The organism is Acinetobacter legionensis, from assembly GCF_048552295.1.
GTDB lineage: Bacteria > Pseudomonadota > Gammaproteobacteria > Pseudomonadales > Moraxellaceae > Acinetobacter.
In genome coordinates this window covers 57672-115342 of record NZ_JBIMCW010000006.1, presented here as the reverse complement: position 1 = coordinate 115342, position 57671 = coordinate 57672, and the positions used below count along the sequence as shown (strand labels likewise).

Here is a 57671-nt window from a genome sequence, read left to right as displayed (position 1 = left end):
ATAGCCCGATTAAACGTGTTTCTTACACAGTTGAAAATGCTCGTGTAGAACAACGTACTGACCTTGATAAGCTCGTCATTGATCTTGAAACGAATGGAACTGTAGATCCTGAAGAAGCTATCCGTAAAGCGGCAACAATCTTGCAACAACAAATTGCAATTTTTGTTGATCTTCAGAAAGATCAAGCTCCAGTTGCTCAAGAGCCACGTGAAGAAGTTGATCCAATCTTGCTTCGTCCAGTTGATGATCTAGAGCTTACTGTTCGTTCTGCTAACTGTTTGAAAGCAGAAAATATTTACTACATTGGTGATCTAGTACAGCGTACTGAGGTTGAGTTACTTAAAACTCCTAACCTTGGTAAAAAATCGCTTACTGAGATCAAAGATGTTCTGGCTTCTAAGGGCTTACAGCTCGGCATGCGTTTAGAGAACTGGCCACCAGCTAGTCTCCGTATGGACGATCGTTTCGCCTATCGTAGCCGTTAATTAAGTAGGACTATCACCATGCGTCATCGTAATAGTGGTGTGAAATTAGGCCGTACCAGCAGCCATCGTAAAGCGATGTTCCAAAACATGGCTAATTCTTTGTTTGAGCATGAGTTAATTAAAACAACTGTGCCTAAAGCAAAAGAGTTACGTCGTGTAGCTGAGCCTTTAATCACTTTAGCTAAAAACGATACTGTAGCAAACCGTCGTTTGGCGTTTGCTCGTACTCGTTCAGCAGCAACAGTTGGTAAATTATTTACCGTTCTTGGCCCTCGTTACAAAGAACGTAACGGCGGTTATCTACGTGTTCTTAAAGCTGGTTTCCGTGCAGGTGATGCTGCACCGATGGCTTATGTAGAACTTGTGGATCGTGAAGTAAACTAATTACTCACGTCACAGAACAATCGGTTGTTCGAAAAAGGTCGGTGTTTCACCGGCCTTTTTTTGTGCCTTTTTGTTGGACAATTTATGGTTTTGTCCCAAATTGACTTAAATTTCGTCAGAAAAATGCAAACTTGACATTGCGTATTGTCAGATTTGTGCTTTAATAAAAAAGTACTCTTAAAAAGGTTATAAAAACAACATGGAAAAGCAAGTTGATATTCTTATCGTTGGCGCAGGTATCTCTGGTATTGGTGTAGCTGCACATCTTTCAAAACACTCACCACAACGTTCATTTGAAATTATTGAGCGTCGCGAGAGCTTTGGTGGTACTTGGGATCTATTTAAATATCCGGGTATTCGTTCCGATTCAGATATGTCTACTTTTGGGTTTAATTTTAAACCATGGCAAAAAGCCAATGTATTAGCAGATGGTGCTTCAATCAAAGGCTACGTTGCTGAAGTTGTCGACGAATTTAAATTAAAAAATAAAATTCATTTTAATCAGCGTGTACGTACTGCAAATTATGATTCTTCAATTAAAAAATGGGTTGTACAAATTGAAGATGAAAATAAAAAACTCAATACGTGGGTTGCAAATTTTGTCATTGGATGTACTGGTTATTATAATTATGATCAAGGTTATCAGCCTGACTACCCTGGTAAAAATGATTTTAAAGGCGAATTTATTAATCCACAATTTTGGCCTGAAAACTTAGATTATTCGGGTAAAAAAGTGGTGATTATTGGTAGTGGTGCAACAGCTATTACCTTGGTTCCTGCTATGTCAAAAGGTGGGGCAGGGCATGTGACCATGTTGCAACGTTCACCAACATATATTGCTTCAATTCCATCTATTGATTTTGTTTATGACAAAATGCGTAAGGTTTTACCTGAAGATGTGGCATATAAGTTAACCCGCGCACGTAATATTGGCATGCAACGCGGGATTTATGCGCTTGCACAAAAACAACCGAAGTTACTACGTAAGTTCTTACTCAAATCGATTGAAATGCAATTAAAAGGTAAAGTGGATATGAAACACTTTACCCCAACATATAATCCGTGGGATCAGCGTTTATGTGTTGTGCCAGATGGTGACTTATTTAAAATTTTACGTTCTGGTAAAGCCAGTGTTGAAACAGATCAAATTGAGAAAATTACTGCCACGGGTATTCAATTAAAATCTGGTAAACATTTAGATGCGGATATCATCGTTTCAGCAACAGGGTTAGAAATCCAAATCTTGGGTGGTATCAAAGCTACAATTGATAATAAGCCAATGAATACTTCACAGCATATGTTGTATCAAGGTGTGATGGTTAGCGATGTGCCAAATATGGCAATGATCATTGGTTATATCAACGCATCATGGACATTAAAAGTTGATATCACAGGTGAGTATATTTGCCGTCTTGTAAACTATATGGACAAGAAAGGCTATGATGAAGTTATTCCTCAAGGTGATGCAACTGAATTGATGGAAGATACGGTGATGGGCAGTTTAAGCTCAGGTTATATTGCCCGTGCGGCAGATGTGATGCCTAAACAAGGTAAGCATGCACCTTGGAAAGTGTCGAATAACTATTTAGCAGATCGCAAAGAACTCAAAAATGCTAAGTTTGAAGATGGAGTTTTAAAATTTCATAAGCGTGAAGCACAACTTGAAAAAAAGCCTAAACTGGTTTCTTAATCAAGCCTAGAAATCACTAAACTAAGCAATAGCAAAATAAAGAAACTATGAAATAAATAAGGAGCGAAAGCTCCTTATTTTATTGCGACATGAAAATTGATTTAAAAGAATGGTTAGTGATAGAAAAAGGAGCCAAAGCTCCTTTAACCGTGTTCAAATAAATTATAAAGAACGGGAAATCAGTTCTTTCATAATCTCGTTTGTACCTGCATAAATACGATTTGCCCGATTATCAATATAAGCGCGCGCAATTGGATATTCCAGCATATAACCATACCCGCCATGTAATTGGAGGCATTCATCAACGACATTGGAGAATACTTCTGAAATTTTGTATTTTGCGGCAGCTGCGGCATCAACACCTAAAGTGCCTTCAAGTTGTAATTCCATACAACGATCGAGATAAGCACGACAGAAATCAATTTCTGTGCGCATTTCAGCAAGCTTAAAGCGTGTATTTTGAAAAGCACTGATTGGTTTACCAAACGCTTTACGGTCTTTGGTATATTGAACCGTATGTGCTAGCGCTGCTTCTGCGCCTGCTTGGCAGATAATCGCAACCAGCATACGTTCCCACGCCAACTCTTTCATCAGCATGATAAACCCCATGCCTTCCATTCCTAATAAATTTTCTTTTGGTACACGAACATCTTCAAAGAACAATTCGCAAGTATCTTGTCCTTTCATACCAATTTTATTGAGTGGTTTTCCTTTGCTAAAGCCAGCACGGTCAGCTTCAACGATAATCAAAGATAGGTTGGCAGAACCTTTCTCTGAACTGCCTGTTTTACATACGACAATTGCCATATCGCACAGATAACCATTGGTAATAAAAATTTTAGAACCATTGATTACATATTCATCCCCGTCTAAAACAGCAGTAGTGCGAACGCCTTGTAGGTCTGAGCCTGTTCCTGGTTCTGTCATCGCGATGGCTGTGACTGTTTCTCCAGAAGCCATTTTAGGAATCCAATGTTTTTTCTGTTCTTCATTACCAAAGTTGTTGATGTAGTTGGCAACAATATCCGAGTGCAAAGAAAAACCTGTAGAAGAATCCATTGCATAAGCTTGCTCTTCAATCAGAATCATACTGTAGAGGCGATCTACCCCATAACCACCATATTCTTCAGGCATGGTTGCACAGAGCAGACCCATTTCACCTGCTTTGTTCCATAAATCTCGATCTACATGTTGTTGTTCTTCATATTTAGCAATATTTGGGACAACTTCTTTTTCATAAAATTTACGTACTGTTTCACGAAAAGCTTCGTGATCGGAATCAAACAATTTACGAGGCAACATATTGGTTAAAGGTCGGATAGCACCTGATTGCATTTTTATAATATCCATATGAGTTTTAGTGAGTTGAAATTATGTGAATTGCTTATTTGTCGCAATGAGATGAATGCTCAAAACTCACTTTTAAATGATGAATTTGGTCATTTAAAAGAATTTAGCGAGAAATTGATCGGGAATCAGGTAAACTAAGTCAGAATTAACCATTGGGGGAAAATGATGTCAGAAGAACTTACTTTAGAAGAACGTAAAGTGATTTATCGTGCTCGTCGCGGTTTAAAAGAAATTGATGTATATTTTGACCCATATGTAAAACAATATTACTTAGAAGCAAGTGCGCAAGAAAAAGCCTTGTTTAAAGAGTTAGTTGATCAGGAAGACCCAGATTTATTGGATTGGTTTATGGAAGTTTCAGAACCGCCTCGACCTGAACTTAGAGGTTTGATTAATAAACTTAAAGATTATGTCCACGGATGAGGTAAAAACTCACCAACGATATCAATTCAAACCCAGTCGTATTGCACTGGGTTTTCAGCTTTTGTGTTTAACAGTTATTTTTATTGTGCTGTGCTCCATTATAACTGTATGGACAAGTGTATTATTGCTGTTGCTGGCATGCTTTAGTCTAAAAATATTTAGAATGCGTCCAGAAGTCCGAAGTTTGGAACATTTTGATTTAGAGCATTGGAGCTTACAATATGAGGATTCCAATCAAATTCATCATATACAAATTCAGAAAATGATTGATCATCAATTTTATATTGCGGTGTATTTTTGTGAGGAAAGCAATAAAAGTCTAATTATTTGGCAAGATCAACTAAGCACAATACAGTGGAAATCTTTGAAATCTCGGGTCACGCTAAGTTAATTGTCTGACAAATATAAAAAATATAATTTTAATTTAATTTAAATAAAACAGTAGTTTATTTGTATTTTTTCTTATTGAATATTCATTGTTAGACCAAATATATAGAAAATAGCGCAATTATGAGATTGTCCGACAATTCTATCTGTGAAAATCTGATTTTGCATGTAAATTAAAATCACCAACAGCGAGGAGGAATTTCCAAATGGGTGAAATTCATACGTTTTGGTTCTTAGTGGTTGCAATTGTTTTTGCAATTATATTTGGAAGACTAGGAACTATGCTGAGGGAACAGATCGAGAAAGCTAACGCTAACAGTGTTAACGGTAGCAAATTTAAAAGACTTAAAACGAATAAACTCTCTTAAAGAGTTTACCTTTTAACAAGTAGCATGTGCTGAACCGTCGCAATGCTACTTTTTTTTGCTTAAAATTTGTATAAAAACTAGATCAGGTCAATTGAATACTTTCTATATTGTGGCAAATTCTTCAGATGAAATTAGAGCTATTACTCTGTTATTCAGAGATTGCATCTGATATTGTTATTTTAAAAGGGATATAAACACAATTATATAGAGGACAGGAAGTATGTCTAAGGTCCACAAGCTTGGTCAATTGATGCTGACCGCTGTCGTTGCCTCATCTGTGTTATCAGGTTGTTCATATGTTGTAAAATCAGGTGCCAATGTTGCGCTTGGATTTAGTGAGAAACATATCGTCCCACCCATTTTGGCAGGTAATGATACAGATATGGCGTGCAACTCAGGCAACGCCTTAACACCAGCAATTATGGCAACAAAAGATATGGGGGCTGACCCAACCCGTATGGCAGTATTATTATATTCAGCTGCGGGAATGTGTGCAGAAAATCGTGCTTTGGATGCAGAACTCAGATATTTACGGGCTTCAAAAGACGGTAAAGTGACTGAAGCTCAAGATGCTCGTATAGAACAAAAACGTTGGGCAGCTCTTGCCGCAGAACGTCAATACACGGGCTATCAACTATTTGCAGAACGTTGGCAGGCAAAATATAAATATACTTTAGGTGATTCTTGTCCAACCATGCGTAAGGACTTGGATCAAACCATCTATTTAATCGGTATGCTCAGTGGTTTGCAATCGATGACCAATGACATTAACTCTGGTGGTGCAGTCAATGTACCGAAAGATATTGCTGCGATTGTTGAACGTGGTATGACATGTTTAGACAATAACAAATTCTGGGGTGCCCCAATGGCGACCCGTGCAGTGATTTGGATATTGTTACCAGGTGCAGGAGATGGTAAGCCTGATCCAACACAGACCTTACAACAATCAATGCAAATCGCAGAACAGAAAGGTGTTCGTTTAGCATTTGCAATGAATGCTGTTGCAGCACAAGCTAGTGGTGATGATGCTAAATTAAGAGCGGCGTTAAAAGCTTATGCCGCATCGCGAGCAGATGATAAGCCAGTAAACCCTGAATTTAGATTGTTAGATGGTATGGCGGGTCAAATGGTTCAAGGCATTGCAGATCGTTATTGGACTGAACATACCGGTGTTCGTGCAGCAGATGATGGAATGACCACATTCTGGGATGAACAAGCATCTACGGGTGATGATGAATTATTTAATGATTTACCTGCACCGACTGAAGAGCCAAGTGCTTCAGCTGACGAACCTGCAGCAAATCCATAGTATTCAATTGCATGAATTGGTTAGAATTGAGGAAGAGCGACAGCTCTTCTTTTTTTATGGTGTAGCATGGAACAACACAAGTTAGATAAAAATATATTGTTTATTGCAACCAGTATCATTTTCTTTGCAATTCTTCAGCTTTTTCAAACTCATTTCATTTATCAGCACGATGTTTTTTTAAGCCAGCCTTGGCGCTGGTGGACAGGGCATTGGGTTCATGTGGGATGGATTCATTATGTTTTAAATGTTTTGGCTTTGGCTTGTTTACCCTTTTTATTTCCAAACATTAAAAAGAAAGTTTTTATTGCTTTATTGCTTATTTTACCGCCTTTACTCAGTCTCTGTTTTTATCTGATTTATCCTCATATTTTTGCTTATGCAGGTTTGTCTGGCATTCTTCATGGTCTGTTTGTATTTTGTGCAATCGTCAGTTTAAAAGAAAAGCCAGAACGAAATTTTGCCTTCATCGTATTGTTATGCATCTTAGGCAAAATCGCATGGGAACATTTTTTTGGTGCACTACAAACTGAACAATTGATTGGTCATCCTGTTTTAATACAAGCGCATTTGCTTGGGGTGATTTTTGGAAGTATTTGTGCCATCTTGAGCTTAATTTTTCGACTTAATGTTATGAAATAGAAAATGAATCAAGAATATTATTTGCATGAAGTATTATTTTATAAAATTTTATTATTTTGATGAGGTTAAGCACATAGAAGCGTAAATATATTTAAAAAAAATTTGAATGAATGCTTTGTAATGAATGAATGCTGATTCTCATTTGTGGTTAATTATGTGAATGTTACATCAATTTTAGTTGTAAAAAATATAAGTACTTAGTTGTTTTTTCACATTTAATGATAAGACTATAGATGAGTTGACAAAAAGCTCGCCAAAAAAATTAATCTTTGTCATGTCTTTCTTAGGAAAATTAGGGCAAATTTGAGTGGTGATGATAGGAATGGGTATTGGTAAAGGATTTTACCTCTCACCTAATAATAAAAGATAAGCTGTGCAAGCGATTGTACACTGGTTATAAAAACTGGAATAACAATGCAAGAACCTGTAAATAATAGATCGGGATTAGGTCTACTCAGTTATCTCTGGAATGAGTGGTTCTCAACCTTTTCCATCCTTATTCTGCTTCTCCTGACCTTGATCATTGGGACAGGGGATATGATTCATGGGCAAATGCTTCGTTTAGGTGAACGCCTATATGGAGACGAAAAAATAGGAATGCAATATTCCTTTTTACGTGCTGAGCCCAACAAACCTTCATGTGACCGCAATGTAGATATCGATAAGCTTGTCAAAGAAAAAATGCAACAGGAAGCCAGTGATCCTGATGCGGCATTTTTTGGTTTAACGCCAGAAGCAGATGTTCGCGCTTCATTCGTTTCAGCTCAAACGGATTGTGAACAGAAATATGCGTTCTATGATAAATCGATCAAACATATGGAAGATCATCCATCCCTTCGTTCATATCGTTCGATGGAAACGGGTTTCTTCTGGATATTAAAATGGGGCTCTGAACATCGTGTACTCATTCTGATTTTGATGGTGGTGATTGCTGCAATTACAGCATCATTGAAGATGCATCATATTGGGCTACGTCCAGCGCGTACTAAGCTTGATTTTAAAGTTTATAATATTGCGATGGTACTGGGGAATGCCTTACTGAGCTTCTCGGTCATTAGCCAATATCGTTCAGTACTCAATTCTGGTGTTGAATCTACCCTTGAAACGATTGGGGTCTATTGGTTATGGATGATCCTGTTCGTTGTCTTGACAGTCATCAGCCTGTTTAAATTATTCCGTACCCCAGAAAATGCTGAAGAAGGCGGTAAATTTGGCCTTGCGCTGCTGAGCATACCTTTATATGCCTTTATGGCAATTGTGACAGGTATTGCATTTACTTTCTTTATGGACTACCCAATGGGGCAAGGTATTTACCTTGGTTTGTTGACTGAATTTTCAAATATCTTCCTTAATTTAGCACTGTTTATTTGGGCGGGTATGTTATTGACCCAAACACGTGTGATGGATCTTTTCTTGGCGATTCTTCGTCCTTGGAACTTAGCGCCTGAAACATTGACGTGGATCATTTTGATCGGTGCTGCAATTCCAACAGCATATACAGGCGCTTCGGGAATCTTCGTTGTTGCTGCTGGTGCAATTATCTACAAAGAAGTGTGGAATTCAGGTGCTCGTCGTCAATATGCACTTGCTGTTTCGGCAATGTCAGGTTCACTGGGTGTTGTATTACGTCCGTGTCTATTGGTGATCTTAATTTCCATGTTGGATAGCCGTCATGTAACTTCAGACGAGCTATTTGATCATGGTATTTATGTATTCTGGTTAACCGCATTTATTTTCTTAGGGGTGTCGTTATTCCTTGCTGAGAATAAGTTCCGTATTAACTCACCGAAAACTGCTGTCCCTGGTATGTTGCGTGCTTTCGTTCCTGTGCTTCCATATATCTTGATTGTTGCTGTCGTAATTGGCTTCTATCAGTTTGGTCTGGACACGAAAATGGATGAATTTACCGCCCCTGTAATTCTTCCAATCATGTTATTGGCATTTATTTTATTTGATAAGTTATTTGGTAATAAATTACCGATACCAGAAAACCCAAATAAAGCACTTGCTCTAGAGCATGAAAAAAATTCTGAATACTTACGTGAGCATGGTGATACCGCTGAAACGAAACGTGGCTTCCGTAGCGCAATTCGTTTTGCAACATCTGAAAGTGTTGGTCATATTGGTGCGTTAATTATTCTAATGGCATTGTCTGCAAGTGTTGGTGGTCTGATTGAACGCAGTGAGATCGTGACCATGGTGCCAACGCATTTGGGTAGTATCTTGGTGACACTTGGCTTTATGGCATTGTTACTTGCATTAATTGGTATGACAACAGATCCATTTGGTGCGGTGATTCTTGTTGCTGCGACGATTGCGCCAGTTGCATTTGAAAATGGTATCCATCCGATTCACTTCTGGATGATTGTACTGGTTGCATTTGAGTTTGGTTATGTTACGCCACCAGTTGCGCTCAACCATTTACTGACCAGGCTCTCGGTCGGTGATGCAGAAGTTGCCGCCGCCGATGCTGAGGCAAAAGCCAAATATACAAGCTTCTACTATCGTTATGAGCGTTGGATCTTGCCAATCGTGGTGCTGTTCTCCGCATTGGTGATTGTGACCTATGCGCCGTACATGTTTAACTTGTTTGACTGGTATGCCAGTAAATAATTGAATGTCTAAAAAGCGCCTTCGGGCGCTTTTTTTCTGTCTGTGGCTTTGAATAGATTTAGTGATCTTTAAATTGAAACTGCTGAATGTACTCACTCGGCGTTAAACTGGTTTCACGTTTAAACATGGCACTAAATGCACTGGCACTGTCATAGCCCAAATCAAGTGCAACATTGAAAATAGATTTATTCATTGCCAAATCAGTCATGGCCTGCATTAGCCTTGCCTGCCGTACCCAATGACTAAAATGCATATTGGTTTCTTTCTGAAAATGCCGAGTGAGGGTTTTCGAACTAACATGTAAAAATTGGGCGGCATGTTCGAGTGTCCATGTATGGCTGAGATCAAGTTTGATTTCAGCACAAAGCTTTTGCAATTTAATATTTTGTGGCTCAGGTAAGCTAAATGGTAGAACAGGAAGAAGTTCCATCTCATCTAAAATCAATTCAAGCAATCGTGCTTCACGGCTTTGTGGGTGAATCGTCGATTGTATCTGCATTGCTGAGCGGATAAGTTCTTTTAAAAGGGGAGAGATCGTGACGACACGGCACTCATTGACTAATTTTGAACGTGCGTCTGGCTCAATAAATACACCATAAGCTTGTACATCACCACTGATCAGAAGAGCATGGGCCTTATATGCTGGAATCCATACACCGCGTCCCGGTGGCGTGACCCATGTTCCTTCTGCCGTTTGAATACGGAGAACACCAGAAAGCGTATGAATCAGTTGGATACGTTCATGGCTATGCCAATCTTCGATATGTCCATGGGAATAATTTTCAGTAAAAGCATAAATTGGATAATCTAAAAATCCATGATCATAATTATTTCCCATGATTTAGTCCTCAATCAATATGGCACTGCCAATCACACCTTCGTGGAATTGCTTAGTTCTCAATCATAATGTCCTTTATGCGATAGTTATTGTCATTTTATCGTACAAGTTCAAAATGATTATTTTTTAACATGGTTGAATCTTTCTGTATAGGCAGAGCAGCATGTTTCAAAAAGCTTATTTCTACCCATTGTTCGCCATTTTATTTTGGGCTGGAAATGTAATTGTATCTAAAATGGCAAGCCATGCAATTTCACCTATAGCGATTACATTTTATCGTTTGGTTTTTGCGCTTGCGGTGATGACTACTTTTGTATTGATTCCCAGTTGGAAAAATCGCCATATTATTCGCCAGTATTGGAAACATTTGGCTTTAGGTGGATTTCTTTCTGTATCCTTATTCCAATTTTTGTCTTATCAAGCAGCGACAACCACGACAGCAACCAATATGGCGATTGTGACGGCATTGATTCCATTATTGACGATTATTTTAAGTACATGGATTTTAAAAGATCAGATTAGCTACGGCTTAGTAATCGGAGGCTTCTTATCATTCTATGGCATTTTGTATTTATTGAGTCATGGGCATATTGCCCAAGTTTTTAGCCAAGGTATGCATCTTGGAGATGGCTTGATGTTGCTTGCCGCAATCGGCTACGCTTTATATGGTGTGCTGTTAAAACGTTGGAAAATGCCGATCCCAGCATGGCAATCGAATTTTGTCATGTCGACCTTTGCCATCTTATATGTTTTGCCGTTTTTTATCTTTTTACCCGCATCACAAATGCAACTGAATCAACAGACCGTTCCTTTGATTTTGTATGCCAGTATTTTCTCATCGATTTTATTGTCTTATTTATGGATTGAAGGTGTAAGACATTTGGGACCCAATAAAAATAGTATTTTTATGAATTTATTGCCAGTGTTTACAGCTTTAATTGCCGTAGTGCTATTGGGTGAACATTTACAAGTTTTTCATTTGGTTGGTGGTGGTTTAACACTCTGTGGAATTTTATTGGCGCAAATTATCCAAAAGCCAATCCAATGGAAAAAATCAATACAGCAATCATTGGACTCACTTTAAAATATTGGAGGATCTATAGTTGAAATTGAAAAACCCTTAACTTATAAATAGGTTAAGGCTTTTCTGGTATCAGATCGTCATTTTTGCGTATGGGCAAAAATTATTGATTTTGTGCAGCTATTTGTTGTTGAAGTAGCTTGATTTGCTCTTCCTTAAGTTTAATCAATTGATCTGCATCGGCATGTTGAGACTTGAGGTTTTGTTGCTGATCATCGAGTTGTTTTTGGATATCTTCTAGTTTAGCCACTTCTTCTTTAGCTAAACTGGTATTTTCAGGGATTTTATCTTTTAAAATGGATTCTTTGACCAATTCTACATTGGCAGTCTCTGAAGCAGCACTTTGTTCAACAGGCGTTGCCACAGGCGGAGCCGTTGCTTCCACTTTCTTCGTAGTAGGTGTTGGTTGATTCAATTGCTCATTGATTTGGGTGCTTTCAGAGGTGTTATTTAACCAGAAAAAAATAGCAATTAAAACGATAACTGCCCCCAAACCACCAGCAATAATCCACATTAATTTTGAATTGTTTCTTTGTTCTATATGCATTTTATTCGGTCCGATCTATTTTGAAGAGCGAGGCTTGAATTGAATGACCCCAATTTCATCAGGTATAGCAGGTTCTTCAGGCGCATCTACATGAGTAGGGCGATTTTCAGAATATCCACACTCGATGCATTCAATCCATTCCGCATCGTCTTGGGTGAGCATAACAATACGATCCATCGCTTCACATTTTGGACATTTTGCACCAGCAATGAAACGACGTCTAATATTCATACACCCACCACACTTTAAACAATTTTGGCCGTTAGTTTAAGCGTTTTTTTAGCTATTCGTCCAACCTTGATGACGTAATAATGCATCTATTTTAGGTTCACGACCACGGAAATTGATAAATGCATCAAGTGCTGTATCTTTTCCGCCAACTGCAAGGATTGCCTTACGGAACTCTTGTCCAGTTTGGGTATTAAACACACCCTCATGTTCAAAGCGGTCAAAAGCATCGCTTGCTAAAACTTCTGCCCATTTATAAGAATAATAACCGGCAGCATAACCGCCCGCAAAAATATGGCTAAAGCCATTCTGGAAGCGGTTATAAGGTGCTGTTGCTAAAACCGCATACTTCTGGCGAATATCATCTAAAGTTGCTTGGATTTGTTCAGCATTTAGGGCAGGTGTAAGTTTATGAATGGTTAAATCGAACAGTGCAAATTCAATTTGTCGTAAAGTTTGCATACCTGACTGGAAGAAACGAGCATCGAGTAATGCTTTTAAAAGATGCTCAGGAAGTGTGTTTTTAGATTCAATATGTTCACTGATTAAAGCCAAGCTTTCAGTATCCCATGTCCAAAATTCCATAAACTGGCTAGGTAACTCTACTGCATCCCATGCAACACCATGTGTTCCAGCAACTGCAATATTGTCCACTTCTGTCAACATATGGTGTAAGCCATGACCAAACTCATGGAATAAGGTATTCACTTCATCATGTGTTAATAGGGCAGGTTGGTCACCGACAGGTGGGGTAAAGTTCCCAACCATATAACAGATTGGTTTTTGTAACCCCGTTTCGGTTTGCATACGCGAGCGGAAACCACTCATCCATGCACCACCACGTTTACCGTTACGCGCATAGAGATCAAAGTAAAAGCCACCAATCACAGTGCCTTGGTCTTCTAGTTCATAATAATGGGCATCTGCATGCCAAAGTGGTGCTTGGCGTTCAATGACTTGAATTCCATATAAACGATTGACCACATTAAATAAGCCTTGAATCACTTTAGGCGCAGGGAAGTATGGTTTTAAATCTTCCTGAGAAAGGTTGAACTGTTGAACTTTTAGTTTTTCAGAATAATAACTGCTGTCCCAAGGTTTTAGCTCATCTATGCCATCTTGTTTGGCAATGGCTTTGAGTTCTTCAATTTCTTTTAATGCAGGTATACGTGCATGTTCTGCTAAATCAACCAGAAATTGATCAACAGTGGCCACATCGGGTGCCATTTTTGAAGCAAGCGAATATTCTGCAAAATTGTCAAAACCTAAAAGCTTGGCCATTTCCTGACGTAAGCTGAGGATTTCAACCATTACGGGTGCATTGTCAAATTGCGTATCGCTAGCTTGATCTGAGGCGCGTGTAACATAAGCGTGATAGATTTCTTCACGGAGCGCACGATCTTCTGCATAGGTCATGATGGCCAAATAAGATGGAATATCTAAGGTCGCAACAGGCTGATCTAGTTCGCGTTGTTGACCATATTGTTTGAGTAGTTCAATACTGCCTTGTGGTAGACCTTTAAGCTGATCCGTGGTTAAAGTTTTGCTATAGGCTTGGGTTGAATCCAAAACATGATTAGAAAAATCAGAAGACAGTTGTGATAATCGTGCTGAAATTTCTGCATAGCGTTTTTTAGCTTCACCTTCAAGGGCAACACCTGAAAGTTTAAAATCACGTAAAGCCAGTTTAATTGCACTTTGTTGCGCCGTTGGCAAGTCGCTAAACATCGCATGATCATAAACATTTTGATAAGTTTGGAACAAAGCAACGTGTTGACCGATCTGAGTGTAGTATTCACTTAAACTTGGTAATAAGTCTTGATAGACTTCACGCGTTTCAGTGTTATTCATCACTGCGTTGAGGTGTGACAAAATTCCCCAAGATTCACTCATGTTATTTTCAAGTGAATCTACATTTTCGATCACTGCAAGTTGTTTTTGAATGCTTTCAGGGACTTGTACCAAGTCATTTAAAAAGTTTTGACCGTCTTGGATGGCTTTTTCAATATTTTGTTTGAGTTGATCTAAACTAATTTGATCAAATTGCGGTACTGGCAACGTTGCCTGTTCTAGTGTCATGAGCTTTATGCCAAATCATTTCTTAAGTTATAGATAGATGTAGGGCTTCTGGCAGGGGAAATCAAGGTGTGACAATAAAATTAACACAGATGTTAATGGACTTGTTTGGTTTTCAGGTTGTATTCAAAAGGGATAGAATATGCACCCGCATCAAAACTGATGCCTAAAATATCTTTTTTAAGATAAAAGCCATTTGCATTTTTTAGCGCAATAAAATCTCGATCTTCTGAATAGTATCGGTATCGGTATAGGTATTGCAGATCTGCGCTATCACAGTCATTAGACGTTTTAGAAAGCGTTGCTGTTTTATTTTCAATACATGGATCAAGTTGCTGAGCAATTTCATTTGAGATTTGTGCTGCGGACAATTGATATTTTTGTAGTATTTGTGACAATGTTGCGAACTGTTTATTTTTTAAATCGATCACATAATACTTTTCACGATAATAGCTGCGTCCGCCTTCAATTTCTAAATGAGTATAAACACTTAAAAAGTTTTGATCCTGATAGATCTTTCCTGAACTAAAGTCGATACGTGTAGCATCATCTGCCAAAAGTTCGTGTGTGATCTGTTGGTTGATTTTTTCAAAACCTTTGCCTTGGATAAAGGGAATATTTCCTGAAAAATTCGTATATTGGGGGGGAATAGTTTGGGTTTTAAAGGTGATGGTTTCAGCAGAAGCTACACAGCTGAGTAGCAGTATTGAGAGTGATAGTATATTTTTAATTTTCATGCTGTTATTTCTAGAGTTATTTGAGTCGCTATGCATGCATTATAAAACAAGGAAGACTCTATGAGGGTACAAGAAAAGTATTTATTAAAAGTAGTAAGTTTTGATCCTGAACAAGAACCAGAAGAGCAACATATTTATTTGATAGAGGTTTATGACTTTACTTATGATGGGGATGAAGAATACGAGGAGCCATCATTAAGTGAAAAACTACATTTTTCTTAAAACAAAATCAATTTTTAAAAAAATACTCTGAAAATAAAGTTTTGTTAAAACAATAGTCAACCTGTCAAAAAAATCATACGCAAAAATATAATTTCTATTGATTAATATTTTTAATTAAATCAATTGCATGAGGAAATGAGTTGTTTGATTATAAAAAGCTTTCATTGCCACGCTTTACATTCAAAGTTTAAATACCATCGCGTAGGCGATGCCAAACCTTGCACTGCAAACAAAGCAGTGCTTTGTTTTTGCTCATGGGCGAGGGATACGTCCTGTACCCCCACCCAACGGCGACATCCTTGTCGCTACACGATAGAACGGCCATCTATGATTCAAAAGTATAAAAAATAATTGACAATTAATAGTTTATAAAAGTTCATACAAAAAGATAAGCTTGATTTGTGATCAATGGTTTGAAGCAAATCACTTGTATGAGTAATTAGGTGGTGTGACTATAATTATAAAAAAAGAGAGCCGAAGCTCTCTGATTTTGTACTAAGTAAAATTACTCAGTCTTTGCTTTTGCGTTCGACTTTTTCTTTTTTGCTTTAGCCTTTTTCTTCACTTTATCTTTAGCCTTTGTTTCAGGCTGAGTTGCAGCACTTTTTCCAGGTTTTTTATTGTAAGAGCTGGGTTTTCCTTTGGGCTTTTTCTTTCGAATGGGACGTTCCCCATCTTCGCTGGCGTTCCCACTGTCAGATTCAGATTTAACTTTGACAGGACGTTCAGAAAAAACTTCTTCTTTGGCAACGGGTTTTGCAACACGTGGTGCACGACTACGGATGACACGGCCCGCATGCGACAGTTGTTGTAACAATTCAAAATCAATCTTACGTTCTTCTAGGTTAACCCCAGCAACTTTGATCTTGACTTCGTCACCCAAGCCAAAGGCTTGACCACGATTTTGACCAACTAAATTTTGACTAACTTGGTCATAAACAAAGTAGTCATCGCCCAATTGACTCACGTGAATCATACCATCCACATATAAATCTTTTAGGGTTACGAATAAGCCAAATTCAGCGGTTGCACTGATCACACCAACAAATTCTTCGCCTAAATGTTGCTGCATATAGTGACATTTCAACCATGAAGTAACCGAACGCGAAGCTTCATCTGCACGGCGTTCAGTTGCAGAGAAATGTTCACCCGCATCTTCTAATGCTGCACCTGAAAGAGGATACTTTTTGTTGGTTAAACTGGCTTTAATCGCACGATGTAATAGCAGATCAGGGTATCGACGAATTGGTGAAGTGAAATGGGTATATGCTTCATAAGCCAAGCCATAGTGCCCCACATTTTTTGGACCATAGTAGGCTTGCATCATTGAACGTAACAACACCGCATGAATACTCGGTGCATCAATACGATCTTTGGTTGCTTCAATCACCATTTGATAATCGGCTTGTGTCGGTTGGTCAGGGAATTTAAAGCCCAATAATTTTACAAAGTCTTTTACTTTTTGAATGCGTGAAAACTCTGGTGCTTCATGCACACGATACAACATTGGAACTTCATTTTTTAAGCAATATTCTGCTGCTGCAACGTTAGCAAGCAACATACATTCCTCAATAAGCTTATGCGCAACATTACGTGAACGCGGTAAAATTTCTTTAATTCCACCCAATTCATCAAAAGTCATGTAGGTTTCAACGGTTTCAAATTCCATTGCATGACGTTGTGCACGTAAACCTTTTAAAGTTTCATACAATTGGTAGAGCGTATTAACTGACTTACGGACATCACGGTCTTCAGGAATCGCATTGCTGTCGCCATCTAAATATTGTGCAACTTGGGTATAGGTTAAACGTGCTTTTGAATGCATCACTGATGGATAAAATTCAAATTTAGTCACTTTACCAGCACGACTTAAATTTAAATCACACACCATACATAAACGGTCAACATGTGGATTTAAAGAACATAAGCCATTTGAAAGTGCTTCAGGCAACATGGGTAATACATAGTGTGGGAAATACACGGATGTACCACGTTCTTGCGCTTCATCATCTAAAGGTTTACCAACACGGACGTAATGACTGACATCTGCAATTGCGACAACGACACGATAGCCACCACCAGGGCGTTTTTCAGCATAGACTGCATCATCGAAGTCACGTGCGTCTTCACCATCAATGGTAACTAAAGGCAAATCTCGTAAATCTATACGACCTTGACGATCCTTTGCAGAGGGTTCTTTAAACGCTTCGGCTTCTTTGATGACTTCTTCTGGGAATTCATAAGGTAAACCATATTCTAAAATGGTTTGCGGGATAATGATTTCAGTATCGGCTTTATCCGCCATTGATTGAATCACATGACCTGTCGCAAATTCATCTCGTGTTGGATAGTCATCAATTTCAACACGTAATGCATCGCCGACTTTGGCTTTGGCATGTTCAATCAGTTCTTTTTCTAAAGTTATGGGTTGATGCGCATTGGGCGGTGCAGGTTGAATAAAGTATTCACCTTCAAATTCTGCAACTTTACCGATCAGTTGTTTAACTCGACGTTGAGTCACTTCAGTAATATAGCCCCAAGCTTTACCTTTACGGTCTACAGAAGTTTGTTGGACTTTAACGCGGTCACCATGGAAGACTTGACGTAATTCGCGCTCAGGCAGAAGGAACTCATCTTTCTTCCCATCTAAGCTTGCAACGCCTAAACCTTTAGCGTTGACATAAACAGTAGCGTCTAGGGTAGGTTGATCGGCCATCAGCTGATATTTAAAACCATCTTTCATCAATTGACCATCACGGACCATTGCACTTAAACGATGGCTGAGCGCATCTATACTTTTTTGATCGACAATTTCAAGCAGTTCAACAAGATCTGCATGTGACAATGCTTCTTGTTTTCGTTCAATGATTTCTAGGATAAGGGTACGACTTGGAATGGGATTGTCGTAACGCTCAGCTTCAGCTTTGGCTTCAGGATCGACCCAATTTTTCATGATGTATTTGGTTTCTAGTCAGAAGATAGGATTAGCATAAGACATACAGTGGAATACTGCACGTAATTGATTGCAATATTGTGTTTTTAATTTAATTTTTAGAGAAATTTTCTTTGTATTTGTAGATTGTGATTGTTTTGCAGCATAAAAAAACAACAAAATGATGAAAATCGCTTAAAAAGTATTTAATTGAGTAAATTTCTCTATTTTTTTTAATGTCATCACTTGCCGAATCGGGTTTTAGTTTGTATTATGGCGGCTCGTTACGGTGAGATGGGTGAGTGGCTGAAACCACATCCCTGCTAAGGATGCATACGGGTAACTGTATCGAGGGTTCGAATCCCTCTCTCACCGCCAACGATTACTTATGACGCGCTCATAGCTCAGCTGGATAGAGCACTTGGCTACGAACTAAGGGGTCGGGAGTTCGAATCTCTCTGAGCGCACCAATAAGTTAATCATGATGTAACGAATGCCTTTTGGCAACACAAGTATTGCGCTCATAGCTCAGCTGGATAGAGCACTTGGCTACGAACTAAGGGGTCGGGAGTTCGAATCTCTCTGAGCGCACCAACTTGAAGAATTAACCGCATACGTTGCGGTTTTTTTGTACCTGAAATTTAGATTGATGATTTTAGTTGGTTGAATATATTGATTCTCTTGGCTATTTTACGAAAAATAAAATAGCTAAATGCAATAAGCCCAATAATAATGCCAGTTATCTCTAAATAGGAAAAAGTGCTAATTTTAAAAAGAAAAAAGATGCTAATTAAACTTAGACTAAGCCATAATAAACAGAAAAATAGGATTTCATTAAAGAAAAATATTTGAAAGAGCCTTTTGCGTAATTCCTTATTTTTAATTCGCATCAGAATTAAAAACCGATGTTTAAAACCGAATGAACTGTTTGGTGAGATTTCAGCTTTGGATAGCAGCATTCGATAAAAATGGACCTCATCAAAAGACGCATTGAATTTGTTTTTAACAGGCTGTTGTGTCTTTTCATTGTTACTTAACCATTTATCGACCTCAAAACAGGGGAGTAAAGACTCTCCAAAACCATCGATATCTAAATATCGATTTTGGGGTGTATTAAGTTCGAAAGATTTTGGCAGCCAATATTTTGAAGGTGATGGACTTTTGGGATCTCGATGTTTTTGTTCGATGAAATGGATCATATCCACCATTTCATTTCTAGTTTCTATGCTAAATGGATAAATCATCATTCCCATAATATCAGTAATGTTTAACTCGACTGAAAATGTTGGAGTACGTTGTAAATATTGTAAAAATGATTGAGCTAAAATTGCTACTTTTTCATCATTATAGAGTGCTGACCATATGTTGAGTCTGGATTTAAACGTTTCACAGCTTTTTAAGATCGTTGCACGAAAGACGTAATAGGTTAAGTCATCTTCATCTTGAATAGCGGTAATGTCTTCAACTTTAAATAAGGCCAACCAAAATAACGGAATAGAGTATTTAACTTCTTGATAGGTTTCATTTTCATCCATTTGCCCAATAGTTCTATCGAGATCGGATGAAATCAAAAGTGTTGAGTAATGTCCCATTTTTTTCCTTTTATTATCTGAATTTTTATAGAAATATTGATGAAATAATAGTACACGATTGATTGAGTTGGAATTTAAATAAAATGAGTTTTATCCTTTTTTACACGTCTATTCTTGTCGCAGCGCAAGGATTAGAACATCTATTCTAGGGCTAAAAACATTAAAATAATTAAAATAACCGAAGCTTTAGAAAGAAGAACATGAAGAAATATACAGATGGATATTATATTTACCAGCATGTTGATTTTATTTGTCATTTCAACCTGCAACAGTGTGATGGCTGTAATCGCACGTTGACAGGGTTTGTTTATGAACTGCAAATCCAAAGTTTAGAGAATGAATCTGTCATCTTCTGTGCTGAATGTATGGAATTGTTAGACGTAGTGAATGTCGAATAATTGCTTGGGGTTGATGAATATTCAATTTTAACTTCGCTGATTTTTTCTCACAAAAAAGTAAGCATTATCCAGCATTATTTTTATAGAAAAGCTTATCTGATAATCATATTTATTTAGAAAAAATTCTCACTGTAAGATGGTTCCAAATCATTTTTTCTGCTTTAGAGCGTAACAATAAAATAATTATTTTGGACGATTTCTTTGAATTGGCAATATATCTACAGTGTGATGCCACAGTTTGCTTCAGCAATGGTGACCACACTCAAAATCTCAATCATCAGTATTATTCTCGCAATATTGGTTGGTTTAATTTGCAGTATTCTCATTACCTATCGGGTACGGGTCTTTGACAAAATTGTCAAAATTTACATTGAATTATCACGCAATACGCCCTTATTGATTCAGTTATTTTTTCTCTATTACGGTTTACCAAAACTGGGGATTAAAATTGATGGATTTAGCTGTGGGGTCATTGGTCTAACTTTTCTAGGTGGAAGCTATATGGCTGAAGCCTTTCGTGCAGGTTTACAAGCTGTGGCCAAAGGGCAAATTGATTCAGGTGAAAGTATAGGACTGAATCCACTGCAAGTTTTTCAATATGTGATCTTCCCTCAAGCTCTAGCAATTTCAATTCCTGCAATTGGTGCAAATTGTTTATTTCTGATTAAAGAAAGTTCTGTGGTGAGTGCCATTGCAGTGGTGGAACTATTGTTTGTCACCAAAGACTTAATTGGTATGGATTATAAAACCACAGAAGCATTATTTCTCTTGATCATGTCTTATCTGATTATTTTATTGCCTGTGTCTATTCTCACCAGTTATCTGGAATACCGCAGTCGGAAGGTGAGCCATGGAATTTGATTATCTGTTTCAACCCAGTCATCTTGCACGATTACTGGAAGGGCTGTGGGTTACTGCAAAAATTGCCTTTATATCAGTATTTTTTTCAGCAATTTTTGGCACGATTTTCGGTGTCATTATGACGTCAAAAAATTTACTGATTAAAAGTTTGTGTCGATTGTATTTAGAAGCGATTCGGATTATTCCAATTCTGGTTTTATTGTTTGTTTTCTATTTTGGCTTTGCAACATGGTTTAACTGGCAGCTCTCAGCGGTACTGGTATGTATTGTGGTCTTTGTATTATGGGGCACAGCTGAAATGGGCGATCTAGTTCGTGCTGCCATCACATCGATAGATCAACATCAACACGATTCTGCACATGCACTTGGCCTGAGTCCTATGCAAACTTTGAGCTATGTGATTTTCCCACAGAGTTTAAAAAGAGTCACACCAGGCGCAATCAATTTATTCACGCGTATGATTAAAACCAGCTCTTTGGCAGTGCTGATTGGAGTGGTCGAAGTAATTAAAGTTGGACAGCAAATTATTGAAAATTCGCTGTTAATTGTTCCGAATGCATCTCTTTGGATTTATGGTTTGATCTTTATTTTATATTTTATCATTTGCTATCCCTTATCCCGTTTAGCGACGCATTTAGAAAAAGTTTGGGAGTAATCATGACTTTGTTATCTATACAACGTTTACAGAAATCATTTGCAGAAAGTCATATTTTACAAGGCATAGATTTGGACGTAAAACAGGGTGAAGTCGTGGTGATCCTTGGTCCATCGGGATGTGGAAAAAGCACATTGTTGCGTTGTATCAATGGCTTGGAAAAAATACAGGGGGGCACAATCAATTTAGCTGGCTCAGGTGTATTGGGCAAAGATTTAGCGTGGGTGGATGTACGTCAAAAAATTGGCATGGTGTTTCAAAACTATGAACTTTTTGGGCATATGAATGTGATTGATAACATTTTATTAGGCCCTTTAAAAGTTCAAAAACGAACAAGAGCTGAAGCTGAGAAAGTTGCAGACGAATTATTGAAACGTGTCGGTTTATACGATCGTAAGCGAGATTATCCGCGACAGTTATCGGGTGGGCAAAAGCAACGTATCGCAATTGTGCGTTCATTGGTGATGCAGCCTCAAGTGATTCTGCTAGATGAAATCACCGCTGCTTTAGACCCTGAAATGGTCCGTGAAGTATTAGATGTGGTTTTAAAACTTGCACATGAAGGAATGACCATGTTGATCGTGACTCATGAAATGTCTTTTGCCAGAAAAGTCGCCGACAGAATTATTTTTATGGATAAAGGCAAAATTATTGAGCAAGCCACACCTGAACAATTTTTTGAGCATCCACAGACTGAACGGGCAAAAGCCTTTTTAAATATGTTGAATTATTAACAGTAATTTAGACATCAATATTCACCCTAATAGCAACACATAATGATCTATAAAAATGAGGATGTATGGCTTTATCTTATTTAACTCAACCATCGAATTTTTTTAATATTTCCAACGTTGTTCGAACATTGAGTGTGGCCTTATGTATGGGAATGTTGAGCGCATGTAGTCAGCCAACTGAACCAATTGCATCAGCGGAGCAAAATACCCAGAATGATCAATCATTAGATCAGATTAAAAAGCAGGGCGTGTTTCGTGTGGCTGTTTTTGCAGATAATCCACCATTTGGTTATGTGGACAGTGCAGGTAAACCACAAGGTTTTGATATCGCTTTAGCAAAAAGAGTGACCAAAGATTTGCTTGGGGATGAAAATAAAGTTGAATTTGTGGTGACTGAGGCTGCTAACCGTGTGGAGTTTTTAAAATCGGGTAAAGCAGATGCGGTATTTGCCAGTTTTTCAGTCACTCCTGAACGTAAACAAGTGGTTGATTTTGCCCAACCGTATTTAAAGGCTGCTTTAGGCATTGTATCGCCTAAAGCCAAGACGATTACCAATATTCAGCAGCTCGAAGGCAAAACCTTGATCGTCAATAAAGGCTCGACATCAGATATTTATTTCACTAAGAATTACCCAAAAATTAATTTATTAAAGTTTGAACAAAATACTGATGCTTTTAATGCACTGAAAGATGGTCGTGGTGATGCAATTTCTCAAGACAGTACTTATGCCTTGGCATGGGCAGCTGAGAATCCAACATTTACGGCGGGAATTCAGCAAATTGGTAATCAAGACTTTATTGCACCTGCAGTGAAAAAGGGCAATACCCAACTTCTAAATTGGCTCAATACTGAAATTTCAAGCTTACAAAGAACAGGTGAAATTCAGAAGATTTATGATCAGACCTTAAAGCCAGTTTACGGTGGAACTGTGGACGCTCAAGTCTTTTTGGATGTGAAACCGAAATAAAAATTGCATCAAAGCGTTTAAATACGAAAAGAAATCATCGTTTAAGTATGAAAATAGATTAGAGGAAAATTAAATGAACATATCAATAAAACAGCTGACTCATCTACTTGCAGCCTCTGTGCTTAGCTTAGGGTTGGCGGCGTGTAATAAAAATGCTTCAACAACTGAAAAAACTGCTGAAACTGAAAAAACAAGCTCAAGTATTGAACAAATTAAGAAAAATGGTGTGGTTCGTATCGGGGTGTTTAGTGATAAGCCACCTTTTGGTTACTTGGATTCACAAGGTAAAAACCAAGGATTTGATGTGGAAATTGCTAAGCATGTTGCCAAAGACCTATTAGGAGATGAAAACAAAGTTCAATTTGTTTTAACGGAGGCTGCCAATCGTGTGGAGTACCTTAAAGCCAATAAGGTCGATATTATTTTTGCTAATTTCACCGTGACACCTGAACGCAAGGAAGTTGTAGATTTTGCTCAGCCTTATTTAAAAGTTTCTTTGGGTGTTGTATCGCCTAAAGCCAAGCCAATTACAGATATTGCACAACTTAAAGACCAGACTTTATTGGTCAATAAAGGCACGACAGCAGACTCATTCTTTAGCAAATCACATCCTGAAATTAAATTACAAAAGTACGAGCAGAATACAGAGACCTTTGATGCTTTGAAAGATGGACGTGGTGTGGCTTTGGCACATGATAATTTATTGGTACTTGCTTGGGCAAAAGAGAACCCAAATTATACAGTGGGTATTACCAGCTTGGGTCAGCATGATTTGATTGCACCTGCAGTCAAGAAGGGTGATAAAGAATTATTGGATTGGTTGAATCAAGACTTAGAAAAATTATCTAAAGCAGGGGTTATCCAGCAAGCATATGAAAAGACGTTAAAACCTGTCTACGGTGATAGCATTAATCCAAAAGATTTATTGGTTGAGTAAAACCATTAAAACTTAAGTTTGCTCTTTAAAACGAGTATCCACTTTAACTGGGAAAACATGATTTGCATTTAATTGATCTTTTTCACAAAGGTCTCTTGTGCAAGTAGATGTTTTCCTTTTTTTGTCATTGGCTGCATAAGTGCCAATTCATCACCTGTATTTTTCTCAAGCAAAATAGAATGTGGTTGATCCTCAGCAAATAAAAATTGCTCACCCCATTGACGTAATGCCACGATGATTGGAAACAGTGCATAACCTTGTGCAGTGAGCACATATTCCAAATAGGCTGAACCATTAGATGCCGGTTGGTTCTTTAGAATTTGAGCATCAACAAGTTTTGCCAATCGATCAGACAAAATATTTTTGGCGACATGTAAATTTTTCTGAAAATCACTAAATCGTTTTACCCCATCAAAAGCTTCGCGAATGATCAATAAAGCCCAACGATCTCCAATCAATTGCACTGACCGCGCAACTGGGCAAGCTTCATATTTATCTTGATTCATCAGTTGTCCATATTTCATCTTAAAAATAGACTATAAATCTAGTTGCAATTTAAAACAAGATTGCGTAATTTAATCTGGTTGCAAATTAAAACCAGATTGGTGCAAAATGAACAAAACAGATCATCAACAGCGCAATAAAACAAGAGAACAGCAGCGATCTCAGCTTTCTCCAGCCTTGGTGATGCTGTTGGCGTGTGCTGCTGGATTGAGTGTTGCAAATGTTTATTATGCACAGCCATTGCTGGATTTGATTGCCCAAGATTTTAAATTAGATTATTCGTGGGCGGGGTTAGTTGTTTCATTGACTCAAGTGGGATCAATCATTGCATTAATTTTTATTGTGCCTTTAGGCGATTTAATACCACGAAAATCTTTGATGTTGTTTCAGTCCATCATTTTATGCCTAGCTTTAATCTTGTTGGTTTTTTCAGATCATATTTTCACGTTGTTATTGAGTATGCTGATTGTGGGCATGTTGGGCACAGCGATGACCCAAGGCTTAATTGTTTATGCATCAGTTTTGGCGGCTGCTGATGAACGCGGCAAAATCGTGGGTACAGTCCAAGCAGGTGTGTTGATTGGTATACTTTTATCTCGGGTACTGTCTGGTAGTTTAGCCGATTGGTTTGGATGGCAAGGGGTATATATATTCTCAGTATTATGTATGAGTATGATCAGTGTGTTTTTATGGAAATACTTAGCTGTTATCTGCATCGAAAAAGATCCTACTCAGCAATTCACTTATTCCCAGATAATCTTTTCATTGTTTGAACAATTGTTTAAAAATAGAGTGTTACAGATTAGAGGTGTACTTGCTTTCATCATTTTCGTCAATTTAAATCTGTTTTGGAATGCACTGGTGTTTCCTTTATCTGTTCAGCCTTTTGAATATTCACATAGCTTGATTGGTTTTTTAGGCATCATTGGTGCCATCGGTGCAGTTATGGCAATCCGTGTTGGTGGGTTAGCTGATCGAGGCTATGCGCAGCGTGTTACACAATATGCGTTTCTACTACTGATCGGAGCTTGGGTTATTTTAAACTGCTTATATTTTTCAATTTGGATTTTTATTTTAGCGATTATTTTATTAGATGTAGCTATTCAATCAATCCATGTGATTAATCAAAGTCTGATCTTCCAAGCGGATATTCGACTACATGGGCGATTGGTGGGTGCTTATATGTTATTTTATGCATTGGGTAGTGCCGTGGGCTCATTACTGGCAACAACACTCTATGGTCATTGGGGATGGTATGCCGTGTGTGCTGCTGGAATCCTATTGAGTATAGTTGGCTATTTATTTTGGTTGTTTACTGAAAAATATTTAATTCAATTTCAAATGAAACAGCATGCAAGCAGTGTATAAATACGTAGATTCTAGGTTTTTGTCGATTTAAAGATAAATAGCCCAAATACTAAACACTTGGTGCTTAAGTATTGAAATAATCCTTAACAAAAAAATGAAAAGGCGTATAATGCGTCCCATCAAGACGTCGCGCTCATAGCTCAGCTGGATAGAGCACTTGGCTACGAACTAAGGGGTCGGGAGTTCGAATCTCTCTGAGCGCACCAACTTGATAAAATATTAAAAAAACCGCTTTATTGCGGTTTTTTTGTGCCTAAATGATGGCACAATGAGCAAGATAATAAAAATAAGGCCAATCATTAATGAATAAATATCTCTCATTCTTTATCGTGTTGGTCATCAGTCAAATGACTGGATGTACCGCCATTCTGTGGAATAACAGTGATTCTGGTAGGTTGGCGACGGGTAAAGTGGTTTCAACCCATGCAGATCGAGTAATTGTAGATCAGGATCAAATTGTCGGTTTTGCCTGTTTAAAAGAAAATGCTTCCTCAAAAAATAGCCATGATATAAACAATGTAGATATCTCCTTAATCGTGGTTGGGCAAAAATATGCGTATATGATTGATATTGGAAATAAGGAAATTTTAGAAACCATTCGATCTGATTTAGACGCCAAGTATTGGCGAATCAAACCAGTCCGTCCGAGTGACAATTATTTTAGCTTGTCTTTAATGCCGGAAAGCGATGATCAAAAAAATCCACAAGCAGCTCAATTTAGCAGTGATATTGAACTGTATTATGCAAAAAAGAATTTAACTGGACAGGAAGAAAATAAGTTATCTCGACTTGGACTGAGTCAATACGAATATGGCCGGGAAAACTCTGAATTTTATCAAAGAAAAATTGGATTGGTTGGACGTGTAGTGGGGTTAAACGCTGAAATTAAAAATATGAAATTTCAGAACTTTAGTCAGAACTATACAATTGCGATGTATACACAAGGAAAAACCAAATACTCATTACATTCTAAAACACTGTTGCAGAAAATAGCCTTAACCCCCGTCACTTTAGTCGGTGATCTGATCGCAATCCCGTTATATTTTCTGTTTAATATTGGCACAACAATCAAACATCTTGCTGATTAATTGAGTTTAAAAGTTCAATCTGCACTATTTTACTTTTTGAGCAAAAATTGCGTTTGCACCCAGTGCCGGTAACATTTCATGGTAGGGTAAACTACGTGCTGCTTTGAGTAAGAATGGTGCTTTTTCATCAATTTTGATGGTAGTGGTCATTTTGAGTAAGGTGTTATTGCCTTGGGGTAAAAATTGAATTTGACCTTTGAGATAACGTAGATCACCGCCATTGGCATAGAAGTTATTTTCGGTGGCTTTGGGATAGCTAAAATGCATTTTAAAATCAAAAGGAATACTAATAACCCCTAATCCAACACTGACTTTAAAGTCTGCATCTTGTGCTTGTGTGTTGAGCACTGTGGTTTTAATACTTTTGATTTGTTTTGGAAAAATCTCTTTATAGGATAAGGGTTGTGTCCAACGTTGTAATTGTTGCGGGGTGGCATTTAAGTATTGATAGCTTGTGGTAAAGCGTAAAACCTCTCGACCATGGGTATAATGTACAGTGACAGGATTAAGTACAATACTGACGGGCTGTTGCGCGTTGGCACTGACCTGTACAATTTTATTGATTTGAGCTGTATTTAATTGTGGGCTAGGCAGTTGCCCTTCAGTTAATCCAGTCACTTTTTTAGCCGTATATTTATTTTTGAGTGCTTCTAAAACAAAGGCACTCGAACCATTTGGAATTGCCAGTTTTACTTCAGGAAATGCATTTAAAATTTTCTTAAACAGGAAACCTTGCGGTTGGTTTAAATCGCCCCATTGTGTCAGGGTCACTAAAGTTTTGTTGTTAGTTAAATTGAACCATTCAAATTTCCCTAATGCATAAGGAATTGGACCATCAATCACCATGGTTGAAATACTATTTTGTCCAATTTGATGTTGCATCACCACATCTTCATTAAAATTTAACACAGGTATCGGTGTCGGGATGGATATACGATATTTTAATTGACTGATCGCTCCTGCCGTTTCGATGACTTTTGCTGATTTTAAAGTAGGGAATAACCCAACATATTGTGTGTAATTGCTTAATGTCTTAGCCACTTCTTGGCTACTTACAGGCACAACAATGGCTGCTGTTGAAAATTTAGCGATAGGTTGGGTTTGTTTAGAGAATGTCGGTAGTGACGTTTTGGTTGCTGGATGGGCATAAATTAAAATATTGTCTTGGGCAATTGCCGCAATTTGCTGGGCATTATTGTCAAATGGCTTTAACGCACTGGGAATATTATCGGTCCAAGTGACCAATTTTGCGAAACTGATTTGACTGATACTGACTAAGAGTATTACACCGACATTTAAATAAAATACTTTCATCATAATTCCTTTTGTGCCTTGATAATCGGCAATATCTTGTTCTTATAAAAACCATTTGTATGAAAGACCCTAAAAGGATTCACTTTTAAAAAATAGAGGTGTTCTGTAAAACAAGATGAAAATCCGCATCTCGCAAGAAAAATCTAGTGTAATATCTTGGCATCGTAAAATATTTGTATTGAAGCAACTATGTCAGACACCCAGCCTGCATTATCTGCACGTTATTATCTTAATTTAGAAGAATCTCAAGATGGTTTTAAACTGGCAACTTTTGGTAAAAAGCAAATTAGCCAATTTCTCACGCCTTTGGTCAGCATCGGAATCATGGTTTGGGGGATTTACCTCGGTTTAGAGGGTGTGGGTAAATATTATGTTTGCTTAGGTGCTTTTTTCTTAATTCTGCAAATGCTGATGCGGTATTGGTTTTTACCGATGATGTTTAAACGCCAATTCGTTAAATATCAATTTGGTAAAAGCGAACAAGGTATTGAATTATTTCAAGACTATATGGAATTATTCAGTAGTGGCCGTCCAAAACAAGTTCATCATTATTCAGATGTAGATAAATTTGCAGAAGGCAAGCTTACCTATATGATCGAATTAAAAAATCGTACTGTGGTGATTGTGCCTAAACGAGCATTTGCTACACCCGCAGATCAAACGATTTTTATCAATACTTTTAAAAAGTAATTTGGAATTATAAAGTTTTTAACGCTGAGCAATAAGAAGGGAACAATATGAGTACACGTCCATCTAAAATTGTATGTGTCGGTCGTAGTTATGCAGCGCATGCAGCAGAATTAGGTAACGCAATTCCAGATCGTCCAGTCTTATTTATCAAGCCGCCCAGTAGTTTGATTTCATTGCAAGACGGTATCTCTTGGAATGAGGCGTGGGGAAATTGCCACCATGAGTGTGAACTGACGTTACGTATCGACAAGCCACTTAAGGGCGAAACCAATTTAGATAAAGTATTGGATGCGATTGGTGCGGTGACTTTAGGCTTAGATTTAACTTTACGTGATCTCCAAGATGACTTAAAGGGCAAAGGCCAGCCTTGGGAGCGTTCAAAAGCTTTTGATGGCTCATGTGTACTGGCAGATTGGGTCAGTGTGGATGAAATTAAAGATTGGTCGGCTGTTACATTTGAATTTGCAGTCAATGATGAAGTTCGACAAAAAGGCGATACGGCTTTATTGATTTTTGATATTGCTTACTTACTCGCAGACATCTGCCAAGTATTCTCTTTAGAACCAGGGGATGTGGTGATGACAGGGACACCTGCAGGTGTTGCAGCATTGGCTTCTGGTGATCAGTTGAGTATGACTTTACATGGTCAAAGCCAAGATTTTGTTTGGAAAACTTTTGTAAAATAATCACTTAAAATTCAAGCAACCCAGTGTTTATTTATAATCAATACGCATTGGGTTTTTATTTTCTAGAGCTTATAAAACAACAATTCATTGCTAGCTATTAGGATATATCTCGCTTTATTTATCAGTTGAAATTTATACCACTGCTATTTTTTAGCTGTTGTTTGAATAGTATTAAAATCGCCAATTGGCTCATCATAATAAAATTACCCATGGATGACTTTGGTAAATTACTACATAACCCAAAGTTAAAGGCAGCCCACGCATTTTTAGATCGGCGTATAGATTGGTCGGGAAGATTATTGATTATCTGTATTTAGATCACTCCACTTCATCTACTCAAAATTTAAAAAGTTGATTTAGCGATGCAACAATTTTCTAAACTGATCTGGGGTACACATCATCCAACGTTTAAACATATTGATAAAAGCAGAAGCATTGGCATAACCTAAGTCCAGTGCAATGCTTTCAACCGTTTTTCCCTCATTGAGCATAGACATTGCTTTCATGACTTTAAGGCGTTGTCGCCATTCATTGAGTGACATAGCCAACTCTTTTTGACTCAGTCTTGCCAAGGTGCGTTCAGTCATATTAATCCGTTGGGCTAAAGACTCTAGCGTACTGTGATCAGCAGGGTGGGCATGTAAAAAATCCAAAACTTGTTTTAAGGCAGCATGATTGGTATGGGGTAAATAACTACCGATTAATTCAGCATGTTGTAATTGATCATGTAACACCTGTAATAGCCGCAAATATTCAGGCTCAGATGCTTGCATTGGGTGCTGTTTGATGTGCTGTAAAATTGCTGAAACCAAGGGTGAGGTTAAAAGAATTCCTGCTTGTTGGGGTAAGGCTTTACATAAGGACTGATGAACATACAAAGTTGCATGGGAAACAGGAGTCCGATTTAAACCACTGTGTTGCGTATTTGGTGGTAACCAAACTCCATATGGAGGGGGCGTAATATAATTAATTTGACCAATATTGACTTCCATTACCCCATTAAAGGCATAAATAAATTCGCCCCAAGCATGCCCATGTTTAGGATAAACAGACAGTGCGGGATCATGTCGAAAAATAAGCCATAATGGTGCAATAATCTCATCATTGGTACTGAGTTGAGTCAGTATATTTTTCTCGCTTGTTTTTGTTATTGTCATGCAAAGATTGCCTGAATAAAAAAGATCTGTTGTCCACTTTGAATTATATCCTATAAAAAAGACAGGTTTATACCATTGTGGTGTCTTTTATCCGCTTTATGCAGTGGATTTGGCTATTGCGAAATTATAATGATTCATCAAAAAGTTATATAACTTCCCATTTCCAATGGGCATTGCTTGGAAAGGGAAGTTGTTTATCTATCTTGATTAAAATTACTTATCATCCAAAATGGTTGAAAGCGGAATCGATAATTTGGCTGCCAAATATTCATCGGATTCGATTAAGGTTGGACCGATATGTTTCATCCAAACATCATCATCATGTACATGTTCAACATCATGACGACGAGGGAGGGTATAAGGTAATGATGTATAGAATGACCAGAAATCAATTTCATCTAAATTTCTGACCAGCACATATTCATTATTGTCAGTACATTTAACCAAATTCTGTTTTTCTAGAAGTTGGATATAAACTGGCCAGCGTCCAATTTCACCGCGACCTAAAATATTGAGTGCTTCTGCATCAGTTACCACTTCTCCCGTTTTTTGTTTTTTATAAAATAATTCCAGTATATCGAGCATCATCAACACAGGATGGCGGGTTTGGATTTTACCTGTATGAAATGCGGTAAGGGCATAGCTGATTTCTACACCCAATAAGACGATATTCCAAGATAAAAAGATCCATAATAGGAAAATTGGTACAGCAGCAAAAGCACCATAGACAAGGGTATAGCTGGTGAAATTTGCCATAACAAAACCAAATAGGTTTTTAAGTAGCTCAAATGCAATCGCACCGAAAAGACCTGCAATCGCGGCCGCTCGAACAGGAATACTACGATTTGGAATGGTCCAATATAAAATGAAAAAGCCTAAAGTGGTCAGTGCAAACGAAATGACCCCGAGTAACGCTGTACCATCAACTTCATAACCAGCAAAGTTATTACTTAAAACATTCATAGAGGCCAATGTTGATGAAATGACAAAGGCACTTCCCAATAAAATCGGACCTAAAGAAATAATGGTCCAATAACGCATAAAGCCAATGATGCCATTACGCGTTTCTTGAACACGCCAAATCCGATTAAAAACCGTTTCGATACTGGTAAGCATCAGTACTGTGGTAATGAATAAAAACAACACACCAATAACAGTTAAATTACTTGAATTCTCAGTAAAGACATTAAAAGCCTTATCGAAAGCAATGCTGGTTTTCGGTAAGAAATTACTGTAAATCATCTGCTGGAGTTGTTGTCTAGCAGGCTCTAAGGCTTTGATTGATGAGATAATAACCAAGAAAACAGTCAACATTGGAACAACAGCAAATAATGTCGTATAAGTGAGTGAACCCGCCTGTTCACGACAACGATCTGCTTCAAAACGACCAATTACAAAAAGAATGAATTGAAACCAAGTTTTTTCATAGAAGGGTAGTTTTTTAAGTAATTCAAGCATATATATCTTTGATCTCAATTATTTTTCGGTATGTCTTACATTTTCATTGTCTAGCTTACCCAAAAAAGCAGAAAAATACCGTATAGTTTTATTTTCTTATGTTGAAATCAAGAAATCTCTATGCAAGCTTATGTTCTCGTACTCTATTACAGTAAATATGGATCTACCAAAGAGATGGCACACTTGATTGCCAACGGTGTAGAAGCGGCGGGTGTGGCAGTAAAAATTCGGACGGTGCCTAACCTTTCCACTGTTGTAAAAGAAGCAGAAGCCAGCATTCCAGAACATGGCGATATTTATTGTACATTGGATGATTTACAAAATTGTTCAGGATTAGCTTTAGGTTCACCAACACGTTTTGGCAATATGGCATCTGAAATGAAATACTTTTGGGATCAAACCACAAGTCTTTGGTTAAATGGTGCATTACACGATAAACCCGCTTGTGTATTTACCGCGTCAGGTTCAATGCATGGTGGGCAGGAAAGTACCTTGTTAACGATGCTACCGCCATTGTTTCATCATGGCATGATGATCATGGGTTTGACCAATGCCAATCCAGCCTTATCCAATACCAAATCAGGCGGTACGCCGTATGGGGTTAGTCATGTCAGTGGACCACGTCATGACCAAAACTTAAGTTCCGATGAAAAAGCTTTATGTGCAGAACAGGGCAAACGTCTAGGTGAAACGGTTAAAAAGTTAAACCCATAATTTTTGATATTTTGTGGGTAGCTGCATAAAAATTGAAAGACTTCTCTTTTATCACGCTTTTAACGGATTAGAAGAGAAGTTCTTTGGCGAGTGATATTTTGAATTTTATTATTTTAAATTAAAGCGATGGTTACATTTTTTACATTGGTAATCAAAAAAGATATTTTGGTCAACAATCACACCTGCTCGTTTACCGAAGCGATTTCCTAGAAATCCACCAGTAATTCCAACACTGATTGCACCTACGAAGGTTCCTACAGTTCCACCGACAATAACACCTAATGGACCTGCAACAGTTCCAATAGCTGCACCAATTGACGCACCAGAGGCAGCGCCGCCTACAGTTCCTGCTGCTGCACCCGCAGAAGTCAATAATACACTGCCTGCTTTGCCTAAAAGTTGTTCATGGTCACGGCGTTCTAAGTCTGTAGAGCCACACTTTGGGCACTTTACTGTTTGTTCATCAGTCATTGATTTTTACTCACTCAACAAAGTCCATTTGTCTTCATTAAGTTATGGTTAAGCTTTATATTCACGTTCACTACTGGCATTTTTGTCATGCTTATCGCTATCGTTACAATCATGTCAGGGATATGACATGATTTTGATTGTAACTGAATACCGTGATCAGTCTTTATATTTTGTGTGAATGTAATAGGTAGAATGATTGATAGAAGCTTATAGAAACATCTTGTTATTGCTTGAGCCGCATTAAGCTTTCCTGATTAACGCTACACACCAATCTACCATCTTGCCATATCCGCCCGAAATTAAGCCCTCTAGCTTGGCTAGATAGTGTTGCATTCATATCATAAAGTAGCCACTCATCCACTCTAAAATCTGTATGAAAATAAATGCTATGGTCTAAACTTGCACTACGTACACTGCCGTTAGCATAACTGACACCATGTGGTCTAAGTGAAACCGTCAGCAGGTTATAGTCAGAATAATATGCAGCAATGGCTTGGTGCATCATGAGTGTATCTTGTTGAGTAGGAATAGTTTCAAAGGTTTGAAAATATTCAGCATAATTTGTGTCTAATTTTATCGGTTTAAATGGGTTGAATGGCTGCACTGGATGGATATTGATAAAAAATTGACGCATAAATATTGCGCGTGCAGGTTCAGGAACATCCTCATAAATCATTTGTTTCAGTTGTTGTTCTGGGATCAGTTCATCTGGCGAAGGGTAGTGAGGCGGTTCAATCTGATTTTCTAAACCTGCTTCAATATTGGCATATGAAACCATGGCTGAAAATATAATATGGCCATTTTGCCAAGCATAGACTTGGCGAGTGGCAAAACTTTTGCCATCCCTTAAATTTTCAACTTTAAACAAAATTGGAATATCTGTGCGACCACTGCGAATAAAATAAGCATGTAATGAATGTGCAGGGCGATTGGTGGTTTTTGATGCGGCAATTAATGCTTGTGCCACCAATTGCCCACCCACAAGGTGTGATCCAAATAATCGTGTGTTTTGCCCTTGAAATAGACCATCATCCAATTGTTGTACGTCGAGTAGATCAACTAATTTTTGAGTGATTGATCTCATTTATTATTTACCTGAGTGATATCTTTATTTGCACAATATAGCTGAGGGTTTGATCAAAATAAAAGGCAAAACAAAGACGCTACTGATCAAAAAGCATAAAAAAGAGCGCTTAAAGCACTCTTTTTTAATGAAAAACTTTGAAGTAAGACCAGCTTATTCTTCTACAAAGCTTACCGTACCGTTTGCCAAAGATTCAACACGTGCCAAAGATTCAACACGGTAGCCTTTATCTAATAACAATTGACGGCCTGGTTGGAAAGATTTTTCAATCACAATCCCAATACCCACAACTTCTGCGTCTGCTTGATGAATCAAGTCAGCAAGACCTAAAGCGGCTTGACCATTCGCTAAGAAATCATCAATAACCAAAGCTTTATCGTCTTTGCTAATATGTTTCTTAGAAATCGCAATGGTGCTTTCAATTTGCTTGGTAAAAGAGAATACTTTTGAACGATATAAATCATCTTTAAGGGTTAAAGACTGATATTTACGTGCAAAAATAACGGGTACACCAAGTTCCAAACCAGCCATCACAGCAGGCGCAATGCCTGATGCTTCAATTGTGATGATTTTGGTAATGCCTGCATCTTTAAAAAGACGAGCAAACTCTTGACCGATGAGCTGCATCATCACAGGGTCAATTTGGTGATTTAAGAAAGAATCGACTTTCAGAACTTGATCAGATAGAACGATACCTTCAGCTAAGATTTTCTGTTCTAGTGCGTGCACAGGGAGAATCCTCTAGAGGCAAGGTGCTTTTTAAAGCAAAGGCGTATTTTAAAAAGCACTAAAAAAAATGCAAGCTGAAATTGATCAAAAGGTGAAAAATGTCTTACTTTTTGTAACTGGTCAAGGTTAGGTTATAAGACGTTTTACCATCAACATGTGACATTTTCACGGGTAAATAGTCTAATTGAGGTGCTAACCAGAAAATTGAACTTTTTTCACCATTGTCATGGGTGAGTACAACTTTGACCGTGTTATAGGTTCCCGCAGGGGTTTTAATTGACTCAGTCCCTTGTTTAACAAAGCGGCGCGCATCTAAACCTTTTGCATCTGCAATCAAATAACTTGATTTTAGACCAGCACCTTTTAAATCTTCACGTACTTGTAACTCAGCATTTAATTCATCTAAAGCACCTGCTTTCCATGGGAAAGAACGTGCCTGATCTTTTTTCTTGGTATTAATGGTTTTGTTGTTTGGATTAAAGTTAATGGTCATGGTGTCATTATGTACCAACACTTTACTGGTGCGACTAAAACTACTTGAATTAATTTGACCATTACTAAAGGTAAAACGGCTTGTTTCGCTTGCAGATGCAATTGCCGCTGCTTTTGCAGCAAATACATAAGTCCAGTTATTGCCATTTTGACTCAGTGTACGAGTCGCAGTACCTAAGTTTTTACCATTATAGGCAAACTGGTAACTTGCTTGGAACGGACTCATGGCAAGCGCATTGCTAGAAAATCCAACCAATAACACTGCAGTTGAAATACCAGTTGCTATACTTAATGTTTTAAATAACGTTTTTGCCATCATTAAATGTCCTATACATTTAAAAGTATTTTTGGATATGACACCTATTATGCGGTGTAATTAAAGATAAAATATTCACTTTATTTCTAATCCTGTGAATTTATGTATACATTTTGATTGCTGTGACTTGAAATCTATCTTACCAATTAGAGATTTAATTCTTTTGCTCAATCGGGGTTACTTCTGTTTCTAGATCATCATCTTCGCCCCAGTCTGGGTCTTTATCTTCTCTAAATTTACTAAATAAAGCTGTTAGATTCACATTGCCAATTACAACCAACTCGGTCTCACGTAGTTCAGCATGATTCACATGGACTTTATTTAGTGTATCCATAATCGAACGATTTTTCCCTAACCAGCGATTGAGATCTAAGTGAAGTAATTCATCTTTTACTGTAATGACTTCAAATTTTTCTAAGATCATGCCTAAAGGATCTTTTTTCAATACTTTTTGGTAAAAGAATAAAGCAGCGTTTACGCCCATTTTGTACCAAACATTGGGATAACTGGCTTCGATCACTTGTGTGTTACTGATTTGTTCAAAAACAATCAACTGCATATCTTTGTTGAGTTCCATTTGAACTAATTTAAGATCCACCGAAAGAACCAAATGCATACCATTAACATTGAGTGTGGCATAAAGCTTTAGCCAGTCATCATGCAGGTCAGCATGTAAATCTTCTAAAATTTTGACATTGTCTGTGACAAAACGTTTAAACGTTGCATTTAAAAATACTTGTGATACCGGAAACTCGCGTTCTTCTTCTATAAAACCTTCTGCTTTTTGGTATACTTGTCGAATACGTTTAACGATGTTAGAAAGTAGCGTCGGCATAAGTATTGTCCCAAATCTTCATCATTTTTTAAGGCGATAAACTTGTCGATTATTAAAAAAATACAAGTCTAACGATTGCAGTTTAACAAAAAACATTGCACCATTTTGAGTGTTTTAAAATTACGTTTTTACTTTTACTAAATAAGTCACAAAGTTTGTGAATAATGTAAAGTCAAACTTATTTTAATAAATTTTAAATTTGGCGATTGGGGAATTTTGTCGGATTAATGTCATGATAAAAAAATTATTTGCCAATACAGAGCATTCTGAGTATTGGTGGCAAGACTCATTATTTGTTGGAGCTGTTTCTGCAGCTGTCATTGCACATGTACTTTTTTTATCTGTTCAATTTGGAATGCCCCAAGAAAATAATACCAGCACAAAAGAAATCGCAATCAGTATTCGTCCAAGTGAAGACGAAGTTAAAGATGCAGACTTTTTAGCGCAATCAAATCAGCAGGGTTCAGGAACATTCCGTAAAGAGCATCGTATTTCAAGTGATATGCCAGCGCAAGCAGAAGATAAGAGTTCGGGTGATCAGCAACTCGAAGCTTTAGAACAAATTCAGCAAAAAAGAGAATTGAAATTCGAAGAAAAAGTATTAATGACGGTTCTTAGCTGGCAAAAGCAAGCGGAACAGAATGATCGCAAAAAGGCCATGGAAGAGTTGCAGAGCCAGATGCAAGCTAAAACGGCAATGGTGGCGAGTCTAGAAGCTCAATATTTACAGAAACAACAAAATTTTAGTAAACAACAAAAAATTAAAACCTTAGATGGTATTCAAGCCAAGCAAGATGCATCTGCTGGATATTTAGATAAATTTCGTGAAAAAGTTGAAATGTATGGAAACCGATATTACCCAGATCTTGCCAAACAGCAGCGTCTTTCGGGGGAAGTCCGTTTAATGGTCATTCTCAATAATGAAGGTGGGATTCGTGCTATACGATTGATTGAAAGCTCAGGTCATTCAATCCTCGATGAAGCCGCCAAAAACTCAGTGCGTAAAGGTGCACCTTTTGGACGTTTTGACTCAAAAATGAAAGATATCTCTGAACTGAGGATTGTGCGTACTTGGCGTTTTGACCCAGCTGAATCTGAATTTGAAGTCCACTGATTGAATGGTGTAGAAATGAATGGTTGTGCTTATTTTTTTAGAAAGACTCATTTTAAAAACAATAAAAACTGATCTTTATATTGGTTAGTGATGATGGGTTTGATATTGCTCAACCAAAGCAATGCCTTCAGGAAACTTCATTAACAATGCTAAATCATAAGGACTTTTTGCTGTCCGATTTTTACTGTTTAAATTTGCACCATGTTCAAGTAATAATTTAACCAATTCATAATGATGTTGTGCGTTATAAAGCGCAGTCCACAGTGAAATATTTCCTGAACTGTCTTGCAATGCTAAATCTGCACCGTGGTCAATGATTGCTTGGGCGACATGAATATTATTTTTATAGACAGCGATGAAGTGTAGAGCTGTCTGTCCTTTGCTATTTTGTAAGTTGACATCAATTCCAAGTTCAATCAGTTTGAGTGCGATATCATCTTGTTGGTGTTGCAAGGCGTACATCAGTAAAGATGAGCCATCAAGCTGTTGATTGATGTTATCAGGGGTGATTTTTTCTAGTAACGCCTTACATTCACCATGCAAAATAAGTTGGAATAATTCTGACATACCAAAATCCCTTTTATAATTATATTTGGCGGATTAATTTTAGTCGTTTTCTTTAATATGATCTTGTGATTTCACAAATTTCAACACTAAATTTTTTATACCATTGTTGTTTGCCAATTCGTTGGGCAGCTTGATGTTCTGCATCTTTATGCCAAGCATGGATATCTTCAAGAGTATTCCAATAAGAAAGCGCAACTTCAAAGTCTTTTTCACAAAGAGACTCAAATTTTTGACAGTTAAACTGGCTTAAGGCTTTCTCTCGTAAAAGTTGTGCAGTTTGAAAATACCGTTGATCAAGCGTATTGATCTGTGCCTTAAAGATAACCACATATTTCATTTTCAGTGTTCGGCCGTTAATGTCTCTATAAAAAAGAAAAATCAGAAACTGATGCGTTAAAGCAAATTGTGATCATGGGCTTGAATCGGTGGGGGAGTTGGTTTTCCTAGAGTTCCCAATAATTCAATTTCAATCATTCGCACCATCGAATCTAAAGGTAAATCATTACTTTGCGTACCAAAGGGTTCTTCTATCTCGGTACTTAAAGCATCTAGCCCTAGAAAAGTATAAGCTAAAATACCCACCAGCAAAGGTGTTGCTAAGCCCAGTAATGATCCTAAGCTAAAGGGCAACATAAAGCAGAAAAAATAGACCGTACGATTCAATAAAACTGAATAAGCAAAAGGTAAAGGTGTGGTTGCAATACGGTCACAACCGGTTTGTACCAAACTTAACTCATTCACATGTTCATTTAATTGGGTATAGATAATGTCAGAAATTTCGCCTTCTTTGAGCGCTTGCATCAATTCCCATTGGATCAAACTCAGCGTGTATTGAGGCGCATTTGTTTGTTGATACAATTGTGTCAGTGCCTGTTGACTCATACCACTGGTTTCTACCAACGCATCTGGATTTGCAGTTTGATGTCTTAGGCGATCTCTTAATAAGTTTGCAAATACAATTACATGTTGGATGATCCGTTCACGGCGCCCTTGAGGAAAAATACGGCAATCACGGTCAAAGTGTCGTGCGTTGGCGATCAGCATCCCCCAAAGTTTACGGGCTTCCCACCAACGGTCATAACAGGCAGTATTTTTAAAGCCGAGAAAAATAGAGAGCACCACACCAATCAGGGTAAAGCCAACCAAGGGTAATTCTGGAAAACGATATAAATTGGTATACTCAATGCCACCGACAATTGCAGAAATGAGCATCACAAAACCAAGCGGTGGTAGCACTTTAGGTAAAATCGTACCACGCCAAGAGAGTAATATTTTAAGGGTATCGTTTTGATCGCGGACAATCATACTTTTTAAATCTATATTTTTTAGTGATCTTCACCGCTTCAAAGGTGCTTGTCAATCACATTTGTAGGGAAAGTTTGGGATTTGATGAGTCCGTGTTCAGCAAAGGAGTAGCTTTGCTCAGCAGCAATGATCATATGATCCAATAATTCTATTTCAAGTAGTTGACAGGCTTTTAATATTTCTTGAGTTAAATCGTAATCTTCGCGTGAAGGCTTGGCAAAACCTTTAGGGTGATTATGGGCAACAACGATAAAAGTCGCATGTTTTTGTATGACATATCGTAATAATTGATTGATGGAAATATTGCAGTAATTGACTGATCCATAAAATAGTTTTTTAAAACTCAATTTACGTAACTGGCTATCTAAGCAGAGTACAGCAAAGACTTCTTGAAATTCTCCAATCAATTCATAACGTAAATAATCTCGGATTAAATCAGAACGACTCAAGTCTAAACCTTGGTTCAGTTGATGTTTCAAGTAACGCCGTCCCAGTTCTTTCACTGCCATCAGTTGTGAATACTTGCTTTCGCCAATGCCATGAAATTGTTTTAAATCATCTAAAGACGAATCAAATACAGCATTTAAATGACCAAAATGTTGAATGAGCAAGCGTGCTAATTCAACAGCAGAGTGTTGTTTTGAGCCTGAGCGGAGAAAGATTGCGAGTAGTTCTGCATCAGATAAACTGTGCGCCCCTTGTAAGAGTAATCTTTCACGTGGACGTTCTTGTTTAGGCCATTGTTTGATTGACTGATTCATTATTTTTCACATTTTAAACTTATTTTAGTTCTGGTTTTTCTCCCTTGAATAACTTGGGAGATAGACTATTTAATGATATTGTGAGCGCCACTGCAACTGAAAGGTAGCTTGATAGTGAGTTTTGATCTCAGCGTATTTTCTAATAAAAATATTATCCTCGCTGTAACAGGTGGTATAGCCGCCTATAAAAGTGCAATCCTGGTACGTCGTTTAAAGGATTATGGCTTTAATGTACGCGTGGTAATGACCAAAGGTGCACAGGCATTTATTGCCCCTTTAACTTTTCAGGCGCTATCGGGAAATCCAGTTCATACTGAATTATTAGATCCTGAAGCAGAAGCGGGAATGGGGCATATTGAATTGGCACGTTGGGCTGATTTAATTTTAGTTGCACCTGCAAGTTGCGACAGCATTGCGAAATTTGCTGCAGGTTTAGCTGATGATTTACTGAGTACCTTGTATTTGGCAACCAAAGCACCAGTTTGGGTTGCACCTGCAATGAATCAACAAATGTGGGCAGCTAAGCCGACACAACGGAATCTGAATACTTTAGTTGAAGATGGCGTACATGTGATTATGCCTGAAGCGGGTTCGCAAGCGTGTGGGGATGTCGGTTTAGGGCGTATGCCTGAACCTGAAGATTTAGCAGAACAAGTTAAAAATTACTTCCATCAAGCACAACGTGCGATTGCTGAAAAGTTTGGCTTGCTTGCTGGAAAGCGTGTGGTGATTACTGCAGGGCCAACACGTGAAGCGATTGATCCTGTACGTTATATTTCCAATCACAGTACAGGGAAAATGGGCTTTGCTATTGCAGCAGCCTGTTACTCAGCAGGGGCAAAAGTGACGTTGCTGGCGGGTCCAGTCAGTTTGGATACCCCGAATGGTGTGCGTCGTATCAATGTTTCTTCTGCGATAAAAATGCTTGATGAAAGCATGCATCAGCTTGAGGATGGTTGTGACGTGTTTATTGCAACTGCGGCTGTCGCTGACTATCGTGTGGCAGAAGTTTCGGAACATAAGATCAAGAAAGCTGGTGATGAGCTGAATGTTTCGTTGGTGAAAAACCCTGATATTGTGGCGACCATTGCGCAACAGTCAAAGCGCCCATTTATGGTGGGTTTTGCGGCTGAAACTCGTAATGTAGAGGAATATGCAGCAGGAAAACTCGTTGCAAAAAAACTCGATATGATTGCCTGCAATGATGTCTCGCGGGCTGATATTGGTTTTGCTTCTGATCAAAATGCGATGACCGTGTTTTTTGCAGAACAGTACCAGATGGAAAAGCGTGATTTAGAGAAAGCTTCGAAACAAGAAATTGCACAACAGTTGGTTGAAGCGATCCACGATGCTTTACACCATGAGATTGAACCAATTTAAGAGTTTTTCAGGTTATGTTTGAATATAAAAATGCAACGAATTCGTTGCATTTTTATTTGCTATTTTTTGTGCTTTTAAACTATGTTTAATCTTGGAAATGGACAATAGCCACAATGGGCTTTTTTACCCCCAACAATAGCCACAGTTTTAAGGAAGATCATAATGATCAAAAAAACTTTAGCCACCATCATGATGATTTCTGCTTTAGGTTTCAGCTCAATGACTTTTGCTGCAACGCTACAACAAAATATGCAGGCATTAGGTAAAAACTATAAAGCATTTAATCAAACCAATAATGCCGCTGAAGCAAATAAAGCTTTAGATAATATGCGTGCTGCTGCAACGGACGCTAAAAAAGTCAAACTTAAAGGTCGTGGTGATGCTAGTGCACCAACTTCGACTCAGTTATATGATCAATTGATTGCGCAAATTGATAAGACTCAAGCGCTAGTCAAAGGTGGTCATTTAGATCATGCAAAAATGGAAGGCAAGAAAATTGCTGAAATACGTGATCAAGGGCATAAGATCTATCAGTAATCGATTCATTTGAAAGCACAAAACCGTTAGTTTTAATGACTAACGGTTTTTTATTGTGAGGAGATTTTTAAACGATATTGAATCACTAAACTCAGCACGATTCGGATTTGCTCATTGCATAACAACTGTTAAGTTAGATGTAGAAAAGTGAGGAGAAATGCGATGCAACAGCACAATCAGTTTGAACGTATTGCAAAAGCCATTGAATACATTAAACACAATTTTAAAGCACAACCGAATTTAGATGAGGTGGCTGCGCATATTCATTTAAGCCCTGCACATTTTCAACGTTTATTTACAGAATGGGCTGGAACCAGTCCGAAGAAGTTCTTGCAATATATTAGTATTGAACATGCAAAAAACTTGTTAAAACAAGAGCATTCGGTATTTGATGCGACTTATGACACAGGACTATCAAGCACCAGTCGTTTGCATGATCTATTTATACAAATTGAAGGGATGACACCTGCTGAATACAAAAGTGGCGGAGAAAACTTAACCATCCACTACCAGTATGCTGAAACACGTTTTGGAACCGTTTTAGTGGCATCAACAGCCAAAGGGATTTGCTTTATGTCTTTTGTCGAGCATGAGCAAGATGCTTATAGCGCACTCGTTGAAAAATTTCCTAAAGCAAGATTTTATCAGCAAGCAGATGCCTTGCATGAACATGCTTTGGCCATTTTCTCATCTGAACAAAAACCATGGAACCAAATTAAGCTACATCTAAAAGGTACTGATTTTCAGCTTAAAGTTTGGGAAAGTTTGCTTAAAATCCCGATGGGGCAAGTGGCGACCTATGCGAACCTTGCTGAACAGATTGGAAATCCCAAAGCTTTCCGTGCGGTTGGTACTGCGATTGGCAGTAACCCAGTGGCTTTTTTAATTCCCTGTCATCGTGTGATCCAAGCGACAGGTGTTTTAGGTGAATACCATTGGGGTAAAACACGTAAAGCCGCAATGATTGGTTGGGAAGGTGTACAAGTACATGACAGCGTTTAATCCACAACAAGCAACAGCATTGCTCAATAAAATTGAGGGTTTAGATTGGGAGACAATCCGTGCTCAGATGCATACGCAAGGCTACTCAATCCTTAAAGACTTTTTATCTGATGAATTGTGTGAGTTGATTAAAAGTCATTACAACCATCAACAACTGTATCGAAAAACCGTCAATATGCAGCAACATCGTTTTGGATATGGCGAGTATAAATATTTTAATTATCCATTACCAAACTTGCTTCAACAGCTTCGAACTCAGTTTTATCCCTATCTAGTTCCTATCGCCAATGCTTGGTCTGATGCTTTAAAGTTGGAGCGACACTATCCAGATTCATATCTTGAATTTTTACAACAATTCCAACAAGCGGGTCAAAATAAAGCCACTGTTTTGATTTTGCACTATCAGCAAGATGGTTTTAATACCTTACATCAAGATCTATATGGCGAGGTCTATTTTCCGATCCAAATGGTATTTGTACTGAGTCAAGTCAATACCGATTTTACCGGTGGTGAGTTGGTGTTGACTGAGCAAGTACCACGAGCACAGTCGAAAGCCATTGTTTTACAACCTGATCAAGGGGATGTGTTAATTTTTACCACACAGTTTAGACCCAAGAAAAGCACTTATGGTTATTATCGAGTTAATATGAAGCATGCTGTCAGTCAGGTGCATACAGGGGAGCGTTATACATTGGGGATTATTTTTCATGATGCTGTGAGTTAAATGATGATTAAGCATGATGATATTGAGCGCTTGGCGTTATATCGAAAAATCAGGAATGCTGAAATTTTATTTGCAGGCAATCAAAAGCTAAAAATTTATGGACGTTTAAACTGTGGTTCGGGCAAGCGGATGTTAAAAACCAATCGGGTATTCTTTAGTAGTGAAGCTGAAGCCTTGGCATTGCAATATCGCCCGTGTGGACACTGTATGAAATCAGCCTATGTGAAATGGAAAAATGCAACAACTTGAGTTTCTAACCGATCCCCATGAGAATTTGCTTCCACAAGATGGAATAGTGAATTATTTCGGAAAAATTATGGATGAAGCCATCGCCAATGATTATTTTGAGAAATTGCTCGCACATATTGAATGGCAAAATGACCAAGCGATTATTTTTGGCAAAAAGATCATCACCAAACGGAAAGTGGCTTGGTATGGAGATCGCGCTTTTGAATACACTTATTCAAATAGTTCCAAATATGCCTTGCCATGGACTGAAGAATTACTCGAACTGAAAAAACAGATTGAATTAATTACGGGTGAAACATTTAATTCTTGTTTACTGAATCTTTACCATACGGGTGAAGAGGGTATGGCATGGCACAGTGATGGTGAAACAGATCTAAAAAAGAATGGCGCAATTGCATCTTTAAGCCTAGGTGCGGTTCGAAAATTTGCCTTTAAACATAAAAATAGCCAAGAAAAGATTGAGATTTTTCTCGAAAATGGCAGTTTGCTGGTCATGAAAGACACCACTCAAACATATTGGTTACACCGCTTAGCCCCAACAAAGAAAGTGCATACGGCTCGGATTAATCTAACCTTTAGAACAATCGATGAATCATGATTTTTCCTCACGGATAAGCCAAAAAATTGTGGCAAAAATAAAATTGATTAAACTCCCATAAAAAATAAAATTGTAGGGAATCATGTTGAGTAAAACTTGAGAATAACTCAGCGGATAAAAGGGATACATATCTGCATGCATCAAAGCATCTAAAAAAACATGGCTAAAACTACCGACCAAGGCACTGACTGTCGCCACTTGCCATGTGATCTGCCAGTTTGCTTGTTTAAATAAGTTGCGTAAGCAAAACTCACTCATCACTTTACCTATGGGGACTGCAAGCAAAGCAATCAACAAAGCACCAAGTAAATTATGAGTATATAAATGGAGTGTGGTCCAGCCTTGAATAATACCAACTAGAGGTTCGATATCCATCAAAACCTGGACACCGAAGAAGATTAACAAGCTAAATTTTTTATTTGCAATGGCTTTACAACTTGCGCCTAAGCCCAAATGTAAGGGGGTAAATGGCATTGTTATTTTTCATGCTTATTGTGATGTTTAAATTATAAAAAATTGCATCACCCACGTTTGTGAAGTTTGAGTGATTTTATCTGATCAAACATAAAAAAGACCGCATAGCGCGGTCTTTTAAACTTAATTACTGAGAAATTAAGCTTGGCCTTCAGCAGCAGCGCCTTGGGCACGTTCCATATTTGCTTCAAACTCTGCATCAAAATTGATTGGCGTAAGAAGTAATTGAGGGAAGCTACCTTTCGTTACAAGATCATTAACTGCTTCACGCAAGAATGGGAACAAAATGTTCGGGCAGTAAGCGCCTAAGATGTATGGAAGGCGGTCTTCTTCAATACCATCAATCAAGAAAATACCTGATTGCGTTACATCGACGATAAATGCTGTATCGCCAGCATTGTTCGCTTGAACAACAACTTTTAAAGACACTTCAAAGTGGGTTGCATCCACTTTTTCAGCAGCAGAAGACAAGTTGATGTTTAATTCAGGTTGCCATTCTTTGGTAAAAACTTGAGCCCCAGGTACTTCAAAAGAAATGTCTTTTGTATAAATACGTTCTAAAGCAAGTTGTGGTTGAGCTTGTTGTTCTTCACTCATTCTTTATTCCTTAAATTTTAAGAAGTGATTCATTAATTAAGTTGTGGATTAACCAAGTAACTCATCGAGTTTGCCGGCTTTTTCTAAAGCATAAAGCTGGTCAAAACCACCGATAAATTCATTATTAATAAAAATTTGTGGCACTGTACGGTGTCGAGTTTTCTGGATCAGCTCAGTCTTAACTTCAGGTGCTTCTTCATCGAGATTGATTTCGGTAAAAGCAACACCTTTACGCTCAAGTAGAGATTTCGCACGTACACAGTATGGGCAAAAAGTTGTTGAATATACTTTTACTTCAGCAGTCATGTTGAGCTCCTTAAGCTTATTTTTTAGCTTTAACTAATGGCAAGCCTTGGGCTTTCCAGTTACTGATACCACCATCAAGACGATAGCTGTCTGCATGGCCGACTTGTTGCAAAGCACTTCCTGCAACTTGACCTAAGTTACAGATAAATACTAAAGGACGGTCAGCAGTTTTTAACTCTTCAATGTGACTGGCAATTTGACTGTATGGAATGTTGCGGCTGCCACTCACATGACCTTCACGGAAATCTTTAGCATCGCGTAAATCAATCAACATCGCATTTTTAGCTTTTACTAAAATACCAAGTGATTGTGGTGAAATCTTACGACCACTGCGTTGTCCTTCAAAAATAAAGAACAAGATCGCCAGTACCCCTAAAATACCAAATAAGAAGGGGTGATTCCCCATAAACTCAAACCAACGTTCCACAAGTCACCTAATTACAATCAAAAATTGCGTCGAGTATAGCGTATATATATGGTGATCAAAATCACCGCTTCAAGGTTCTCAAAGAAGAAATTTAATTTTTTTGTTGCGCATCAGTGATTTCTTCAATTAAGCGTAAATAACTTTCATGTCGTCTGGCTAGAATTTCACCATTTTCTACCGCTTTTTTAATGGCGCACTGTTTCTCATGCGTGTGCGTGCAATTACGATATTGGCAATGCCCAATCAAGTTCGAAATTTCAGGAAAGCCTGCATCAATCTTTTCTAGGCTCAAATGCCAAAGCCCAAATTCACGGATGCCGGGCGAGTCGATCAAGGCGCCATTTTCACCAAAACGAATCAAACGGGTAGAGGTCGTTGTATGTTGTCCGAGCGCCGAGTTTTCAGAAATAATATTGGTCTTCTGCTCTGCATCAGGAACGATGACATTAATCAAGGTACTTTTGCCGACACCTGATTGCCCAACGAAAGCAACAGTTTCGTTGTCGAGTCGTTGCTTTAATTCGCTAATATCACCTTCAGACTGAGTAATCAGTACTTCATAGCCTAAGTCTTGATATTCTTTAATCAGATCTAAAATAGGGTCATTTTCTTTGAGTAAATCTGATTTGTTTAATACCAAAAGGACTGGAATATCAGCATCCGCACATGCCACTAAATAGCGATCAATCAGCGTGGGTGCTGGCTCAGGCAGAGTTGCAAAGACGATGACAATTAAACTGATATTGGCTGCCACAGGTTTAACTTTATGATAACGATCGGGACGCGTTAACAATGAAGTCCTTGGATGAATGGCGGTGATGATGCCTAAACCTGTATTGGGATCTGCTTGCCATTGAACTTTGTCGCCCGTCACTAACAGCTCTAAATTGGTTCGTGTATGACAGCGCCAAACACTGCCTAATTCAATCGGTTTCCAAAAGGGCTCTGGATCACCTTCATTGACGATGGGTTTTTGCGGATGTTGAGTAGGAACAGAAAGGGCTTGTACTTCGAGTTGTCGTCCATAATGCTGAACAACAAGACCTTCAAGGTCATTGGAAGTGTCGATTTCTTCTTGACGTGTTTTATGTTGTTTCTGAATGCGGCGTTGCTGCTGTTCAGTTAAACGACGTTTACGAATTAAAGCCATTCATATCCTAAAAACCTTAAAAATGAGAAGGCAAAAATACCATGACAGGCGAATGAATTACAGCGAAGATGCAAGAAATTTGCTACTATTCATTTTTTATTGGCCTAATAAGATTGCACTATATGAGCAGCACTCCGGATACCCGCTTAATTTGGATCGACCTAGAGATGACAGGTTTAGATACAGATAATGACAAGATCATTGAAATTGCGACAATTGTAACAGATGATCATTTGAACATTTTGGCGGAAGGGCCTGTACTCGCAGTGCATCAATCAGATGTTATCCTCAATGCAATGGATGAGTGGAACACTAAACAACATGGTCAGTCAGGGCTGATTGAACGAGTACGTCGTAGTAAACTCACAGCGCAAGATGCAGAGCAGCAAACCTTAGAATTTTTGAAGAAATGGATTAATCCTAAAACTTCGCCAATGTGTGGTAATTCAATTTGCCAAGATCGCCGTTTTATGCACCGTTTAATGCCTGAGCTTGAACAATTCTTCCATTATCGTAATTTGGACGTGTCTTCAGTGAAAGAGTTAGCAAAACGCTGGAGACCTGAAATTATGAGCGGTTTAAAGAAAAATGCTTCACATTTGGCAATGGATGATATCCGCGATTCGATTGCTGAACTTAAATATTATCGTCAGTATTTCTTTATCGCCAATCAAGATTAATCATCTGAGTGGTTAAATCTCATTACATATCAGATTGAAACAAGAGGCTTTTTAGCCTCTTTTTTTGCTATGCATTTTGGTTTTTTAAGCTATACTAAAGCTGATGTCCTCTGACAACTCGTTACAAAAAATAGCAAGCAGTTCAAATTGTTTGCATAAAAAACGTTTTAATATCCTTATATATATTTGAATTATTACAAAGAGATTGACTATGCAAAGTAATAACCCAATTTTAACGCGTGCGGAAACGTATGCAGATTATGAACAGCCAATGACTGTACAAGGCGCAATTCAAAAATCAGTTTTATTGACTGTTATTGCGGCCATACTCGGTGTTGGAATTTTTTTCTATAGCTTTACCACAATGAATGTTGGAATTGCCTATGCTGCCGCAATGGTCGGTGCAATTGGTGGTTTGATTCTTGGATTGGTTGCTACATTTAAACCGAATACCGCACGTGTTTTAGCTATTCCTTATGCATTCTTTGAAGGTGCATTCTTGGGTGGTGTTTCAGTGATCTTCCAGCTGAAGTTTCCGGGTGTACCATTACAAGCACTTTTAGCTACATTTATCACAACTTTAGTGATGCTTGGTTTATATAAATTCCAAATTATTCGTGCAACTGAAAAATTTAAATCTATTGTAATTTCAGCATCTATCGCAATTGCATTGGTTTTTGTGGTGCAGTTCATTATGCGTTTGGCTTTTGGTTCAAGCATTCCATTCTTATTTGAAAGCAGCATTTTAGGTATTGGTTTTGCTGCATTTGTTGCAGTGATTGCATCATTGAATTTGATTCTTGATTTCGACTTGATTGAATCTGCTGCTGCACAACGTGCGCCGAAAGCTTATGAATGGTTATGTGGTATCGCTTTATTGGCAACATTGGTCTGGATGTACTATTCATTCTTACGTTTATTGAGCTTGTTGCAAGGTGATGATTAATTATTCCCTTTATATAGATTGATAGATTTAAAAAGGCGCACTCGATTCAGTGCGCTTTTTTTATGTTTTTAGTAAACTTTTAAAAAAAGATGCATTATGCAATTTAGTTATGGGTCAAGACTTGGCATTATGCTTACAAAATTGATCAGGTGAGAATTTCATGGCACAAGGACTATTGGCAGGTAAACGCTTTTTAATCGCGGGTATTGCAAGTAAATTATCCATTGCATTTGGTATTGCTCAGGCATTACATCGTGAAGGTGCAGAACTCGCATTTACTTATCCAAACGATAAACTAAAAAAACGTGTAGATGATTTTGCAGAACAATTCGGTTCTACTTTAGTTTTCCCTTGTGATGTTGCTGTGGATGCTGAGATTGACCACGCATTTGCTGAATTAGCAAAGCATTGGGATGGTTTGGATGGTGTTGTACATTCAATCGGCTTTGCACCTGCGCATACACTTGATGGTGATTTCACGGACGTCACAGATCGTGAAGGTTTTAAAATTGCTCATGACATCAGTGCTTATAGTTTTGTTGCTATGGCTCGTGCAGCAAAACCTTTATTGTTGGCTCGCCAAGGCTGTTTATTGACTTTAACTTACCAAGGTTCAGAGTCTGTTATGCCAAACTATAATGTTATGGGTATGGCGAAAGCATCTTTGGAAGCAGGGGTACGTTATTTAGCATCAAGCTTAGGTGCTGAGGGTATCCGTGTAAATGCAATTTCAGCAGGTCCAATCCGTACTTTAGCGGCATCTGGGATTAAATCTTTCCGTAAAATGTTAGATGCCAATGAAAAAATTGCACCGTTAAAACGTAATGTGACGATTGAAGACGTTGGTAATGCAGCCTTATTCCTATGCTCACCTTGGGCAAATGGGATCACAGGTGAAATTCTGTATGTCGATGCTGGTTTTAATACGGTCGGTATGAGCCAGTCGATGATGGATAGCGAATAAAGTTAAGTTTATTTAACTGATTGAATTAAAGACATAAACCTCAATATTAAAACGTGAATATTGAGGTTTTTTTACAAATTTTAAAAAATTAACCGATCAATAAACTAGGATTCAATCGTTTTTTTTGATTAAATATTCATAAATATTAATATTATTTTAAGTTTGATAAGAAAATGAATTTTGCCAATATATTTTCGGCTCTGCAACACCTTGGATTGACTGCGCAAAAACGAGCCTTGCATATCCAATTTAGCAATCCTGATTTGACTGCTCAAGTCTTCTTACAACGCATCGATGGACAACATGGTCTAAACCAAGGTGTGTCTATTGAACTGATTTGCCTTGCCACTTCGGCTGTGATTCCACTTAAACAATTTATCGGTAGCCAAGTGGCGATTGATCAAGTCACAGATCATGGACAACTGTTTCGTAGCACAGGGGTGATTACTGAAGCCGCACAAGGGCAAAGTGATGGCGCACTCACGCTATATAAACTCAAACTCGAAGATGCCACTTCACTGTGGCATAAACGCCGTAATAGCCGAGTGTTTATGAATAAGTCGGTTGTTCAAGTCATAGAAGCGCTGTTTAAAGAATGGCAAGACAAAAGCCCACTCTTTGCCTCCAGTCTAAGCCTCGATAAAAGTGGTCTTAAAAAAGACTACGATATCCGACCATTCATTATGCAGAGCAACGAAAGTGACTATGCATTTTTAACCCGCTTGATGCGCAGTGAAGGGATCAACTGGCTGATTGATGAGGCGCAATTGATTGTGCCTAGTTCTGCGACTCAAATTCAACCACAAAAACTGCGTTTAGTGGATGACAACAGCGAATACAAAGTGCTAGAACGAAGAAAAATTCGTTTCCATCGTAGCAGTGCCACAGAACAACAAGACAGCATCACCAGCTTTATTGGACAACGCAGCTTACAACCCACTGCTGTCCATGTACAACGCTGGCAAGCAGATGTGTTAGAGCAAGAAGAGGGTGCAGGCAGTGTTCAAAGTAAACACCAACACAGTCAAAACCAAAACAATGCCAGTCTTGGTTTAGAACAAGCTTGGCATATCAGTCCAGCATGGATTCAAGACCTGAATGGTGAAGATCAAGCAACCGCTTCAAATAACAATCAGATTGAAAAGATCAACCAAAACCTCAGTCATTACTATGATGCTCAATCCAAGCAATTTGTTGCCAACTCCACTGTACGTGATGCGCAAGTGGGGTATTGGTTTGAATTGAATGAACACCCAGAAATAGACCAACACAGTGGCTCAGACAAAGAATTTCTGATCACGTCAAAGACATTCTATAACCAGAACAACTTACCCAAAGATCTGAATGAACAAATCAATCGCTTGCTCCAACAAAGCAATTGGGTAAATGAAAATAAAGCAGATTCAAATAACCCAGAACGCCAAGCCAATCAATTGGTACTACAACGCCGTAATATCACCACTGTTCCTGAATACCACCCACTACAACACCGTCCAAGTACCCATCCACAACGTGCCAAAGTGGTTGGGCCAAGTGGAGAAGAAATCCATGTCGATGAATGGGGACGTATTAAAGTTCGCTTCCTATTTACCCGAAATGAAGACCACAGTCATGATGGTGGTGCAGGGAGCAATGACAACGACACCGATTCCGCTTGGGTGGATGTACTGACCCCGTGGGCAGGTGAAGGCTATGGTGCACGGTTCTTGCCGAGGATTGGTGAGATTGTCGTGATAGATTTCTTTGATGGCAATATCGATCGACCATTTGTGGTGGGGCGTATCCATGAAGCACAACGTAGCCCAACGAAATTTGATGACAAAGGCCAATTGCCTGATACTAAAAAACTGGCAGGGATCAAAAGTCGAGAAGTTAAAGGCAGTGGCTATGGCCAGCTTAGATTTGACGATACCACAGACCAAATCAGCAGTCAGCTACAAAGTAGTCACGGTGCGAGTCAACTTAACCTCGGTAATCTGAGTCATCCTAAAGAAACCGAGACCAGTGAAGGACGAGGTGAAGGCTTTGAACTAAGAACAGACCAATGGGGTGCAGTACGTGCAGGGCAAGGTCTACTACTCAGTACCTATGCTCAAGATTCAGCTTCAGGCAATCATCTTGATGCGACCGCCGCCAAAAGTCAGTTAGAAAGCAGCCTAAATAACTCTAAAGCCTTAAGTGAAGTTGCCAAGAATCAGCAAACTGATCCTTTGGAAGTGTTGGAAAGAATCAAAGGATTTATCAATACACTAGACCAACAAGATCCGAAAAAAGCAGATGCATTTAAGTCTGCGGTGATGATGTTGGCTTCCCCTAATTCGATTGCACTTGCCAGTAACGAAGATATTCATCTTTCAGCAGATGGGCAAATCAGTCATACCGCAGGCGACAGTATCAACCTAAGTACACAAAAGGCTTTGATTGGGCATGCCAGTGCTAAGATCAGTCTTTTTGCGGCACAGGAAGGGGCAAGGTTATTTGCTGGAAAAGGTAAAGTTGAACTTCAAGCTCAAGATGGTGGTGCAGATGTGATTGCACGCAAAGGGATTCAAATCATTTCGACCGAAGACGCGGTTTATATCATTAGTCCGAAAGAGATTAAGTTGATTGGTGATGGTTCTGAATTAAAGATTAATGGCTCAGGGGTATTTTCAACTACAGGTGGTTTGTTTCAGGTGAAGTCGGGGCAACAGAAGTTTACCAGTGGTGCGAAGATTAATTCAGACATTCCTCAGCTTCCTATTTGTGAAATGCGTGTTTCTGGTGCTGCGGCAAAAGGTGATGCTTCTGTGGAGCTTTCATAATGTTATTAGAGCCTATACATCCAAAAGAGGTGATTGAGTATGATTACGTCATTATTGACCCGAATCTAAATGCGCAATATTTTTATGAAGTGGAAGCTCAACTTAAGTCTTTAGCACCAGATTATGCGAAGAATGTACAGCATGTTTTTCCGTATTTATTGCGCTTAAATTCAGTTGATGCTTCGCTTGTTGATGAAATAAAGCAACATGATCAAAATCAGATCAAAGCAGAGCTTTCCCCTTTTTTTCTGATGATGTTTAAAAGTGTTCCAACTCGAGAACCTGATATTGTTGATCACTTAAAACAAAATTTAGTCTATGAAGTAGGCACTAAGAAGTATTTGTATCGGTTTTTTGATCCGAAAATTTGGATGTTACTCAATTATTTTGAGAGTCAGGATTTTTTATAGATCAATAAATATTTTAAAAATATTGAATTTAATTTCTTAAATGAAACATTGTGCTTTGACGCTGGATCTGAGGGTGATTTTATTCAACAGCCTGATCATGATTTATTGGAAAAAATCAGTGTAAACAATAGAGTGTTTGAAAAGTTAAAATTCAAGACTGAGGATCTGCCAGCATACTTTTTGAAAGTAAATCAGATTTTTAATTATGCAAACTTAATAAAAAATAAAGGAATTTTGACCAAGGATGATGCTGTAGCATCCATTTTTCATGCAGATTTAATCGGCGAGAGTTTTCTTGAAACCCACTTTTTTCAACGTTTAACAGAAAGTCCCAAAGGCTATGAACAAGCAAGCAAACAGCTTTCAACGTCTGAGTGGGATGATTTTTTTAAAAAACAAAATATTGATGATGAAAATTTAAAAAATAAGGTGGTGTATGGATTCTAAGAGTTGTGATTTTTGTAAAAGAGATATTGGCTTAAAGATTTTTGTGAATCGCTATATATTTTCATCAACAGGTGCAAATAATTCACTTGATGACGATGCAAATCAAAAAGAATTATATAACATAGCAGATATAAAATCACAGATTGATGAATATTTATCGAGTTTAGAAGAAACCAAGTTTAATTTTATTAACTCCTATAAGCCATCTAGTCCGCAAGCTTCAACAGCCGCGTCAGCTTTAGAAGCATCCAGTCATGATTCAACTAATAATCCTGAAGTAAAAGTTGAGCCCCTGCCTACGATTGAGGTTACAGCTACAGAGGCTAGTTATAGCTATCCTAAACATAAAACTGAAACATCAATGGAACAGTATGGTTTTAAAGGAAGCACTTTAAGAAAAGGTTTTTTATATGTTTTCATAAAGCATTTAAATCAATGGCAAGAATATAAAATTTCTGAAAAGGGTTTTTTAAAACGTATTAATGAATCAAATTATGATCAAGATTACTCATCTAGACCCTTAGTTTTAATGGAGCAGGGTGATGAGCCTTGCATGAATATTAAGCATAGAGCAAATGCTTTAACGATCGTTGTACCCAAACCCAATGAAGCCTCTTTTGTATATTTCAAATATTCTGAAAACGCATGGAGCAAAGCAACGAAGCTGAGAAACAAGTCACCTGAATTTTACGAAAAATATATGGATAAATTTGACGTAAAAAAATTTATTGCAGGACAGTACGCAAAAGGCACATTTCCAATGCAGACGGGAATTGAGAGTTTTTGTGCAGATTCTAAGACAGAATGGGTGGCTGGCGAAAAAGGTCAAGGAACTCTAGAAAACAGTCTGTTAAAAAATAATATATCAAAAGATTTATTTTCATATTCAGAGTATTTTTCCTATCTGTCAGGGAAGACATCTAAAGATATACTTGAAAACACTTTGTCTCAAAATGAAGATATTAACCAAGTTAAAACTAATAATTTAGCTTATAGATTATTTTCAGACTCAAGTTTGGATGATTCATTTCTTAAAGAGCATACCAAAGAGGAGCTCACCGCGGCTTTGTCAAATGATGCAAAAGCAAGAATACTTTTTGGCGCTGTATTTGCGATTGATGACCCTGTTGGCGTAGTGATGGATATTTCAGCTCAAGTTGCAAATCAAATGATGAGTGACGAAGATTATACTGATGATGAAAAAACCGTAAATACATTAGAAGTGTTAAAAAATAACTTTGGGATTAATGATTATCCTTACTTTACCAATGACGAATTAAAAAGAAATGAGGAAGCGAAACAAAAAATTCGTATGTATGGTGGGCAAGGAGCAATGATTGGTGGACTCATTGAGAACGTGTGGGATGATAAAAAAACAACAGAAGAACTCAATGCTAAGGAGCGAGCCCAAAAAGCAGCAGAACAAAAAGTAAAAAATCAAGAATGGAATACAGAATATGTCCAGCATATTGATTCAAATAGATTTAATGCAGGTTTAGCCACGCTTAAGCAGAAAAAACAAGTGCAGGCAGGCTATGCGGATACGCTCGATGGAATAGGTCAGGAGTTTCTTAAGGAAAGCGTAATTGCGGACCATTTTTTCTTTAACCAAGAAAAAGATAATTTAGTTGATGGTGTTTCTCTTGGCATGTGTGTCAATCTAGTTTTAGAAAGTAGCAAATTATGTCCAAAAATGAATAAATACATGGGGCAGTACTTATATAACACTCGAGATCCTAATAATTATTTTTTAAATTTTCTTGCTTTAAATTCAAATGGACTTCGTCAAAAGTTAAATGAACAAATTAATAAATGGTCGCTGACTAATTTAAATGGAGCTTTTGCTACACAGCCTTTTGGGGATTTCATCAATTCCTTTCATGGCTTTTTAAGTACAGCTCGAACGGAAGAATTAAAATTTACATTGTTGACGAATATCAGCAAAGCCTTTTTAAACATCACAGGCTTAACACCGCCCAATGCTTTAGCCGCTCATCCATTACAACCCTTGATGATTTCAATGTTTAGTTTGTCAGAAGTCAAGTCTGAACGTATTACTTTTACGAGCAAAAGCGATTTTAACTCGAAAATGCGAAATTATTATAGATCACATCAAAATATCGTCGGCAAAGATAATGGTCTAGGAAATGTTATAAAAAATAGTGATTGGAACTATCTATATGATAAATACAAACATCTTAAATATATCGATGTGCCTCGTTTAGAAGTAAATCCTGAGTTTGAGAAAAATTTACCGAAAAATTTTAGAGAGGCTGTAAAAAAGCATGCTGAGTTATTAAAAAAACAAAGTACGATGAATGTGAGCGTTATTGCTGAAGATGCCATAGAGCCAAGCCCAAGCTCAGATTATTTTAAATTCTTTATGATTAAAGTCGCAATTGTTGGTTTACAAGGCTGGGCAATTTGTACTGTTTTTAGTCAAAGTTTTGACAATAAATATGAAAAAGTTGGTCGCAGAAGTGCTGCTGTGATTGGTCTAACCATGTCCACTGTAGAAGCAGTGGGCGCACTGTTGAATTCAAGTGATAAAATCACGTCACAATCTCGGCTGTTAAAGTCAATGAATAGTTTTATTTTAAAACTCACTACAGATGATAGAAGCGTTTTAGCAGGAAAAATTTGGCGAGGTTTTGGATTATTTGCAGGATTAATTTTTGGTGGTTTTGATGTATATAATGGGGTTAACGCAAGTCTTAATGGAGAGTCTACTTATGGTTTTATTTTGGCCGCTAGTGGTGTTAGTGTAATTATAGGCTCAGTAATGATTTTTATGCTTAATCCTTTTGGATGGATTGCAATTGCTTTAGGCATCATTCTTTCTTTAATTGCCTATTTTGTAAAAGAGAAC

General features: G+C 38.0%; 60 protein-coding genes and 4 tRNA genes (2 of these 64 cut by a window edge). 38 read left to right on the top strand and 26 right to left on the bottom strand.

Annotation, left to right across the window (positions count from 1 at the left end; translation table 11 throughout):
• From ACG916_RS06810 to ACG916_RS06800, 3 genes are all read left to right on the top strand, one after another.
• Positions 1-485: the final stretch of a DNA-directed RNA polymerase subunit alpha gene (locus tag ACG916_RS06810; protein ID WP_336953498.1), read on the top strand. The gene continues 523 nt to the left of window position 1, outside the view; 485 of the gene's 1008 nt are visible here — the last part of the coding sequence; its start codon lies beyond the left edge, outside the window; its stop codon occupies positions 483-485.
• An 18-nt stretch (positions 486-503) separates the two neighbouring features.
• Positions 504-869: a 50S ribosomal protein L17 gene (rplQ, locus tag ACG916_RS06805; protein ID WP_004281488.1), complete on the top strand. Its 366-nt coding sequence runs from the start codon at positions 504-506 to the stop codon at positions 867-869.
• A 199-nt stretch (positions 870-1068) separates the two neighbouring features.
• Positions 1069-2559, top strand: a complete 1491-nt coding sequence (locus tag ACG916_RS06800) for a flavin-containing monooxygenase (RefSeq protein ID WP_419327702.1) — start codon at positions 1069-1071, stop codon at positions 2557-2559.
• 162 nt (positions 2560-2721) lie between these two features.
• On the opposite strand, the gene ACG916_RS06795 is transcribed toward ACG916_RS06800, so the two are convergent.
• On the bottom strand, positions 2722-3894 hold the full coding sequence (locus ACG916_RS06795) for an acyl-CoA dehydrogenase family protein (RefSeq protein ID WP_336953500.1): 1173 nt from the start codon (positions 3892-3894) through the stop codon (positions 2722-2724).
• Between the two features lie 180 nt (positions 3895-4074).
• On the opposite strand from ACG916_RS06795, the gene ACG916_RS06790 reads away from it, so the two are divergent.
• The 4 genes from ACG916_RS06790 to ACG916_RS06775 all read left to right on the top strand — a co-directional run bounded on the left by ACG916_RS06790 (position 4075) and on the right by ACG916_RS06775 (position 9648).
• Complete coding sequence (locus ACG916_RS06790) at positions 4075-4332, top strand: FAD assembly factor SdhE (RefSeq protein ID WP_336953501.1); 258 nt, start codon at positions 4075-4077, stop codon at positions 4330-4332.
• Between the two features lie 975 nt (positions 4333-5307).
• Positions 5308-6396, top strand: coding sequence for a hypothetical protein (locus tag ACG916_RS06785; protein WP_336953502.1), 1089 nt, complete (start codon positions 5308-5310; stop codon positions 6394-6396).
• A 66-nt stretch (positions 6397-6462) separates the two neighbouring features.
• Positions 6463-7035, top strand: coding sequence for a rhombosortase (gene rrtA, locus ACG916_RS06780; protein ID WP_336953503.1), 573 nt, complete (start codon positions 6463-6465; stop codon positions 7033-7035).
• A gap of 414 nt (positions 7036-7449) precedes the next feature.
• Complete coding sequence (locus tag ACG916_RS06775; protein ID WP_151956994.1) at positions 7450-9648, top strand: TRAP transporter large permease subunit; 2199 nt, start codon at positions 7450-7452, stop codon at positions 9646-9648.
• 58 nt (positions 9649-9706) lie between these two features.
• Here the strand turns inward: ACG916_RS06775 and ACG916_RS06770 are convergent, their stop codons facing one another.
• The gene (locus ACG916_RS06770) at positions 9707-10486 is read right to left on the bottom strand and encodes an AraC family transcriptional regulator (protein ID WP_419327701.1); all 780 of its coding nucleotides are present in this window, start codon (positions 10484-10486) and stop codon (positions 9707-9709) included.
• Positions 10487-10649: 163 nt separating this feature from the next.
• Between ACG916_RS06770 and ACG916_RS06765 the strand changes: the two genes are divergently transcribed.
• Positions 10650-11570: a DMT family transporter gene (locus tag ACG916_RS06765; protein WP_419330232.1), complete on the top strand. Its 921-nt coding sequence runs from the start codon at positions 10650-10652 to the stop codon at positions 11568-11570.
• 100 nt (positions 11571-11670) lie between these two features.
• On the opposite strand, the gene ACG916_RS06760 is transcribed toward ACG916_RS06765, so the two are convergent.
• The 4 genes from ACG916_RS06760 to ACG916_RS06745 all read right to left on the bottom strand — a co-directional run bounded on the left by ACG916_RS06760 (position 11671) and on the right by ACG916_RS06745 (position 15155).
• The gene (locus ACG916_RS06760) at positions 11671-12114 is read right to left on the bottom strand and encodes a hypothetical protein (protein WP_336953506.1); all 444 of its coding nucleotides are present in this window, start codon (positions 12112-12114) and stop codon (positions 11671-11673) included.
• A gap of 15 nt (positions 12115-12129) precedes the next feature.
• Positions 12130-12339: a YheV family putative zinc ribbon protein gene (locus ACG916_RS06755; RefSeq protein ID WP_419327730.1), complete on the bottom strand. Its 210-nt coding sequence runs from the start codon at positions 12337-12339 to the stop codon at positions 12130-12132.
• Positions 12340-12393: 54 nt separating this feature from the next.
• Positions 12394-14421, bottom strand: a complete 2028-nt coding sequence (locus ACG916_RS06750; protein WP_419327699.1) for a M3 family metallopeptidase — start codon at positions 14419-14421, stop codon at positions 12394-12396.
• Positions 14422-14513: 92 nt separating this feature from the next.
• Positions 14514-15155: a hypothetical protein gene (locus ACG916_RS06745; protein ID WP_419327698.1), complete on the bottom strand. Its 642-nt coding sequence runs from the start codon at positions 15153-15155 to the stop codon at positions 14514-14516.
• 60 nt (positions 15156-15215) lie between these two features.
• On the opposite strand from ACG916_RS06745, the gene ACG916_RS06740 reads away from it, so the two are divergent.
• Positions 15216-15377 (top strand): hypothetical protein, encoded by a 162-nt coding sequence (locus ACG916_RS06740; protein WP_419327697.1) that lies wholly within the window; start codon positions 15216-15218, stop codon positions 15375-15377.
• Between the two features lie 505 nt (positions 15378-15882).
• On the opposite strand, the gene rnr is transcribed toward ACG916_RS06740, so the two are convergent.
• Entirely contained in the window at positions 15883-18333 is a 2451-nt protein-coding gene (gene rnr / locus ACG916_RS06735; protein WP_419327729.1) for a ribonuclease R, read from the bottom strand.
• A gap of 264 nt (positions 18334-18597) precedes the next feature.
• Here rnr and ACG916_RS06730 point away from each other — a divergent pair.
• From ACG916_RS06730 to ACG916_RS06720, 3 genes are all read left to right on the top strand, one after another.
• Positions 18598-18687 (top strand) — tRNA-Ser (locus ACG916_RS06730).
• Positions 18688-18702: 15 nt separating this feature from the next.
• Positions 18703-18779: transfer RNA gene (locus ACG916_RS06725), tRNA-Arg, on the top strand.
• A gap of 47 nt (positions 18780-18826) precedes the next feature.
• Positions 18827-18903: transfer RNA gene (locus ACG916_RS06720), tRNA-Arg, on the top strand.
• A gap of 47 nt (positions 18904-18950) precedes the next feature.
• On the opposite strand, the gene ACG916_RS06715 is transcribed toward ACG916_RS06720, so the two are convergent.
• Positions 18951-19901 (bottom strand): hypothetical protein, encoded by a 951-nt coding sequence (locus ACG916_RS06715; protein WP_419330230.1) that lies wholly within the window; start codon positions 19899-19901, stop codon positions 18951-18953.
• A gap of 200 nt (positions 19902-20101) precedes the next feature.
• On the opposite strand from ACG916_RS06715, the gene ACG916_RS06710 reads away from it, so the two are divergent.
• The 6 genes from ACG916_RS06710 to ACG916_RS06685 all read left to right on the top strand — a co-directional run bounded on the left by ACG916_RS06710 (position 20102) and on the right by ACG916_RS06685 (position 24454).
• A complete protein-coding gene (locus tag ACG916_RS06710; protein WP_336953511.1) occupies positions 20102-20299 on the top strand; it encodes a hypothetical protein in 198 nt (65 codons plus the stop codon).
• Positions 20300-20500: 201 nt separating this feature from the next.
• Positions 20501-21160: an amino acid ABC transporter permease gene (locus ACG916_RS06705; protein WP_419327695.1), complete on the top strand. Its 660-nt coding sequence runs from the start codon at positions 20501-20503 to the stop codon at positions 21158-21160.
• The gene (locus ACG916_RS06700) at positions 21150-21815 is read left to right on the top strand and encodes an amino acid ABC transporter permease (protein WP_336953513.1); all 666 of its coding nucleotides are present in this window, start codon (positions 21150-21152) and stop codon (positions 21813-21815) included. The genes ACG916_RS06705 and ACG916_RS06700 overlap by 11 nt, the downstream gene beginning before the upstream one ends.
• 2 nt (positions 21816-21817) lie before the next feature.
• A complete protein-coding gene (locus tag ACG916_RS06695; protein ID WP_419327694.1) occupies positions 21818-22549 on the top strand; it encodes an amino acid ABC transporter ATP-binding protein in 732 nt (243 codons plus the stop codon).
• A gap of 146 nt (positions 22550-22695) precedes the next feature.
• A complete protein-coding gene (locus ACG916_RS06690; RefSeq protein ID WP_419327728.1) occupies positions 22696-23517 on the top strand; it encodes a transporter substrate-binding domain-containing protein in 822 nt (273 codons plus the stop codon).
• Positions 23518-23590: 73 nt separating this feature from the next.
• Positions 23591-24454 carry a cysteine ABC transporter substrate-binding protein gene (locus ACG916_RS06685; RefSeq protein ID WP_336953516.1) on the top strand — a complete coding sequence of 288 codons (864 nt, stop codon included), beginning with the start codon at positions 23591-23593 and terminating at the stop codon, positions 24452-24454.
• A gap of 68 nt (positions 24455-24522) precedes the next feature.
• Here the strand turns inward: ACG916_RS06685 and ACG916_RS06680 are convergent, their stop codons facing one another.
• A complete protein-coding gene (locus tag ACG916_RS06680) occupies positions 24523-24960 on the bottom strand; it encodes a winged helix-turn-helix transcriptional regulator (protein ID WP_336953517.1) in 438 nt (145 codons plus the stop codon).
• Positions 24961-25066: 106 nt separating this feature from the next.
• Between ACG916_RS06680 and ACG916_RS06675 the strand changes: the two genes are divergently transcribed.
• From ACG916_RS06675 to ACG916_RS06665, 3 genes are all read left to right on the top strand, one after another.
• Positions 25067-26326, top strand: coding sequence for an MFS transporter (locus ACG916_RS06675; RefSeq protein WP_419327693.1), 1260 nt, complete (start codon positions 25067-25069; stop codon positions 26324-26326).
• 129 nt (positions 26327-26455) lie between these two features.
• Positions 26456-26532: transfer RNA gene (locus tag ACG916_RS06670), tRNA-Arg, on the top strand.
• Positions 26533-26628: 96 nt separating this feature from the next.
• Positions 26629-27414, top strand: coding sequence for a YidX family protein (locus ACG916_RS06665; RefSeq protein WP_336953519.1), 786 nt, complete (start codon positions 26629-26631; stop codon positions 27412-27414).
• A 24-nt stretch (positions 27415-27438) separates the two neighbouring features.
• On the opposite strand, the gene ACG916_RS06660 is transcribed toward ACG916_RS06665, so the two are convergent.
• Entirely contained in the window at positions 27439-28728 is a 1290-nt protein-coding gene (locus ACG916_RS06660) for an SRPBCC family protein (RefSeq protein WP_419330229.1), read from the bottom strand.
• Positions 28729-28917: 189 nt separating this feature from the next.
• Here ACG916_RS06660 and ACG916_RS06655 point away from each other — a divergent pair, with 189 nt between their 5' ends.
• Positions 28918-29418, top strand: a complete 501-nt coding sequence (locus tag ACG916_RS06655) for a YcxB family protein (RefSeq protein ID WP_004816919.1) — start codon at positions 28918-28920, stop codon at positions 29416-29418.
• 47 nt (positions 29419-29465) lie between these two features.
• The gene (locus ACG916_RS06650) at positions 29466-30104 is read left to right on the top strand and encodes a fumarylacetoacetate hydrolase family protein (RefSeq protein WP_004725784.1); all 639 of its coding nucleotides are present in this window, start codon (positions 29466-29468) and stop codon (positions 30102-30104) included.
• A gap of 356 nt (positions 30105-30460) precedes the next feature.
• Here the strand turns inward: ACG916_RS06650 and ACG916_RS06645 are convergent, their stop codons facing one another.
• Both ACG916_RS06645 and ACG916_RS06640 read right to left on the bottom strand, forming a co-directional pair.
• Positions 30461-31261, bottom strand: coding sequence for an AraC family transcriptional regulator (locus ACG916_RS06645; RefSeq protein WP_419327691.1), 801 nt, complete (start codon positions 31259-31261; stop codon positions 30461-30463).
• Positions 31262-31474: 213 nt separating this feature from the next.
• A complete protein-coding gene (locus ACG916_RS06640) occupies positions 31475-32719 on the bottom strand; it encodes a YihY family inner membrane protein (RefSeq protein WP_336953522.1) in 1245 nt (414 codons plus the stop codon).
• 120 nt (positions 32720-32839) lie between these two features.
• On the opposite strand from ACG916_RS06640, the gene wrbA reads away from it, so the two are divergent.
• On the top strand, positions 32840-33433 hold the full coding sequence (wrbA, locus tag ACG916_RS06635) for an NAD(P)H:quinone oxidoreductase (RefSeq protein ID WP_336953523.1): 594 nt from the start codon (positions 32840-32842) through the stop codon (positions 33431-33433).
• A 108-nt stretch (positions 33434-33541) separates the two neighbouring features.
• Here wrbA and ACG916_RS06630 read toward each other — a convergent pair whose 3' ends face one another.
• From ACG916_RS06630 to ACG916_RS06610, 5 genes are all read right to left on the bottom strand, one after another.
• On the bottom strand, positions 33542-33904 hold the full coding sequence (locus ACG916_RS06630; RefSeq protein WP_209827964.1) for an FmdB family zinc ribbon protein: 363 nt from the start codon (positions 33902-33904) through the stop codon (positions 33542-33544).
• 223 nt (positions 33905-34127) lie between these two features.
• Entirely contained in the window at positions 34128-34988 is an 861-nt protein-coding gene (locus ACG916_RS06625; RefSeq protein WP_419330227.1) for an acyl-CoA thioesterase, read from the bottom strand.
• Positions 34989-35141: 153 nt separating this feature from the next.
• Positions 35142-35717, bottom strand: coding sequence for a xanthine phosphoribosyltransferase (locus ACG916_RS06620; RefSeq protein WP_336953525.1), 576 nt, complete (start codon positions 35715-35717; stop codon positions 35142-35144).
• Positions 35718-35820: 103 nt separating this feature from the next.
• Entirely contained in the window at positions 35821-36525 is a 705-nt protein-coding gene (locus tag ACG916_RS06615) for a DUF3108 domain-containing protein (protein WP_336953526.1), read from the bottom strand.
• Between the two features lie 154 nt (positions 36526-36679).
• Positions 36680-37360: a hypothetical protein gene (locus ACG916_RS06610; RefSeq protein WP_419327689.1), complete on the bottom strand. Its 681-nt coding sequence runs from the start codon at positions 37358-37360 to the stop codon at positions 36680-36682.
• A gap of 232 nt (positions 37361-37592) precedes the next feature.
• Between ACG916_RS06610 and ACG916_RS06605 the strand changes: the two genes are divergently transcribed.
• The gene (locus tag ACG916_RS06605; RefSeq protein WP_419327688.1) at positions 37593-38474 is read left to right on the top strand and encodes an energy transducer TonB; all 882 of its coding nucleotides are present in this window, start codon (positions 37593-37595) and stop codon (positions 38472-38474) included.
• An 84-nt stretch (positions 38475-38558) separates the two neighbouring features.
• Here the strand turns inward: ACG916_RS06605 and ACG916_RS06600 are convergent, their stop codons facing one another.
• The 4 genes from ACG916_RS06600 to radC are packed head-to-tail and all read right to left on the bottom strand — an operon-like array spanning position 38559 to position 41107.
• Entirely contained in the window at positions 38559-39041 is a 483-nt protein-coding gene (locus tag ACG916_RS06600; protein WP_336953529.1) for an ankyrin repeat domain-containing protein, read from the bottom strand.
• A 52-nt stretch (positions 39042-39093) separates the two neighbouring features.
• On the bottom strand, positions 39094-39378 hold the full coding sequence (locus ACG916_RS06595) for an antibiotic biosynthesis monooxygenase family protein (protein WP_419327687.1): 285 nt from the start codon (positions 39376-39378) through the stop codon (positions 39094-39096).
• Positions 39379-39434: 56 nt separating this feature from the next.
• Complete coding sequence (locus ACG916_RS06590; RefSeq protein WP_004725806.1) at positions 39435-40346, bottom strand: bestrophin family protein; 912 nt, start codon at positions 40344-40346, stop codon at positions 39435-39437.
• A gap of 38 nt (positions 40347-40384) precedes the next feature.
• On the bottom strand, positions 40385-41107 hold the full coding sequence (gene radC, locus ACG916_RS06585) for a RadC family protein (RefSeq protein WP_336953531.1): 723 nt from the start codon (positions 41105-41107) through the stop codon (positions 40385-40387).
• Between the two features lie 114 nt (positions 41108-41221).
• Here radC and coaBC point away from each other — a divergent pair, with 114 nt between their 5' ends.
• The 6 genes from coaBC to ACG916_RS06555 all read left to right on the top strand — a co-directional run bounded on the left by coaBC (position 41222) and on the right by ACG916_RS06555 (position 45597).
• Positions 41222-42487 carry a bifunctional phosphopantothenoylcysteine decarboxylase/phosphopantothenate--cysteine ligase CoaBC gene (coaBC, locus tag ACG916_RS06580; RefSeq protein ID WP_336953532.1) on the top strand — a complete coding sequence of 422 codons (1266 nt, stop codon included), beginning with the start codon at positions 41222-41224 and terminating at the stop codon, positions 42485-42487.
• A 162-nt stretch (positions 42488-42649) separates the two neighbouring features.
• A complete protein-coding gene (locus ACG916_RS06575; protein ID WP_224964319.1) occupies positions 42650-43024 on the top strand; it encodes a cytochrome b562 in 375 nt (124 codons plus the stop codon).
• Between the two features lie 162 nt (positions 43025-43186).
• Positions 43187-44026: a methylated-DNA--[protein]-cysteine S-methyltransferase gene (locus tag ACG916_RS06570; protein ID WP_419327686.1), complete on the top strand. Its 840-nt coding sequence runs from the start codon at positions 43187-43189 to the stop codon at positions 44024-44026.
• Positions 44013-44750 carry a 2OG-Fe(II) oxygenase gene (locus tag ACG916_RS06565; RefSeq protein ID WP_419368154.1) on the top strand — a complete coding sequence of 246 codons (738 nt, stop codon included), beginning with the start codon at positions 44013-44015 and terminating at the stop codon, positions 44748-44750. Before ACG916_RS06570 ends, ACG916_RS06565 begins: the two co-directional genes overlap by 14 nt.
• Before the next feature lie 3 nt (positions 44751-44753).
• Positions 44754-44999 carry an Ada metal-binding domain-containing protein gene (locus ACG916_RS06560; RefSeq protein ID WP_419327727.1) on the top strand — a complete coding sequence of 82 codons (246 nt, stop codon included), beginning with the start codon at positions 44754-44756 and terminating at the stop codon, positions 44997-44999.
• Entirely contained in the window at positions 44986-45597 is a 612-nt protein-coding gene (locus ACG916_RS06555; protein WP_336953536.1) for an alpha-ketoglutarate-dependent dioxygenase AlkB family protein, read from the top strand. Before ACG916_RS06560 ends, ACG916_RS06555 begins: the two co-directional genes overlap by 14 nt.
• Here the strand turns inward: ACG916_RS06555 and ACG916_RS06550 are convergent.
• The 5 genes from ACG916_RS06550 to rsgA form a co-directional block, all read right to left on the bottom strand.
• Entirely contained in the window at positions 45592-46071 is a 480-nt protein-coding gene (locus ACG916_RS06550; protein WP_419327684.1) for a DUF4184 family protein, read from the bottom strand. The genes ACG916_RS06555 and ACG916_RS06550 overlap by 6 nt on opposite strands.
• Before the next feature lie 138 nt (positions 46072-46209).
• On the bottom strand, positions 46210-46668 hold the full coding sequence (gene secB, locus ACG916_RS06545) for a protein-export chaperone SecB (RefSeq protein WP_004725824.1): 459 nt from the start codon (positions 46666-46668) through the stop codon (positions 46210-46212).
• A 48-nt stretch (positions 46669-46716) separates the two neighbouring features.
• Positions 46717-46974 (bottom strand): glutaredoxin 3, encoded by a 258-nt coding sequence (gene grxC, locus ACG916_RS06540; protein WP_004725827.1) that lies wholly within the window; start codon positions 46972-46974, stop codon positions 46717-46719.
• A gap of 16 nt (positions 46975-46990) precedes the next feature.
• The gene (locus ACG916_RS06535) at positions 46991-47401 is read right to left on the bottom strand and encodes a rhodanese-like domain-containing protein (RefSeq protein WP_004725828.1); all 411 of its coding nucleotides are present in this window, start codon (positions 47399-47401) and stop codon (positions 46991-46993) included.
• A 91-nt stretch (positions 47402-47492) separates the two neighbouring features.
• Positions 47493-48551, bottom strand: a complete 1059-nt coding sequence (gene rsgA, locus ACG916_RS06530) for a small ribosomal subunit biogenesis GTPase RsgA (RefSeq protein WP_004725830.1) — start codon at positions 48549-48551, stop codon at positions 47493-47495.
• Between the two features lie 122 nt (positions 48552-48673).
• Between rsgA and orn the strand changes: the two genes are divergently transcribed.
• The 7 genes from orn to ACG916_RS06495 form a co-directional block, all read left to right on the top strand.
• On the top strand, positions 48674-49231 hold the full coding sequence (gene orn, locus ACG916_RS06525) for an oligoribonuclease (protein WP_004725833.1): 558 nt from the start codon (positions 48674-48676) through the stop codon (positions 49229-49231).
• Between the two features lie 211 nt (positions 49232-49442).
• Positions 49443-50177 (top strand): Bax inhibitor-1/YccA family protein, encoded by a 735-nt coding sequence (locus tag ACG916_RS06520; RefSeq protein ID WP_419327683.1) that lies wholly within the window; start codon positions 49443-49445, stop codon positions 50175-50177.
• A 160-nt stretch (positions 50178-50337) separates the two neighbouring features.
• Positions 50338-51141: an enoyl-ACP reductase FabI gene (locus ACG916_RS06515; RefSeq protein ID WP_004725837.1), complete on the top strand. Its 804-nt coding sequence runs from the start codon at positions 50338-50340 to the stop codon at positions 51139-51141.
• Positions 51142-51314: 173 nt separating this feature from the next.
• On the top strand, positions 51315-53945 hold the full coding sequence (locus ACG916_RS06510; RefSeq protein ID WP_419327682.1) for a type VI secretion system Vgr family protein: 2631 nt from the start codon (positions 51315-51317) through the stop codon (positions 53943-53945).
• Positions 53945-54355, top strand: a complete 411-nt coding sequence (locus tag ACG916_RS06505) for a hypothetical protein (protein WP_419327681.1) — start codon at positions 53945-53947, stop codon at positions 54353-54355. The genes ACG916_RS06510 and ACG916_RS06505 overlap by 1 nt, the downstream gene beginning before the upstream one ends.
• A 105-nt stretch (positions 54356-54460) precedes the next feature.
• A complete protein-coding gene (locus ACG916_RS06500) occupies positions 54461-54802 on the top strand; it encodes a hypothetical protein (RefSeq protein WP_419327680.1) in 342 nt (113 codons plus the stop codon).
• A protein-coding gene (locus ACG916_RS06495) for a T6SS effector BTH_I2691 family protein (protein ID WP_419327679.1) crosses the window boundary here: on the top strand, positions 54792-57671 show its 5' portion. 105 nt of this gene lie beyond the right edge of the window; only the first 2880 of its 2985 coding nucleotides appear in the window; the start codon lies at positions 54792-54794; its stop codon lies off the right edge, out of view. Before ACG916_RS06500 ends, ACG916_RS06495 begins: the two co-directional genes overlap by 11 nt.

What these genes read in the sequence shown, in the direction of transcription:
- ACG916_RS06660 (WP_419330229.1), bottom strand. Translation starts at nt 28,728, where the DNA reads ATGAAAGTATTTTATTTAAATGTCGGTGTAATACTCTTAGTCAGTATC.
- ACG916_RS06640 (WP_336953522.1), bottom strand. Translation starts at nt 32,719, where the DNA reads ATGCTTGAATTACTTAAAAAACTACCCTTCTATGAAAAAACTTGGTTT.
- ACG916_RS06785 (WP_336953502.1), top strand. Translation starts at nt 5,308, where the DNA reads ATGTCTAAGGTCCACAAGCTTGGTCAATTGATGCTGACCGCTGTCGTT.
- ACG916_RS06715 (WP_419330230.1), bottom strand. Translation starts at nt 19,901, where the DNA reads ATGGGACATTACTCAACACTTTTGATTTCATCCGATCTCGATAGAACT.
- ACG916_RS06570 (WP_419327686.1), top strand. Translation starts at nt 43,187, where the DNA reads ATGCAACAGCACAATCAGTTTGAACGTATTGCAAAAGCCATTGAATAC.
- grxC (WP_004725827.1), bottom strand. Translation starts at nt 46,974, where the DNA reads ATGACTGCTGAAGTAAAAGTATATTCAACAACTTTTTGCCCATACTGT.
- rsgA (WP_004725830.1), bottom strand. Translation starts at nt 48,551, where the DNA reads ATGGCTTTAATTCGTAAACGTCGTTTAACTGAACAGCAGCAACGCCGC.
- ACG916_RS06795 (WP_336953500.1), bottom strand. Translation starts at nt 3,894, where the DNA reads ATGCAATCAGGTGCTATCCGACCTTTAACCAATATGTTGCCTCGTAAA.
- ACG916_RS06760 (WP_336953506.1), bottom strand. Translation starts at nt 12,114, where the DNA reads ATGCATATAGAACAAAGAAACAATTCAAAATTAATGTGGATTATTGCT.
- ACG916_RS06690 (WP_419327728.1), top strand. Translation starts at nt 22,696, where the DNA reads ATGGGAATGTTGAGCGCATGTAGTCAGCCAACTGAACCAATTGCATCA.
- wrbA (WP_336953523.1), top strand. Translation starts at nt 32,840, where the DNA reads ATGCAAGCTTATGTTCTCGTACTCTATTACAGTAAATATGGATCTACC.
- rplQ (WP_004281488.1), top strand. Translation starts at nt 504, where the DNA reads ATGCGTCATCGTAATAGTGGTGTGAAATTAGGCCGTACCAGCAGCCAT.
- ACG916_RS06740 (WP_419327697.1), top strand. Translation starts at nt 15,216, where the DNA reads ATGAGGGTACAAGAAAAGTATTTATTAAAAGTAGTAAGTTTTGATCCT.
- radC (WP_336953531.1), bottom strand. Translation starts at nt 41,107, where the DNA reads ATGAATCAGTCAATCAAACAATGGCCTAAACAAGAACGTCCACGTGAA.
- ACG916_RS06750 (WP_419327699.1), bottom strand. Translation starts at nt 14,421, where the DNA reads ATGACACTAGAACAGGCAACGTTGCCAGTACCGCAATTTGATCAAATT.
- ACG916_RS06510 (WP_419327682.1), top strand. Translation starts at nt 51,315, where the DNA reads ATGAATTTTGCCAATATATTTTCGGCTCTGCAACACCTTGGATTGACT.
- ACG916_RS06595 (WP_419327687.1), bottom strand. Translation starts at nt 39,378, where the DNA reads ATGAAATATGTGGTTATCTTTAAGGCACAGATCAATACGCTTGATCAA.
- ACG916_RS06630 (WP_209827964.1), bottom strand. Translation starts at nt 33,904, where the DNA reads ATGACTGATGAACAAACAGTAAAGTGCCCAAAGTGTGGCTCTACAGAC.
- ACG916_RS06505 (WP_419327681.1), top strand. Translation starts at nt 53,945, where the DNA reads ATGTTATTAGAGCCTATACATCCAAAAGAGGTGATTGAGTATGATTAC.
- ACG916_RS06565 (WP_419368154.1), top strand. Translation starts at nt 44,013, where the DNA reads ATGACAGCGTTTAATCCACAACAAGCAACAGCATTGCTCAATAAAATT.
- ACG916_RS06515 (WP_004725837.1), top strand. Translation starts at nt 50,338, where the DNA reads ATGGCACAAGGACTATTGGCAGGTAAACGCTTTTTAATCGCGGGTATT.
- ACG916_RS06520 (WP_419327683.1), top strand. Translation starts at nt 49,443, where the DNA reads ATGCAAAGTAATAACCCAATTTTAACGCGTGCGGAAACGTATGCAGAT.
- orn (WP_004725833.1), top strand. Translation starts at nt 48,674, where the DNA reads ATGAGCAGCACTCCGGATACCCGCTTAATTTGGATCGACCTAGAGATG.
- ACG916_RS06790 (WP_336953501.1), top strand. Translation starts at nt 4,075, where the DNA reads ATGTCAGAAGAACTTACTTTAGAAGAACGTAAAGTGATTTATCGTGCT.
- secB (WP_004725824.1), bottom strand. Translation starts at nt 46,668, where the DNA reads ATGAGTGAAGAACAACAAGCTCAACCACAACTTGCTTTAGAACGTATT.
- ACG916_RS06665 (WP_336953519.1), top strand. Translation starts at nt 26,629, where the DNA reads ATGAATAAATATCTCTCATTCTTTATCGTGTTGGTCATCAGTCAAATG.
- ACG916_RS06655 (WP_004816919.1), top strand. Translation starts at nt 28,918, where the DNA reads ATGTCAGACACCCAGCCTGCATTATCTGCACGTTATTATCTTAATTTA.
- ACG916_RS06550 (WP_419327684.1), bottom strand. Translation starts at nt 46,071, where the DNA reads ATGCCATTTACCCCCTTACATTTGGGCTTAGGCGCAAGTTGTAAAGCC.
- ACG916_RS06610 (WP_419327689.1), bottom strand. Translation starts at nt 37,360, where the DNA reads ATGCCGACGCTACTTTCTAACATCGTTAAACGTATTCGACAAGTATAC.
- ACG916_RS06590 (WP_004725806.1), bottom strand. Translation starts at nt 40,346, where the DNA reads ATGATTGTCCGCGATCAAAACGATACCCTTAAAATATTACTCTCTTGG.
- ACG916_RS06765 (WP_419330232.1), top strand. Translation starts at nt 10,650, where the DNA reads ATGTTTCAAAAAGCTTATTTCTACCCATTGTTCGCCATTTTATTTTGG.
- ACG916_RS06600 (WP_336953529.1), bottom strand. Translation starts at nt 39,041, where the DNA reads ATGTCAGAATTATTCCAACTTATTTTGCATGGTGAATGTAAGGCGTTA.
- ACG916_RS06680 (WP_336953517.1), bottom strand. Translation starts at nt 24,960, where the DNA reads ATGAATCAAGATAAATATGAAGCTTGCCCAGTTGCGCGGTCAGTGCAA.
- ACG916_RS06625 (WP_419330227.1), bottom strand. Translation starts at nt 34,988, where the DNA reads ATGAGATCAATCACTCAAAAATTAGTTGATCTACTCGACGTACAACAA.
- ACG916_RS06575 (WP_224964319.1), top strand. Translation starts at nt 42,650, where the DNA reads ATGATCAAAAAAACTTTAGCCACCATCATGATGATTTCTGCTTTAGGT.
- ACG916_RS06675 (WP_419327693.1), top strand. Translation starts at nt 25,067, where the DNA reads ATGAACAAAACAGATCATCAACAGCGCAATAAAACAAGAGAACAGCAG.
- ACG916_RS06645 (WP_419327691.1), bottom strand. Translation starts at nt 31,261, where the DNA reads ATGACAATAACAAAAACAAGCGAGAAAAATATACTGACTCAACTCAGT.
- ACG916_RS06605 (WP_419327688.1), top strand. Translation starts at nt 37,593, where the DNA reads ATGATAAAAAAATTATTTGCCAATACAGAGCATTCTGAGTATTGGTGG.
- ACG916_RS06555 (WP_336953536.1), top strand. Translation starts at nt 44,986, where the DNA reads ATGCAACAACTTGAGTTTCTAACCGATCCCCATGAGAATTTGCTTCCA.
- ACG916_RS06700 (WP_336953513.1), top strand. Translation starts at nt 21,150, where the DNA reads ATGGAATTTGATTATCTGTTTCAACCCAGTCATCTTGCACGATTACTG.
- rrtA (WP_336953503.1), top strand. Translation starts at nt 6,463, where the DNA reads ATGGAACAACACAAGTTAGATAAAAATATATTGTTTATTGCAACCAGT.
- ACG916_RS06800 (WP_419327702.1), top strand. Translation starts at nt 1,069, where the DNA reads ATGGAAAAGCAAGTTGATATTCTTATCGTTGGCGCAGGTATCTCTGGT.
- ACG916_RS06685 (WP_336953516.1), top strand. Translation starts at nt 23,591, where the DNA reads ATGAACATATCAATAAAACAGCTGACTCATCTACTTGCAGCCTCTGTG.
- ACG916_RS06615 (WP_336953526.1), bottom strand. Translation starts at nt 36,525, where the DNA reads ATGGCAAAAACGTTATTTAAAACATTAAGTATAGCAACTGGTATTTCA.
- ACG916_RS06745 (WP_419327698.1), bottom strand. Translation starts at nt 15,155, where the DNA reads ATGAAAATTAAAAATATACTATCACTCTCAATACTGCTACTCAGCTGT.
- ACG916_RS06710 (WP_336953511.1), top strand. Translation starts at nt 20,102, where the DNA reads ATGAAGAAATATACAGATGGATATTATATTTACCAGCATGTTGATTTT.
- ACG916_RS06650 (WP_004725784.1), top strand. Translation starts at nt 29,466, where the DNA reads ATGAGTACACGTCCATCTAAAATTGTATGTGTCGGTCGTAGTTATGCA.
- ACG916_RS06695 (WP_419327694.1), top strand. Translation starts at nt 21,818, where the DNA reads ATGACTTTGTTATCTATACAACGTTTACAGAAATCATTTGCAGAAAGT.
- ACG916_RS06770 (WP_419327701.1), bottom strand. Translation starts at nt 10,486, where the DNA reads ATGGGAAATAATTATGATCATGGATTTTTAGATTATCCAATTTATGCT.
- ACG916_RS06560 (WP_419327727.1), top strand. Translation starts at nt 44,754, where the DNA reads ATGATTAAGCATGATGATATTGAGCGCTTGGCGTTATATCGAAAAATC.
- ACG916_RS06775 (WP_151956994.1), top strand. Translation starts at nt 7,450, where the DNA reads ATGCAAGAACCTGTAAATAATAGATCGGGATTAGGTCTACTCAGTTAT.